At 66.9% G+C, this 56,411-nt stretch carries 51 protein-coding genes and 1 pseudogene (2 of these 52 only partly in view); 17 read left to right on the forward strand and 35 right to left on the reverse strand.

Annotation, left to right across the window (positions count from 1 at the left end):
• On the reverse strand, window positions 1-69 hold the 5' portion of the coding sequence (locus AC50X9_RS02240) for an NAD(P)-binding domain-containing protein (protein WP_494889726.1). 1,722 nt of this gene lie to the left of the window's left edge; the window shows 69 of its 1,791 coding nt (coding positions 1-69); its start codon is at window positions 67-69; its stop codon lies off the left edge, out of view.
• 204 nt (window positions 70-273) lie between these two features.
• Here AC50X9_RS02240 and AC50X9_RS02245 point away from each other — a divergent pair, with 204 nt between their 5' ends.
• Window positions 274-1,602 (forward strand): GAF domain-containing protein, encoded by a 1,329-nt coding sequence (locus AC50X9_RS02245; RefSeq protein ID WP_494889728.1) that lies wholly within the window; start codon window positions 274-276, stop codon window positions 1,600-1,602.
• Window positions 1,603-1,649: 47 nt separating this feature from the next.
• On the opposite strand, the gene AC50X9_RS02250 is transcribed toward AC50X9_RS02245, so the two are convergent.
• A complete protein-coding gene (locus tag AC50X9_RS02250) occupies window positions 1,650-2,339 on the reverse strand; it encodes a PKD domain-containing protein (protein WP_494889730.1) in 690 nt (229 codons plus the stop codon).
• A gap of 233 nt (window positions 2,340-2,572) precedes the next feature.
• Window positions 2,573-3,229 (reverse strand): DUF6318 family protein, encoded by a 657-nt coding sequence (locus AC50X9_RS02255; protein WP_494889732.1) that lies wholly within the window; start codon window positions 3,227-3,229, stop codon window positions 2,573-2,575.
• A 221-nt stretch (window positions 3,230-3,450) separates the two neighbouring features.
• On the opposite strand from AC50X9_RS02255, the gene AC50X9_RS02260 reads away from it, so the two are divergent.
• The 3 genes from AC50X9_RS02260 to AC50X9_RS02270 all read left to right on the forward strand — a co-directional run bounded on the left by AC50X9_RS02260 (window position 3,451) and on the right by AC50X9_RS02270 (window position 4,985).
• Window positions 3,451-3,885, forward strand: a complete 435-nt coding sequence (locus AC50X9_RS02260; RefSeq protein ID WP_494889734.1) for a pyridoxamine 5'-phosphate oxidase family protein — start codon at window positions 3,451-3,453, stop codon at window positions 3,883-3,885.
• A gap of 79 nt (window positions 3,886-3,964) precedes the next feature.
• Window positions 3,965-4,420, forward strand: a complete 456-nt coding sequence (locus AC50X9_RS02265) for a very short patch repair endonuclease (protein ID WP_494889736.1) — start codon at window positions 3,965-3,967, stop codon at window positions 4,418-4,420.
• 271 nt (window positions 4,421-4,691) lie between these two features.
• Complete coding sequence (locus AC50X9_RS02270) at window positions 4,692-4,985, forward strand: hypothetical protein (protein WP_494889738.1); 294 nt, start codon at window positions 4,692-4,694, stop codon at window positions 4,983-4,985.
• 13 nt (window positions 4,986-4,998) lie between these two features.
• Here the strand turns inward: AC50X9_RS02270 and AC50X9_RS02275 are convergent, their stop codons facing one another.
• The 6 genes from AC50X9_RS02275 to AC50X9_RS02300 form a co-directional block, all read right to left on the reverse strand.
• On the reverse strand, window positions 4,999-6,201 hold the full coding sequence (locus tag AC50X9_RS02275) for a 5-methylcytosine restriction system specificity protein McrC (RefSeq protein WP_494890170.1): 1,203 nt from the start codon (window positions 6,199-6,201) through the stop codon (window positions 4,999-5,001).
• A gap of 82 nt (window positions 6,202-6,283) precedes the next feature.
• Window positions 6,284-8,515: an McrB family protein gene (locus AC50X9_RS02280; RefSeq protein ID WP_494889740.1), complete on the reverse strand. Its 2,232-nt coding sequence runs from the start codon at window positions 8,513-8,515 to the stop codon at window positions 6,284-6,286.
• A gap of 103 nt (window positions 8,516-8,618) precedes the next feature.
• Entirely contained in the window at window positions 8,619-8,897 is a 279-nt protein-coding gene (locus AC50X9_RS02285; RefSeq protein ID WP_494889742.1) for a hypothetical protein, read from the reverse strand.
• A 93-nt stretch (window positions 8,898-8,990) separates the two neighbouring features.
• Window positions 8,991-9,467 carry an acyl-CoA thioesterase gene (locus AC50X9_RS02290; protein WP_494889744.1) on the reverse strand — a complete coding sequence of 159 codons (477 nt, stop codon included), beginning with the start codon at window positions 9,465-9,467 and terminating at the stop codon, window positions 8,991-8,993.
• 77 nt (window positions 9,468-9,544) lie between these two features.
• Window positions 9,545-11,488, reverse strand: coding sequence for an ABC transporter ATP-binding protein (locus AC50X9_RS02295; RefSeq protein WP_494890172.1), 1,944 nt, complete (start codon window positions 11,486-11,488; stop codon window positions 9,545-9,547).
• Window positions 11,489-11,631: 143 nt separating this feature from the next.
• On the reverse strand, window positions 11,632-13,365 hold the full coding sequence (locus AC50X9_RS02300; protein ID WP_494889746.1) for an ABC transporter ATP-binding protein: 1,734 nt from the start codon (window positions 13,363-13,365) through the stop codon (window positions 11,632-11,634).
• Window positions 13,366-13,815: 450 nt separating this feature from the next.
• Between AC50X9_RS02300 and AC50X9_RS02305 the strand changes: the two genes are divergently transcribed.
• Together AC50X9_RS02305 and AC50X9_RS02310 are read left to right on the forward strand one after the other, a co-directional pair.
• Window positions 13,816-14,583, forward strand: a complete 768-nt coding sequence (locus AC50X9_RS02305; RefSeq protein ID WP_494889748.1) for a hypothetical protein — start codon at window positions 13,816-13,818, stop codon at window positions 14,581-14,583.
• Between the two features lie 76 nt (window positions 14,584-14,659).
• On the forward strand, window positions 14,660-15,394 hold the full coding sequence (locus AC50X9_RS02310) for a class F sortase (protein ID WP_494889750.1): 735 nt from the start codon (window positions 14,660-14,662) through the stop codon (window positions 15,392-15,394).
• Here the strand turns inward: AC50X9_RS02310 and AC50X9_RS02315 are convergent.
• The 4 genes from AC50X9_RS02315 to speB all read right to left on the reverse strand — a co-directional run bounded on the left by AC50X9_RS02315 (window position 15,391) and on the right by speB (window position 20,639).
• The gene (locus tag AC50X9_RS02315; RefSeq protein WP_494889754.1) at window positions 15,391-17,148 is read right to left on the reverse strand and encodes an MFS transporter; all 1,758 of its coding nucleotides are present in this window, start codon (window positions 17,146-17,148) and stop codon (window positions 15,391-15,393) included. The two genes, AC50X9_RS02310 and AC50X9_RS02315, sit on opposite strands and share 4 nt — an antisense overlap.
• A 10-nt stretch (window positions 17,149-17,158) precedes the next feature.
• A complete protein-coding gene (locus AC50X9_RS02320; protein ID WP_494889759.1) occupies window positions 17,159-17,638 on the reverse strand; it encodes a MarR family winged helix-turn-helix transcriptional regulator in 480 nt (159 codons plus the stop codon).
• Window positions 17,639-17,811: 173 nt separating this feature from the next.
• Window positions 17,812-19,536 (reverse strand): thiamine pyrophosphate-binding protein, encoded by a 1,725-nt coding sequence (locus AC50X9_RS02325; protein WP_494889761.1) that lies wholly within the window; start codon window positions 19,534-19,536, stop codon window positions 17,812-17,814.
• On the reverse strand, window positions 19,533-20,639 hold the full coding sequence (gene speB / locus AC50X9_RS02330; protein WP_494889763.1) for an agmatinase: 1,107 nt from the start codon (window positions 20,637-20,639) through the stop codon (window positions 19,533-19,535). Before speB ends, AC50X9_RS02325 begins: the two co-directional genes overlap by 4 nt.
• 368 nt (window positions 20,640-21,007) lie before the next feature.
• Here speB and AC50X9_RS02335 point away from each other — a divergent pair, with 368 nt between their 5' ends.
• Window positions 21,008-21,832 carry a DUF559 domain-containing protein gene (locus AC50X9_RS02335; RefSeq protein WP_494889765.1) on the forward strand — a complete coding sequence of 275 codons (825 nt, stop codon included), beginning with the start codon at window positions 21,008-21,010 and terminating at the stop codon, window positions 21,830-21,832.
• Between the two features lie 267 nt (window positions 21,833-22,099).
• Here the strand turns inward: AC50X9_RS02335 and AC50X9_RS02340 are convergent, their stop codons facing one another.
• A complete protein-coding gene (locus AC50X9_RS02340) occupies window positions 22,100-22,675 on the reverse strand; it encodes a helix-turn-helix domain-containing protein (RefSeq protein WP_494889767.1) in 576 nt (191 codons plus the stop codon).
• Window positions 22,676-22,994: 319 nt separating this feature from the next.
• On the opposite strand from AC50X9_RS02340, the gene AC50X9_RS02345 reads away from it, so the two are divergent.
• Window positions 22,995-24,518: a sodium:solute symporter family protein gene (locus tag AC50X9_RS02345; protein ID WP_494889770.1), complete on the forward strand. Its 1,524-nt coding sequence runs from the start codon at window positions 22,995-22,997 to the stop codon at window positions 24,516-24,518.
• A gap of 93 nt (window positions 24,519-24,611) precedes the next feature.
• Here the strand turns inward: AC50X9_RS02345 and AC50X9_RS02350 are convergent, their stop codons facing one another.
• The gene (locus AC50X9_RS02350; RefSeq protein WP_494889772.1) at window positions 24,612-24,848 is read right to left on the reverse strand and encodes a hypothetical protein; all 237 of its coding nucleotides are present in this window, start codon (window positions 24,846-24,848) and stop codon (window positions 24,612-24,614) included.
• 261 nt (window positions 24,849-25,109) lie between these two features.
• Here AC50X9_RS02350 and AC50X9_RS02355 point away from each other — a divergent pair, with 261 nt between their 5' ends.
• Together AC50X9_RS02355 and AC50X9_RS02360 are read left to right on the forward strand one after the other, a co-directional pair.
• Window positions 25,110-26,354: a VIT1/CCC1 transporter family protein gene (locus tag AC50X9_RS02355; RefSeq protein ID WP_494889775.1), complete on the forward strand. Its 1,245-nt coding sequence runs from the start codon at window positions 25,110-25,112 to the stop codon at window positions 26,352-26,354.
• Complete coding sequence (locus AC50X9_RS02360) at window positions 26,354-27,262, forward strand: matrixin family metalloprotease (RefSeq protein ID WP_494889778.1); 909 nt, start codon at window positions 26,354-26,356, stop codon at window positions 27,260-27,262. The genes AC50X9_RS02355 and AC50X9_RS02360 overlap by 1 nt, the downstream gene beginning before the upstream one ends.
• 4 nt (window positions 27,263-27,266) lie before the next feature.
• Here the strand turns inward: AC50X9_RS02360 and AC50X9_RS02365 are convergent, their stop codons facing one another.
• On the reverse strand, window positions 27,267-28,400 hold the full coding sequence (locus tag AC50X9_RS02365; RefSeq protein ID WP_494889781.1) for an LOG family protein: 1,134 nt from the start codon (window positions 28,398-28,400) through the stop codon (window positions 27,267-27,269).
• Between the two features lie 9 nt (window positions 28,401-28,409).
• Window positions 28,410-28,922, reverse strand: a complete 513-nt coding sequence (locus AC50X9_RS02370; protein WP_494889783.1) for an SRPBCC family protein — start codon at window positions 28,920-28,922, stop codon at window positions 28,410-28,412.
• 41 nt (window positions 28,923-28,963) lie between these two features.
• On the opposite strand from AC50X9_RS02370, the gene AC50X9_RS02375 reads away from it, so the two are divergent.
• The 3 genes from AC50X9_RS02375 (at window position 28,964) to iolB (ending at window position 31,753) form a co-directional block, all read left to right on the forward strand.
• Window positions 28,964-29,758: a gamma-glutamyl-gamma-aminobutyrate hydrolase family protein gene (locus tag AC50X9_RS02375; RefSeq protein ID WP_494889785.1), complete on the forward strand. Its 795-nt coding sequence runs from the start codon at window positions 28,964-28,966 to the stop codon at window positions 29,756-29,758.
• 222 nt (window positions 29,759-29,980) lie between these two features.
• Window positions 29,981-30,721 (forward strand): GntR family transcriptional regulator, encoded by a 741-nt coding sequence (locus tag AC50X9_RS02380; RefSeq protein WP_494890174.1) that lies wholly within the window; start codon window positions 29,981-29,983, stop codon window positions 30,719-30,721.
• Window positions 30,722-30,856: 135 nt separating this feature from the next.
• Window positions 30,857-31,753: a 5-deoxy-glucuronate isomerase gene (iolB, locus tag AC50X9_RS02385; protein WP_494889787.1), complete on the forward strand. Its 897-nt coding sequence runs from the start codon at window positions 30,857-30,859 to the stop codon at window positions 31,751-31,753.
• A gap of 149 nt (window positions 31,754-31,902) precedes the next feature.
• Here iolB and AC50X9_RS02390 read toward each other — a convergent pair whose 3' ends face one another.
• The 6 genes from AC50X9_RS02390 to AC50X9_RS02415 all read right to left on the reverse strand — a co-directional run bounded on the left by AC50X9_RS02390 (window position 31,903) and on the right by AC50X9_RS02415 (window position 38,017).
• Complete coding sequence (locus AC50X9_RS02390; protein WP_494889789.1) at window positions 31,903-32,937, reverse strand: Gfo/Idh/MocA family protein; 1,035 nt, start codon at window positions 32,935-32,937, stop codon at window positions 31,903-31,905.
• Window positions 32,934-33,728 (reverse strand): TIM barrel protein, encoded by a 795-nt coding sequence (locus AC50X9_RS02395; RefSeq protein WP_494889791.1) that lies wholly within the window; start codon window positions 33,726-33,728, stop codon window positions 32,934-32,936. Before AC50X9_RS02395 ends, AC50X9_RS02390 begins: the two co-directional genes overlap by 4 nt.
• Entirely contained in the window at window positions 33,728-34,831 is a 1,104-nt protein-coding gene (locus AC50X9_RS02400) for a Gfo/Idh/MocA family oxidoreductase (RefSeq protein ID WP_494889793.1), read from the reverse strand. The genes AC50X9_RS02395 and AC50X9_RS02400 overlap by 1 nt, the downstream gene beginning before the upstream one ends.
• A gap of 141 nt (window positions 34,832-34,972) precedes the next feature.
• Window positions 34,973-35,887: an ATP-binding cassette domain-containing protein gene (locus AC50X9_RS02405; protein ID WP_494889795.1), complete on the reverse strand. Its 915-nt coding sequence runs from the start codon at window positions 35,885-35,887 to the stop codon at window positions 34,973-34,975.
• A gap of 13 nt (window positions 35,888-35,900) precedes the next feature.
• Window positions 35,901-36,950, reverse strand: coding sequence for an ABC transporter permease (locus AC50X9_RS02410; protein WP_494889797.1), 1,050 nt, complete (start codon window positions 36,948-36,950; stop codon window positions 35,901-35,903).
• 65 nt (window positions 36,951-37,015) lie between these two features.
• A complete protein-coding gene (locus AC50X9_RS02415) occupies window positions 37,016-38,017 on the reverse strand; it encodes a substrate-binding domain-containing protein (RefSeq protein WP_494889799.1) in 1,002 nt (333 codons plus the stop codon).
• A gap of 271 nt (window positions 38,018-38,288) precedes the next feature.
• Between AC50X9_RS02415 and AC50X9_RS02420 the strand changes: the two genes are divergently transcribed.
• On the forward strand, window positions 38,289-40,043 hold the full coding sequence (locus AC50X9_RS02420; protein WP_494889801.1) for an HNH endonuclease signature motif containing protein: 1,755 nt from the start codon (window positions 38,289-38,291) through the stop codon (window positions 40,041-40,043).
• 55 nt (window positions 40,044-40,098) lie between these two features.
• Here AC50X9_RS02420 and AC50X9_RS02425 read toward each other — a convergent pair whose 3' ends face one another.
• Window positions 40,099-41,340, reverse strand: coding sequence for an MFS transporter (locus AC50X9_RS02425; RefSeq protein ID WP_494889806.1), 1,242 nt, complete (start codon window positions 41,338-41,340; stop codon window positions 40,099-40,101).
• Between the two features lie 171 nt (window positions 41,341-41,511).
• Here AC50X9_RS02425 and AC50X9_RS02430 point away from each other — a divergent pair, with 171 nt between their 5' ends.
• Window positions 41,512-41,961 (forward strand): MarR family winged helix-turn-helix transcriptional regulator, encoded by a 450-nt coding sequence (locus AC50X9_RS02430; RefSeq protein WP_494889810.1) that lies wholly within the window; start codon window positions 41,512-41,514, stop codon window positions 41,959-41,961.
• 125 nt (window positions 41,962-42,086) lie between these two features.
• Here AC50X9_RS02430 and AC50X9_RS02435 read toward each other — a convergent pair.
• The 11 genes and pseudogenes from AC50X9_RS02435 to AC50X9_RS02485 all read right to left on the reverse strand — a co-directional run bounded on the left by AC50X9_RS02435 (window position 42,087) and on the right by AC50X9_RS02485 (window position 55,471).
• Window positions 42,087-43,128 (reverse strand): annotated as a pseudogene (locus AC50X9_RS02435) (MFS transporter).
• An 88-nt stretch (window positions 43,129-43,216) separates the two neighbouring features.
• On the reverse strand, window positions 43,217-44,089 hold the full coding sequence (locus AC50X9_RS02440) for a sugar phosphate isomerase/epimerase family protein (protein WP_494889812.1): 873 nt from the start codon (window positions 44,087-44,089) through the stop codon (window positions 43,217-43,219).
• Between the two features lie 83 nt (window positions 44,090-44,172).
• Window positions 44,173-45,186 carry a Gfo/Idh/MocA family protein gene (locus tag AC50X9_RS02445; protein WP_494889814.1) on the reverse strand — a complete coding sequence of 338 codons (1,014 nt, stop codon included), beginning with the start codon at window positions 45,184-45,186 and terminating at the stop codon, window positions 44,173-44,175.
• 29 nt (window positions 45,187-45,215) lie between these two features.
• Window positions 45,216-46,127: a sugar phosphate isomerase/epimerase family protein gene (locus AC50X9_RS02450; RefSeq protein WP_494889817.1), complete on the reverse strand. Its 912-nt coding sequence runs from the start codon at window positions 46,125-46,127 to the stop codon at window positions 45,216-45,218.
• 91 nt (window positions 46,128-46,218) lie between these two features.
• Window positions 46,219-47,730 (reverse strand): CoA-acylating methylmalonate-semialdehyde dehydrogenase, encoded by a 1,512-nt coding sequence (locus AC50X9_RS02455; protein ID WP_494889819.1) that lies wholly within the window; start codon window positions 47,728-47,730, stop codon window positions 46,219-46,221.
• A 47-nt stretch (window positions 47,731-47,777) separates the two neighbouring features.
• Window positions 47,778-49,706: a 3D-(3,5/4)-trihydroxycyclohexane-1,2-dione acylhydrolase (decyclizing) gene (gene iolD / locus AC50X9_RS02460; protein ID WP_494889821.1), complete on the reverse strand. Its 1,929-nt coding sequence runs from the start codon at window positions 49,704-49,706 to the stop codon at window positions 47,778-47,780.
• Window positions 49,707-49,745: 39 nt separating this feature from the next.
• Window positions 49,746-50,741: a Cgl0159 family (beta/alpha)8-fold protein gene (locus tag AC50X9_RS02465; RefSeq protein ID WP_494889823.1), complete on the reverse strand. Its 996-nt coding sequence runs from the start codon at window positions 50,739-50,741 to the stop codon at window positions 49,746-49,748.
• Window positions 50,738-51,739, reverse strand: a complete 1,002-nt coding sequence (gene iolC, locus AC50X9_RS02470) for a 5-dehydro-2-deoxygluconokinase (RefSeq protein WP_494889825.1) — start codon at window positions 51,737-51,739, stop codon at window positions 50,738-50,740. Before iolC ends, AC50X9_RS02465 begins: the two co-directional genes overlap by 4 nt.
• Window positions 51,740-51,954: 215 nt before the next feature.
• Window positions 51,955-52,359 (reverse strand): tautomerase family protein, encoded by a 405-nt coding sequence (locus AC50X9_RS02475; protein WP_494889827.1) that lies wholly within the window; start codon window positions 52,357-52,359, stop codon window positions 51,955-51,957.
• Window positions 52,360-52,532: 173 nt separating this feature from the next.
• Window positions 52,533-53,831, reverse strand: a complete 1,299-nt coding sequence (locus AC50X9_RS02480; protein ID WP_494889829.1) for an alkaline phosphatase family protein — start codon at window positions 53,829-53,831, stop codon at window positions 52,533-52,535.
• Window positions 53,828-55,471 (reverse strand): alkaline phosphatase D family protein, encoded by a 1,644-nt coding sequence (locus AC50X9_RS02485; RefSeq protein WP_494889831.1) that lies wholly within the window; start codon window positions 55,469-55,471, stop codon window positions 53,828-53,830. Before AC50X9_RS02485 ends, AC50X9_RS02480 begins: the two co-directional genes overlap by 4 nt.
• Window positions 55,472-55,704: 233 nt before the next feature.
• Between AC50X9_RS02485 and AC50X9_RS02490 the strand changes: the two genes are divergently transcribed.
• Window positions 55,705-56,049 carry an ArsR/SmtB family transcription factor gene (locus AC50X9_RS02490; RefSeq protein WP_494890176.1) on the forward strand — a complete coding sequence of 115 codons (345 nt, stop codon included), beginning with the start codon at window positions 55,705-55,707 and terminating at the stop codon, window positions 56,047-56,049.
• Window positions 56,046-56,411, forward strand: partial view of an SRPBCC family protein gene (locus tag AC50X9_RS02495; RefSeq protein ID WP_494889833.1) — the 5' portion only. It continues 117 nt past the right edge of the window; 366 of the gene's 483 nt are visible here — the first part of the coding sequence; it begins with the start codon at window positions 56,046-56,048; its stop codon lies beyond the right edge, outside the window. The genes AC50X9_RS02490 and AC50X9_RS02495 overlap by 4 nt, the downstream gene beginning before the upstream one ends.

Consider the following 56,411-nt stretch of genomic DNA (forward strand, 5'->3'; position numbering starts at 1 on the left):
GTGGCTGCGCAGCGCCGCATCGAATTGCGCCAGCCACGCCGCGACCACGCCGTTTGGAGTCTCAGGCATGTTTCCTCTTTCCGTTGCCAACTGTGGGCGGGTTCCGTTGGATGGCGTCTCGACCATGCAGTGACCCGCATCACAAGTAAAGTCCGCAGGGGGTTACAATCGGGTTACACAGAGCTCTCAGGCTCCTGGCCCGCGCTTCCGCCGGACAGGGGCTGGCGGTGGCTGGCGGGCGCGACGATTCGAGGGCGAGTTGGGAAAATGAGCATGCGGCCGGGCAGTCGCTTGATCACGCCGCTCTCGGACCTGAGGTTTTCCGCGCCGGCGGAGTACGCTCGGGCCCTCCGGAAGGCCCACGAGGCCACGGTTTCCGGTACTCCAGGTCCGCATTTGTCGGCGTCCCTCGTTAAGTCCTGGCAGCGCTCCCTCGCGTTGGGCATCAACCCCGATGGGCACCGGCCGGTCCACCGGCATGAAGTTTCCGAGGCGCGCTCGCTCAGTGCAGGCCACCGGCTGGCCGCCGTGATGCCCGCGCTGTCCCAGTTGCTGGCAGACGAAACGGCAACCGGGCGCCACCTGTTGATCGTGACCGATCATGCGGGTGAAGTGCTGTGGCGCATCGGCAGCAAACAGGCCCTTAAACTCGCGGACTCCCTGGAGTTCGTGGAGGGGGCCGACTGGTCCGAATCCGGGGTGGGCACCAACGCCATCAGCGAGGCACTCGTGACGGGCGCCCCGGCGCAACTCTTCTCGGCCGAACACCTGGTGCGGACGCATCACGACTGGGCCTGCACCGCGTCCCCGATTCGCGACCCTCTGACGGGGGAAATCGTGGGCGTTCTGGATGTTTCCGGCCCGTTTGAATCCGTTACGCCGGACAGTCTTCGCCTGGTGCGCTGCGGCGTACGGCTGGCGGAGGAGCTGTTGAAATCCGCCGCTCCTCCCCCCGGCTCCGGCGGGACGTCAGGAGGATTTGCTGCGGCGGGACACTCCGAAGCCGGGGCCAGGTCCCAGCTGACGCTGCTGCTGCTGGGGGACGCACCTTCTGCCGCGCTCGACGGCGGCACCCGTCGCCCGCTGACGTTGCGCCGTGCCGAGATTCTGGCCCTGCTGGCGTCCCGGACCCAGGGCTGGAGCGCGGACGAGCTGGCCTACGAGATCCATGGCGACGCGGGCACCGCTGCGGCAGTCCGGACCGAGATGCACCGGATCCGCAGCATCCTGGGCAACGTGGTCGAAGCGAACCCCTACCGTTTCTCGTCCAGCGTCAGGGTCGTCACTGATGCGTCAATCGTGGCTGGCCATTTGCGCGATGGCCGGGTTGCCGAGGCGTTTGCCGCGTATCTGGCCAAACTCCTCAACCGCTCGAGCAACTTCGCCGTCGGGCTCATGCGCGACGAGCTCAACGAAGCCGTCGGGGCCTCCATCCGCGCCAGCGGCGACGCGGGGCTGATGCTGAAATGGTGCACGAGCGACATGGGCTCCTTGGACACGGTCGCAGCAGCAACCGCGGCCACCCTTATGGGACCCCAGGATCCGCGTAGCCAGCTGGTGACCGCCCGGATGGAACGGGTCGACCGGGAGCTGCGCGCCTAATCGCTGTGCCTCCAGCGTGCAGACGCGCGCCGGAACCTGTTCCCAGGCTAGGGAGCTGGCGTTACGACGCCGGGGCAACCTTGACCTTGCGGGTTGCGGAGGCAGTCATCGGCGAAGTTCCGGGTGATGGAGCGCCATACGCTCACGGTCTGCGGCGGCGCACTGAACTGCCCCTGGCCCGGGATGGGCAGGGGCGGCCCGCCGTTGACGGAGTACGTCCCCTGGAAATGGGTCGTCAGCACCACTGAAAAATCGCCGGTCTCGGTGTAGACGTGGCTGGTGGCCGTCTTTTCGCCCCAGCGGTCCTGCGGGAGGGCTCCACCGGCCGCGGTCTGAGGCCCCAGCGAGGTCCCGTCGCCGTAATTCCAGGTGTACTGGACGGGCTTGGCGACGATCGACACACTCTGGCCGAGCATATCCACGGTGAATGCTTGTTCGTTGGCCTCACCGTAGAAGTTAGTCTCCGCGCCCCTGAGGGTGTGTGGACTCGGCTGCATGATCATAGTGCCGGGGCTGACAGGGAGTTGCTGGAACTTCGTCTGGATCTGAGCCGCGATCTTTCCAAGGACGTCATCAGGCTTTTCGGAGTAAACGCAGCGGTCCGGGGCAATGCGGCTCCAATCGTTTGGGCCGGCAACCACCAATTTCCACCACCATCTGACGGGGCGCCCGTTTTCACCGGCACTACACTCTGTCGCGGCCGCGAGACAGTCGACGTCGAAAGCATTGTTGTCCACCAAGCACAGGTAATCGAACCGGTACTGATACGGGCTCTCGGGAACTGCGTGCGGTGCGTCTACCCAGATTTTGAGAGCAGCGTCATATCTCCAAACTCCGACGCCCGCGGAGTTCCAGAAAACGTCCGATGTATCGGCGAAGGCCGGAGATCCCGCAGACACGGAAATCAGTAAGGAAGCGGCGAGGACCCGAAAAGAATTCACAAGCGGGACGCGAAGATTCCCGCGCCTTTTCATGACGCTAGCCGGTCAACGTCCAGTGCGTTCCAGCTACCCTCGGTGAACCTAACCGTCATGATATCGGCGAGAACCTGCGAAGCAGGGACGGATTTTTCGATACTGGAATCCGGCCGATATAAGAATCCGAGAGGTTGCTCCAGCTGTGTAGTCACCTGAAAATTGCCTTCGGCTGTCTTCACAAATTCCGTGAAGGCCCCCTTGACCGTGACAAGACCTCCGGCAATCCAACGTCCGTCCGAGTTCCATTCAACTATGCCCGGGCGAACCTTCGCGCACATGCGGCACACGGAGCTTGTAATAGCATCCATCGGGCCGAAGTCTCCGGTTTGATATGCGTAATTTAGAACCGTGTACCAGTGCTTCGCGAAAGCAATTGCACCTTCCTTCGTCTCAGCCTTCGCAGCCTCCGGCAGCACGGGAACCGGCACGTTCTGGGCCCGGCCCGTGGCGTCGGCTGGTTTGTAACTGGCTGTCGGCGTCGGGGTGGAAGTTGGTGCCGGCGACGCCGTCGCACTGGAGGATTCGGGGGCCGCCGTCGCGCCTGGGGTTGTTCCTCCGCCGGTGCAGGCGGTGAACGGCAGAACGGACAGCACGGCGAGGACGGCGCAGATGCGTCTACGCCTGACGAAAGTTGGAGTGCGAGATGTCATGGTCAGCTATTCCCCCCGATAGAAATCAAGACGCCTGAAGCCAAACACTGCCTTAAGGGTAACTGACATCACATTTTGGAGTTCAAGGTTATCCACAGGGGCCGGCCCCAGGCCCACGCTCCCCACTATCACGCCACGTCAAACCCGCTTTTGGCCGACACACGCCGACTTTCCCGTGTCAGCCACTGGCGCTTTTCTACACCGGCCAGAACAATGAAGCCATGATGTTCGAACATGCAGACGAAAACCCCATCCTCAACCTTGACGACGATCAGAGCTGGAAGCTGATCGAGGCCACCAAACACGGCAGGCTCGTTCTCATCGTGGGCGGCGAGCCCGATATCTTTCCGGTGAACTACGCCGTGAGCGGCAGGAAGCTCTACCTCCGGACCGCCCCCGGCAACAAACTCGCTGAACTGACCATCAATTCCAAGGTGCTGTTCGAAACAGACGGCATCCTCTCCGACGAGGCCTGGTCGGTTGTGCTGCGCGGCACAGCCCGGGTGCTCGACCAGTCCGCCGATATCGCGGCGGCAGAGGCGCTGGGGCTCAAGCCGTGGGTACCGACCCTGAAAGATTTTTACGTCGAGATCGAGCCCACCTCCGTCAGCGGCCGCCACTTCAAGTTCGGCGAGCACCCGGAGCGGGAAATTTAGCAGCCCTCCGACGGCGCCGGCCGCCCGTCCGCCGTCGGGCGGCCGGCGCCCCGCTCGCCCTGCCGCCTAGACTTAAACCATGGCGGACAAGCTGACCCCCGAGCGGCGCAGCTGGAACATGTCCCGGATCCGCGGGAAGAACACCAAGCCCGAACTGCTGGTGAGGAAAATGCTCCACGCCAAGGGCTACCGTTACCGGCTGCACGGCACCGCCAGCGGCGGACGGCTCCCAGGCAATCCGGATCTGGTCTTCGCCGGCCGGCACAAAGTCATCTTCGTCAACGGCTGCTTCTGGCACTTCCATGACTGCAGGGTCGGACAGCACGCCCCGAAGGCCAATGCCGAGTTCTGGGAAACCAAACGCAGCCGGACACGGAACCGCGACGCCGAACAGCGCCTGCTGCTTGAGCGATCGGGCTGGGAAGTGCTCACCGTCTGGGAGTGCGAGCTGAAGGATCTCTCCGCGCTGGAACAGCAACTGGATGCTTTCCTGCTGTCCGGCAAGCGACTCCCCGCCAGCGAACCCGTGGACTGATCTCCGAACCCCGGGTCCCCATTGAGGCAGCCGGCTTCGCGTCAGGCCGCATAGGTCGATGGTGCCGTGTTGCCGGGCCGTTGCGGGCTGGAACGATCCGTGCACGCAACTAAGGACATCCGCTGGGCCGAACTTCAGGGAAAAAAGACAGTTGGCCACGCCGGAGCGCTACTCAAATAGATAGGCCTGTCTCGGGTAATATCCGAGTCTTGGGGACAAGGACTCTGTTGGGTCCGCACTTACTCGTTACTACTCCACGGGAGAGCGCCAGATGCCGCACTTGCTGAGGTCCACCACGCCGCTGAGCACCACTACACGGCCGTCGAAGTCCTCCCACGATTTCCGCCCGCAGGATTGCACGCGGTCACTCGAGGTCGACCACGATCTCGGGCCCCTGCGCCTGCAGGTATCCCAAATCGTTGATGCGATTCTCTCCGACACCAAGCCCGAAGACGCGCCCGTGCGCGAACAGCTCCGCTGGCACGTCGCGAACAACCCCGGCCGGCCGGAAAAGGCGCTCCTGAGCCACCTGCTGGCTGTTTCCGCGGAACAGAACGCCAGCTAGCAGACTCCGGACGTCAGCGGCTGATGGTCGCTTGACGCACGACTTCGCCCCACGACTGTTGCGCGAGGTCCGCGACGGCTGCCAGGATTTCCGACGGCGGCCTCGAAAGGTCCAGCGGGAACTCCACCACGTCGATGTCAGTGTTGAGGATTCGGCGCAGCTTGAGCTCGCCCGCGCCCGGATACACCAGCCAGGCCGTCGGGACCTGGAGCGAAGTGCAGTAGGCGAGCATCCGGTAGTGGTCCGCCGAAAGTGACGCCCCGACGTCGGCCGCGGCCTGGTACTTAGCGTCGTAGACCATCACCGGCCGCCCGCCCAGCAGGTGGACGGCTCCGGGCTGCACCACGATCCGGTCCGAATCGTTGACGGCCTCGTTGAGGAGGGCGTTGTACCGCAGCCGCATCTCCCCCGGGAAGGCCGCCATGGCCTCGCGCAGCGCGGTGCCGACGAAGTCCGAGAACACAACGGACATGTCCACCACAAACGACGCCGACTGTTGCGCGCCGTCACCGGCCTCCGCCGAGGCGTGGCGCAGGATCACCTCGGCGAGCCGCAGCGCGGCCTGGTACCGGGTGTTCATCCGACTCGCCCGCCATGCCGGCAGGGGCGCGCCGGACTGCAGGCGCGTCACGGCTGCGAGCTTGCCCTTGAGCTGGCGCAGCCGGCTCAGCACTTCCGGCCGCACCCCCGGGACCTGGGACATCCGTTCCAGCGCCGCCCGCAGGATCCGGTTTTCCGCGATGTCCTCGGTGAACTCGTCGTAGGACACTTCGAGGGGAACGAGCATGCCGGGCCGTCGGGAGATCTGGTCCGAAATACGGATCCGTCCCTTGACGGTCCGCAGCGATTCGTCCACGGTCAGGTAGCCCTGCAGCACACCCCGGCTGAGCGCCCGGTCCGCAAGCTGGGCCAGCGACTCGGCCAGCGCGCTCCACAGATCCGCTTCCTCGACCGCGGCAACGGAATCCTCCCGGAAGCCCTGGTCACCGGCGTAGCCGAGCAGGAACAGCAGCCGGCCCAGGCCGAGCCGTTCCTTGGGCCGCACCTCAAGCTGCAGCGTCGGAGTGCGCACCGAACCGACCTTCCCGACGGGCTCGATCCGGTACAGACCCATGCCCATGGGCGAGGCCCTGGCCAGGCCGCTGCCGTTTACGTAGGCCGCGCTGGCCGCGTCGAGCCGGTCAACGACGCCGCCGGAGAGCTCGTCCAGGACGATCCGGCGGACCGGCGGGGTGGCGCGGGCCCCGCGGCCGGCCGTACCCTGGCCGGGCGCACCGCGGCTTGCGGTCCCGGGCTGGCTAGACGCGCGCAAGGCGGTCAAGCAGTTGGTCCAGCCCGAACCGCTCCTCCAACTGCGCCCGGTTCAGCTGGCCGTGGTAGTGCTCCTCCAGCAGCGGCATCAGCTCGTACTTCCAGATCCGGCGCAGGCCCTTGGGTGTCTGCGCCGACGGCTTCATGAAGTACGACGGGCCGATCATCAAATCCCGGTCCCATTCATCGATGGCATCGTTGAGCGCGTCCATCAGCGCAGCCGGCGTCGTGTCCAGGTCCCGGGCCTGCAGGAACCGCAGCAGTGATCCCTTCACCGGCTCCGTCTTCGGGTGCAGCTCGATGAAAGAGAAGCGCCGGCGGATCGCGGCATCCATCATCGCAATGGACCGGTCGGCGGTGTTCATGGTGCCGATGATGTAGAGGTTGTCCGGCAGCGTGAACGGCTCATTGGGGCTGTACTGCAGGTAGATCCGGTCATCGCGGTATTCGAGCAGGAAGTACAGCTCGCCGAAAACCTTCGCGAGGTTCGCGCGGTTCATCTCATCGATGATCAGGAAGTAGGGCTTGCTCTCGTTCCCGGGTTTGGCGGCCTCCTCGGCGATCCGGCGCAGCGGCCCCGCCACGAGCTTGAAGGACACCTGGCCTTCATCCGTCTTGTCCGGGCGGAAGCCCTCGAAAAAGTCCTCGTAGGCGTAGGACGGGTGGAACTGCACCAGCTTGACCCGCTCGCCGGTGGTGTCCCCGGCGAGCTGGGCAGCCAGGTGCTTGGCCAGATACGTTTTGCCGGTCCCGGGCGGACCGTACAGCACCAGCTGCCGGTTCTCCTCCAGCAGTTCGGCGATCTCCTGCAGCGGCTCGAGGTCCATGTGCAGCGACGCGGCGAACTCCGGCGTCAACGGGCGGAACCCTTCACAGGGAGGTTCGACGACGGCGGCCGGCTCGGCGCCGTCGCCCTCCTCGGCCTCCGCCTCGGCGGGAAGGAGCGCCTCCAGGGCCTGGATGACGCGGGTGATGTCCACGACGATGCCCGAGGTGGCCAGCTGCCGCTGCACATGGCGGGGCAGCTCGGTGATGTTGTGGGACTCGTCGAACCAGCGGACCTTCCGGCGCAGCTGGCGGTTGTCCTCCCGGTGGCCGGGCTCACCCAGGACCACACCCACCCGGACGGTGCCGGAGGTTTGGTACAGCGCCAGGTCGCCGGGCTTCATCACGGTCAGGAAGGCGAAGACGGCGGTTTTGGTGTCCTCGCGTTCGACGTAGCCGAGGTGCTTGTAGTCCTCATCCACGGCATGCTGGACCAGCCCGGCGGTGACGCCGGGGTCCAGCAGCCGGAGGTGCTCGACGTCGAGCGTCACCGTCTCCTCGGACTGCCAGGTGCCGAGCAGTTCGGGATTATCGTGGTGGGTGCGGAGCAGCCAGGCCCGCTGCCCGGGGTCGCCGACTTTGCGCCACTGGCTGACCAGCTGCCGGGAGTACCAGTCGATCCGCTGCCCGGCCTGTTCGTCCAGGTGCAGCCGGATGCGGTGGATGTCGGCAGAAATATCCTCGTCGCTGTCGCCCTTCGCGCCGCCCACGAGGGAGGCAAAGGCGTCACGGATCTCCTGGCGCTCGACGTCGGCCACCACGGGCTCGAAGTAGCTGGGCCAGACGAGGAATTCGATGCTGCGGCGGATGGCCGGCTGGTCATCGGGGGTGCCGGCAACCAGCCGGTGGAACGCCAGCGGATCCTTGACCGCTGCGGCGACCGCGCCGGCCGGATGCTGGGCGACGTGCTGCACGAACCGGCAGAGCCATTTCAGGTGGTCCCAGATGGTCCAGTTGAACTCCGCGGTGCGGTCCCGGATGACGCCGTGGTCCGTCATGCCCGCGAACAGCTCATCCGGCAGTTCCAGCGGCGGCTCCAGCCAGGACGCGGCTTCAGCCACCCGCGCCCGCTTCACCTTGAGGGACTTCACCTCGTGTGCCAGCGGCAGGGACTGCAGGAAAAGCAGCTCGACGGCCAGCTGCTTGGCGCCCCGGGAGGCGTCCTGCAGGTTCTGCCGCAGGTTGGTCATCATGGGCGCCTTGGCGTCCGGGACCCCGCGTTCGAGGCGATCGAGCAACTCCGCGGCCGCCTGCACCGACCACGTTTTGGTGCGTCCGTCCAGGGCCGAGGGTTTTCCGGTCAGCCCCGGGCCCAACACAAACCAGGCCGCATCTTCGATCTCCTTGGAGATGCCGAGGGCACGGTGCATGGCAGGCTTTTTGGCTGGGGTCATGCCTTCAATTTACAGGCTTAAGCTGAACGCCCGCATCACGGCACCGCCCGAAGTTACTGAACAGTAACTTCAGGACAGGAAATCCACCCCCGCGGTGCCGCCGCTACTTGGCCGCCGGGCTCCGCTTGACCCCGAAGGTGAAGTAGCTACCCGGGCCGACGAAGTTGATCAGGGTCGCCAGCCGCCACATTGTCTTGCTGCCGCGGATCTGTTCGGCCGGGCGGTGTGAGATGTCGCGCTGGGCCGCCACCAGAAGCGAGAGCTGGACGACGGCGGCCGTAATGGTCCCGAACTTCGCCATCGGCGAGAGTTCCTTCCAGGTCTTCTTCCGGGCTTTCCGCTTGCGTTTGTCTGCCATGACCTGTGCTCGTTTTTTCACCATAATGAGTGCTCCTTGGCTTCCGGGCTGGGGCGTCCGGGGCTGACTGCCCGCGGGTTGTTCATTCTAGGGTCGATCGGTGGACCGAGGTAGAGGCTACCGGACCGCCTCGGCGGAGTCCGCGGCCGGGACGGCTGGGTCCGGAGCCTGGTGGGCTGCTGCGATGAACGGCGCCAGGTTGTCCTTTTGCTCCGGCGTGAGCCTGAGCACCCGTCCCGTGGCCTCGTCCACGAACGCCAGGTGGCTGGTGGCCCGGACGCAGTCCTCGCGCGTGACGGGGTCCTGGACCAGATAGTGGATGTCGAAGCTGGCACCCTTCACCGCGCCGATCCACAGCTGGACCACCGCCGGTACGTTGCGGTACTCGAGGGTCCGGACGTAGCGGATCCTGTGCTCCACGATCAGCGCCAGGGTCCCCTCCGGGACCGCGTTGAACAGCGCCACGGGAGGCTCCACCCCTGGCATCCCAGTACCGCGCGGCGGTCCAAAGGCCGCGATGCGGGCCTCCTCGAGGATCCTGACCACCTGGACGTTGTTGATGTGGCCATAGGCATCCATGTCGCCCCAGCGCATCGGGATCTGCACCTCGATGCGCCGGGGGCCGGCGGCAGGGAGTGCGCCGGGGACGGCGGCGGGGCGGCCGGCGGCGCTCAGCTGTGCACCGCCGTCGGGTCGTCGGCCGTGTTTTCCGAAAAGGCCGTCTCCGCGTCTTCGCCGGCGAACTGGGACATGTACAGGCGGTAGTAGGCGCCCTGGAGGTCCAGCAGCCTGGCGTGGTTGCCCTGCTCCACAATCCGGCCGGCCTCCATCACCAGGATCGTGTCGGCGTCGCGGATGGTGGACAGGCGGTGGGCGATCACGAAGCTCGTGCGGTCGGTCCGCAGCGCGGCCATGGCCTTCTGCACGAGCACTTCGGTGCGGGTGTCCACCGAACTGGTGGCCTCGTCCAGGATCAGCAGCGAGGGATTGGCGACGAAGGCCCGGGCGATGGTGATCAGCTGCTTCTCGCCGGCGCTGACGTTGTTGCCTTCCTCGTCGATGATGGTGTTGTAGCCGTCCGGGAGGGCGCGGACAAAGCGGTCCACGAAGGTGGCCTTGGCCGCCTCCATCACCTGTTCCTCGGTGGCGTCCAGCTTTCCGTAGCGGATGTTGTCGTAGATGGTGCCGCCGAAGAGCCAGGCGTCCTGCAGCACCATGCCTACCTTGGAGCGCAGTTCCGCCCGGCTCAGGTGGGTGATGTCGACGCCGTCCAGGGTGATGCTGCCGCCCTGGAGCTCATAGAAGCGCATCACCAGGTTCACCAGGGTGGTCTTGCCGGCTCCGGTGGGCCCGACGATTGCCACGGTGTGCCCGGGCTCCGCGGTGAAGGACAGGTCCTCGATCAGCGGTTTGTCCGGGGTGTAGCTGAAGGTGACGTGCCGGAATTCGACGTGGCCGTCGGTCTTGGCCGGCAACTGTTCCGTGGCGGTCTCGGCGTCCTGTTCGTCGGCGTCGAGGAATTCAAAGACCCGTTCCGCGGAGGCGACGCCGGACTGCAGCATGTTCGCCATGCCCGCCATCTGGCCCAGCGGCTGGGTGAACTCGCGCGAGTACTGGATGAACGCGGTGGCGTCGCCCAGGCTCATCCCGCCGGAGGCCACGCGCAGCCCGCCGACGACGGCGATGCCGACGTAGCTGAGGTAGGACACGAACTGCATGACCGGCATGATCATGCCGGAGACGAACTGTGCCCCGAAGCTGGCCTTATACAGCGCCTCGTTCCGCTCGTCGAAGCGCTCCAGCATGTCGGCGTCGCGGCCGAAGACGCGGACGAGGTCGTGTCCGGAGAAGGATTCCTCGATCTGGCCGTTGAGCTCGCCGGTGTTTTTCCACTGGGAGGCGAAGAGTTTCTGGCTGCGGGAGCCGATGATCCCGGCCGCGACGGCCGAGAGCGGCAGTGCGACCAGGGCAATCAGGGCCAGTTGCCAGGACACGATGAACATCATGATGACGATGCCGATCACCGTCAGCGCCGAGTTCAGCAACTGCGCGAACGCCTGCTGCAGCGCCTGCTGGATGTTGTCCACGTCGTTGGTGACCCGGGAGAGGATGTCGCCGCGCTGGCGGGTGTCGAAGTAGTTCAGCGGGAGCTTGTTGAGCTTCTTCTCGGTGTCGTCGCGCAGCTGGCGGACCACCCGCATGACCAGGATGTTCAGGACGTAGCCCTGCAGCCAGAGGAAGATGTTGGCGGCGAAGTACATCACCAGCACTACGCTGATCAGGAACGCGAGCTTCTGGAAATCGATGCCGACGCCGGGGATGAGGTCCATTTTCGCGAGCATGTCTGCCATGTTGTCCTGGCCCTGGGCGCGCAGGCCTTCGACGAACTGGTCCTTGGTGCCGCCGGCGGGCAGTTGTTTGCCGATGACGCCGCCGAAGATCACGTCCATTGCCTGGCCGAGGATCCGGGGCGCGACAACGTTCAGCACAACGGCGACCGTCACCATCGCAAGGACGACGATGATGCCGGTCCGCTCTGGCTTCAGCAGCCCCATCAGCCGCTTCGCGGAGGGCCAGAAGTGCTGGGCTTTCTTCGCGGGCACGCCGCCGAACATCCCGCCGTCGGCTTCGCCGGGCTTGTATTCCTCCTCGACGAAGTCGTCGTCGGGGTCGGCCGCGAGCTGGGAGTCCGGGTTCTGCGGGCCGGGGGCCGTGCGGTCCTGTTTTCGATCGTTCGGGGAGACGTTCTCTTTGGTGCTCATGCCACGGCCTCTGCAGTCAGCTGGGATTCAACGATTTCCTGGTAGGTACTGGAGCTCAGCAGCAGTTGCTCATGCGTGCCGCGGTCCACGATCCGCCCGTTGTCGAGCACCAGGATCTGGTCGGCGTCGGCGATGGTGGAGACGCGCTGGCCGACAATGATCACGGTGGCGTCGGCGGTCCTCGCCTTGAGGGCCCGGCGGAGCCGCGCGTCGGTGGCGACGTCGAGGGCGGAGAAGGAGTCGTCGAACAGGAAGACCTTGGGCTCGGTGACGAGGGCGCGGGCGATGCAGAGGCGCTGGCGCTGGCCACCCGAGACGTTGGTGCCGCCCTGGGCGATCCGGGAACCGAGTCCGTTTTTCTTCTCGCGCACAAAGTCGTCGGCCTGGGCCACGGTCAGGGCGTCCCAGAGCTGCTCGTCGGTGGCCTCGGGCCGGCCGAAGCGCAGGTTGTGCTCGATGCTCCCGGAGAACAGGTACGGCCGCTGCGGCACCATGGCCACGCGCTGCGTGATCTCGGCACGGTCCAGGTTGGTGACCGGGACGCCGTCGAGCAGCACTTCCCCCGAGTCCGCATCGTAAAGGCGGGGCAGCAGGGCCAGGAGGCTGGTTTTGCCGGCGCCGGTGGAGCCGATGATCGCCACGGTCTGGCCGGGCTCGGCGGTGAAGCTGATGTCGCTCAGGACCGGAGCCTCGGCGCCGGGGTAGGCGAAGGACACGTTCCGGAACTCCACGCGGCCGGCCTTTTCAGCCGGTGCCACCGGGGTGAGGGTCTGGTGGATGGAGGGTTCGACGTCGAGCACCTCGCCAATGCGGTCCGCGCAGACCGAGGCGCGCGGAATCATCATGGCCATAAAGGTGCCCATCATTACCGCCATCAGGATCTGCAGCAGGTACTGCAGGAACGCCGTCAGGGCGCCGACCTGCATCTCGCCCGCTTCCACCCGCTGGCCGCCGAACCACAGCACGGCCGCGGTGGAGACGTGCAGGATCATGCCGATCGCGGGGAACATCAGCACGAACAGGGCGCCGATCTTCAGTGAAACGTCGGTGAGCTCCTTGTTCGCGGCACCGAAGCGCTTCGCCTCGTGCGGCTCGCGGACAAAGGCGCGGACCACGCGGATGCCGATGATCTGCTCGCGGAGGATGCCGTTGAGCCGGTCGATCTTCACCTGCATGGAACGGAAGAGCGGCATCAGGCGGACCACGAGGTAGCCGACCACCACCACGAGCACCGGAACGGAAACCCAGACCAGCCAGGACAGGTTGAGGTCCTCGCGGAGGGCCATGAAAATGCCGCCGATGCACATGATGGGCGTGGCCACCATGAAGTTCAGCCCCATCAGCATCAGCATCTGCACCTGCTGGACATCGTTGGTGCCGCGGGTGATCAGGGTGGGGGCGCCGAATACGTTGACGTCCTTCGCGGAGAAGCTCGTGACCTTGCGGAAAACGCCGCGGCGCAGGTCGCGGCCGAACGCCATGGCGGCCTTGGACCCGAAGTAAACCCCGGCAATTGCGGTGGCGACCTGGACCAGGGCGACGCCGAGCATCACCCCGCCGGTGCGCCAGATGTAGTCCGTGTCGCCGCGGGAGACGCCCTCGTCGATGATCTGGGCGTTCAGGCTGGGAAGATACAGCGCCGCAATGGTGGAGGCGAGCTGGAAGAAAATGACTGCCCAGATGTACGGCAGATACGGCTTCGAATAGCGCCGTATAAGAGTGACAAGCATGCCCACGGGTCCTTAGAAATAGCGAATAGATGAGGCTGGAGAAGCAAGAGGTGAGCCATCACGGGGTGCACCCAGTTGTACCAACGGGGGCCGACAGCCATAGGCAACTCTACGAAACGACCGGCCCGGGCGGAACATCGGACACAGAAAATCAAATAGCCACCGGCGGCGATGAGATCCATTTCGAAGAGTGGCAACAACGTTAGTCACCTCCGGCCACAGTAGTCACTTTCGACCACAGTAGTTTCGGCAAAAGAACCGGTAGTCCACCGGGTAGCGATTACTCGTGTCCGCCAGGGTCCTACGTCCTAGCGTGAAGTTGTCAGTAACTGGACAACGCTGCTGGGACAACGAAGGTTATCTGGGAACCGCTGTTGAGCCGTCGGCTCCGCTTTTGAGCAGGCATCCCGCAGGCTGGTCAGTTAGAAATGATCCAGATGGAGCACTGCCATGAAGAAAGCCCTTGCAGCGGCCGGCATTGCCGGTCTTGCCCTACTAACAATTAGCGCCCCCGCAACTGCCGGCCCAGACGACAAAATCAGCATCTGCCATGCGACCGGCTCGGACTCGAACCCGTACGAGGAAATTACCATCAGCGAGAACGGACTCAACGGACACAACGCCCAGGGCGTGCACGACGGCGACATCGTTCCCGCCCCGGCCAAGGGCTGCCCGGGTGGCGGCGACGGAGACCACGACGGAGACCACGGGTCAGAATCCAAGAAGGTCACCATTTGTCACGCGACCGGATCTGAGAAGAACCCGTACGAGGTCATCACCATCGCCGAAGAGGCCTGGCACCACGGGCACAAGGACGGGCACAACGGCCACGCCGACATCTACCCCGTCCCGGCGAAAGGCTGCGTAAAGGCCCACGATGACCACGAGGAAGAGGAAGAGAATCCGGGCGGTGGCGGAGACACGACGGTGCCGCCTGCTGTCGTTCCGCCGGGCGAAGCACCCGGCGAAGCACCCGGCGAAGACGAGGTTGAGCCCGGAGCCGGCGTTACGGCGGTAGTACCGGCCGGTGCCGGTGTTGGCGGCGCCGCTGCCGCAGTTGCCGTCAACCGGGGATTCAACGCTCAAACTGCCGTTTCCAGCCACACCGATGCCGGACTTCCGGGATGGGTGGGAGGCCTGGCGGTACTCCTGACGGCCGCTTCGATGGTCGCACTGAGGCGCAGAGAACGCGCTCAGGGCGCGGACGCAACCCTGTAGGAGTTGCTGTTGGGAAGGGGCACCGGACCCGCCTGGGCCGGTGCCCCGACCTTTTCGATCTCACGAAGGAGCCCCGATGCCCTTCCCCTACTTCCCGTCCCGCGGTTCTACGCCCACGAAGCGGCGGACCTGGAACCGCGGCGATCTGCTGCTTCTGGCTAGCGGCGTGGTCGCTTTCCTCGTCATGGCATTCCTGTCCGGCCTCGGAACCCCCGCCAGGTCCGACCTGGCCGGCGCCCCACCGGCAGCCCCGGCGCTTGTGGTTCCGGCAGGCGCCAGCCCCGTCGCGCTTGAGAACAGTGCCGCGGCTGCTGGCACCGATGCCACCGCGGCCGCACCGACAGAAGCCGCACAGCTTCCCGCGCTTCCCCCCGCGGCGGCGCCACTTCGCGTTGTATATCCGGCGGCCGGTTTTGACGTCGTGGTCCACCCGTTGGATCCCAGCCCGGCCGACATCGAATCGCAGACCATCGTGCCGCCCGTGTCCCTGGACGGGTTCTGGGTGACCACCTTCGGCACACCGGGAACGGGATCGGTCAACACGACCTACATCATGGGCCACAGCTGGGACGGCCGGGATGCACCCTTCAACCGGCTCAGCTCAGGCACCGCACCCGGGGACATCTTCGAAGTGACGACCGCCGCCGGCACAATCAGATACCGGGTGGATTCCATTTCCACCGAAGCGAAGGCCTCGCTCAAGGACCATCAGATCTGGCAGGTCGTTCCCAATCGACTCGTCCTGATCAGCTGCTACACGGAAGATCTCTACGGCAAGAACGTCATACTGGTGGCTTCTCCCGCCGCCTAGTCCCCCCGGCGCTGGCTTGCGCGTTCCCGACCGAGGACGTCGACAAATTCCCGGTCGAGGTCGACGATTCCGGTCCGGGTTACGGGGACCGTGGGTGCCGCCGAAGCCGACGCCGCAGAAGCGGACGTGACCGGGGCGGAGGCCGGCGCAACGGAGGCGGCCGCAGAACCGGCGGCCGGGCCGCCGTCGTCGTCGCCGCCGTCGTTCTTGACGGGCCCGGCGATGTCCACCGTGCGCCGCAGCGGTTCTTCCTTGATGAGCAGGACCGCAACCAGGGCAACTAGGGCAACGATCGCGGAGACCATAAAGATCTGGGCCGTTGCGTCACCGTAGGCGGCGCGCATGATCTCGCGGACGGGCTCCGGCAGGTCCTTGAGGTCCATGCTGGCGCCCACTCCCCCGCTGCTGAAAATCCCGGCGGCGGCGAGGCCTTCGGTGGCGAGTTCCTTGACCCGGTTGCCCATCACGGCGCCCAGGACGGAGACGCCGATGGCACCGCCGACCGAGCGGAAGAACGCCACCGAGGCGCTGGCGGTCCCAATGTCGCGGGCCCGCACGGTGTTCTGCACTGCCAGTACAAGGTTCTGCAGCAGCAGGCCCAGGCCGAGGCCGAGGACCGCAGTGTAGATGCCGGCCAGCCAGAGTTCGGTGGTGTGATCGATGGTTCCGGTCAGTCCGAGGCCGCTAATCAGCAGGACCGAGCCGGCGACCAGGTACCGCTTCCATTTTCCGGTCCGGCTGATCAGCTGGCCGGAGACCACGGAGCCGATCAGGTTGCCGGCGATCATCGGCAGGGTCAGGAGCCCGGCTTCGGTGGGTGATGCGTCGCGGGCGACCTGGAAGTACTGGCCCAGGAACGTGGAGGAACCGAACATCGCGACGCCGACTGCCATCGAGGCAAGAATGGCCAGGGCGGTGGTGCGCTGCGAAATGATCTTCAGCGGAATGATCGGCTGCGAGACCTTGGATTCGACCAGGACCAGCAGGGCCAGCAGGGCAATGCCGCCGCCCACCATGGCCACGGTCTGCCAGGACCACCAGTCGTAATAGTCCGGGTTACCGGCGAAGGATACCCAGATCAGCAGCAGGCTGACACCGGAGGTCAGGAGAATCGAACCGAGCCAGTCGATTTTGGCAGGGCGCCTGACGTGCGGCAGTTTCAGCGTGACCTGCAGCAGGATCAGGGCAATAACCGCCAGCGGAACACAGACGAAGAAGGTCCAGCGCCAGCCCAGCGGGCTGTCCACGATGAAGCCGCCAAGCAGCGGGCCGCCGGCGGTGCCGACGGCCATGACGGCGCCCATGTAGCCGGAGTATTTGCCGCGGTCACGGGGCGGAATGATGGAACCGATGATGGCCATCGACAGGGCGGTGAGCCCGCCCATGGCGACACCCTGGATCACGCGGGCGGTCAACAGCAGCGGGATGGTCTCGGACAGGCCCGCCATGACGGAGCCGGACACGAAGATCACGATGCTGAGCTGGACCAGCATCTTCTTGTTGAACAGATCGGCGAGCTTGCCCCAGATCGGGGTGGTTGCCGCGTTGGCCAGCAGGGCCGCCGTGATCACCCAGGCGAAGTCCGTCTGGGTTCCGTTGAGCTCGGACATGATCGTGGGCAGGGCGTTTGCAACGATTGTGCTGCTGATGATCGCGGTGAAGAAGGCGGCCAGCAGGCCGGTCAACGCTTCCATGATCTGGCGGTGGGTCATCACCACCGTTGCTGCCACGGGCATTTCTGTGGTCGCTGCCATTGGGGTTCTCCTAAACAATTTCGGTCGTATTAATGGAACCGGCCGTCGTTGCCCGGGCTGATGTCCTGAGGGACTCAGCAAGTTTCTGCAAAGTTTTCGTTGTCTCTTCGACGTCCTGCTCGCTCCAGTCCTGCAGGAAGCCAAGGAGTGTGGTGACGCGCTGGTCCTCAATCGAGCGGAGCTTCGCGGCTCCGGACTCGGAGAGCGCGACCAGCTGCGCCCGTCCGTCCAGGGGGTCGGGCCGGCGGACCACGTAGCCCTGTTCCTCCAGCTCGCAAACGTGCCGGCTCAGCACGGGGGCGCTGACTCCGAGCCGCTCGGCGAGCTGGGTGGCGCGGGTTTCCCCCTCCCCGACGAACCGCAGGACGCCCTGGAGAGCCACGCCGGTGTCCTCCCCGCGGAGCTTGACTGCGGCGACACAACGGACGGCGCGCTGCAGGTCGAAGATCTGGTGGACGAGTTTGGCTGCGGTGTCCGGCGCGACTGCCACGAGGCCCCCTTTGTTTGCCTAAGGCAACAATGTATCAGAAATTTAGTTACTTTGGGAAACTAACCGCTTGGCCGGGCTTAAATGCCAAGCGCGGACAGGCAGCAGTGCTGCCGGTCCGCGCTTAGTGTGTGCGGCAGTAAAGCTGCCGGTCCGCGCCTAGTGTGAGCTGGGTACTAGCCCCCGACGTGGGTGGGGGCGAACATCTTCAGCAGGGTTTCGACGACGACGACGTTCGGCCCGTCCGCGGCGAAACCGGCCTTCAGCGCGTCCCCGACATCTTCGGGGGCAACCCGGACGGCCGGAACCCCGAAGGCCTCGGCCAGCTTGACGAAATCAGGGCGTGCGAGTTCCGTGGCGGTGGCCTTGCCGAAGGCTCCGACCATGTATTCGCGCAGGATGCCGTAGCCGCCGTCGTCGACAATCAGCCAGGTGACGGGGACATTGTGCTGCTTTGCCGTGGCGAGTTCGGAGATGGAGTACATCGCCGAGCCGTCGCCGGAGACGGCGAGCACCCGGGCCGAGCCGCCGGGTTTGCCGGTGGTCTCCAGTCCGACGGCACCGCCGATCGCCGCGGGGAAGCCGAAGCCGAGTCCGCCGGCGCCCTGCGCGGAGTGGAACTGGCCCTCGCGGGCGTCCCAGCAGCTCCAGGCCCAGTAGGCAGAAATGGTCATGTCCCAGAACGTCTGCATCGTGGCGGGCACGGCCTCGCGGATGTCGGCCATGAACTTCAGTTCCTTGCCGAGGTCCTGGGAGTCCAGCCGGGCCTTGACCTTGGCCAGGGTTTCCTTGACCAGGGCCTCGGGTGTGGTTCCATGCCAGTCGGCGCGGGCTTGGCGCGTGCCGGTCCGCGCGGCGTCCAGCGCGGTGTCCAGGGCATCGTCCAGGGCGGCGTCCAGCGCGGTGTCCAGGGCGGTGTCGAGCGCGGCGAGCGCCTGGCCGGCGTCGGCCCGGATGCCCAGGCCGGGGCGGTTGGATTCCAGCACGCGCGGTTCGGCGTCGATCTGGATGATCCGGCCGCGCGGCGCAAAAGTGAAGTAGTTGGACGTGACCTCGCCCAGCGAGGAGCCGACAACGACCAGCACGTCGGCGTCCTCGAGCAGCTCCGTCATGTACTGGTCCTCGATCCAGGCCTGCAGCGAGAGCTCATGGTTCCACGGGAACGCCCCGTTCCCGCCGGGAGTGCAAATGACCGGAGCCCGCAGTTTCTCCGCGAGGGAGAGCAGCGACTTCTCAGCCCCGCCCCGGCGGGTGCCGCCACCGGCGATGATCGCCGGACGCTCCGCCGTCGACAGCCATTTCACGGCTTCGCGGACCAGTTCCACGCGCGGCGGGTTGTCGGCCGCTTCGGCGAGCGCGTCCTCGACCGGGGGCACCATAATGGGGTCCAGCAGCACGTTCTGCGGGATTTCGAGCCAGACCGGGCCCTGCGGGGAGGAGATCGCCTCGGTCCAGGCGTCCTGGATCGCGGAGGGAATGCCGGAGGCATGCTGGATCAGCCGCTGGCTCTTGGTGACGTTCGCGGCCGAGGCCTTCTGGTCATCGAGCTGGTGCAGCATCCCCTTACGGCGCGCGCCGAGTCCTTCCAGCGGGATCTGGCTGGCGACGACGACCATCGGCACGCCGGTGGCGTAGGCCTCCTGCAGCCCGGCCAGGGAGGTGAGGGCGCCGGGGCCGGTGGAGAGGAAGAGGACGCCGACCTCGCCGGTGGCGCGGGAGTAGCCGTCGGCGGCGAAGGCCGAGTTGTTCTCCACCCGGGAGGAGACGAAGTGCAGGTTTCCCCGGCCCATGGCGTCGAAGAGACCGAGCGCGTGCTGGCCCGGGATCCCGAAGACGGTTTTGGCGCCGAGCGCCTCGAGGGTCTCGACGACGAGGTCGCCGCCGTTGCGCACGCCGGTCACCGGGCGACTCCGCTCTCGATGCGGCGGGCGGCCGGGGCCGGGGCCGGGCTCGGGGCCGCGAAGCCGGCCGGGCGGCGGGCTTCCTGGCCGAGGGCCTGGGCGGCGTAACCGGTGGCCGTGCCGAAGCGGTCGCCGTCAACCGCCCGGTCGGCCATCAGGGTGACCAGTTCATAGGCGACGTGGCTGGCGGCGACGCCGGTGATGTCGGCGTGGTCGTACGCGGGGGCGACCTCGACGACGTCGGCCCCGATCAGGTTCATGCCGCGGAGGCCGCGGATGATTTCCAGCAGCTCGCGGCTGGTGATGCCGCCGGCTTCCGGGGTTCCGGTGCCTGGCGCGTGTGCGGGATCCAACACGTCGATGTCCACCGAGATGTAGAGCGGCCGGTTCCCGATCCGGTCGCGGACCTTGGCGACGGTTTCCAGAACGCCCTGGTAGTAAACGTCGGCGGAGGTGACAATGCCGAAGCCGAAGCGGTGGTCGTCGTCGAGGTCCTTCTTGCCGTAGAGCGGGCCGCGGGTGCCGATGTGGCTGATGGCCTCGGTGTCCAGGATGCCTTCCTCGACGGCGCGGCGGAAGGGGGTGCCGTGGGTGTATTCGGCGCCAAAGTAGGTGTCCCAGGTGTCCAGGTGCGCGTCGAAGTGCAGCATCGCGACGGGCTCGCCGGCGCGCTCGGCGGCGGCGCGGAGCAGCGGCAGCGCGATGGTGTGGTCCCCGCCAAGGGTCAGCAGCTTGCTGCCGGAGGCGGTCAGGTCCAGCGCGTTCTGCTGGATGGTCTCGATCGCTTCATGGATGTTGAAGGGGTTGACGGCCATGTCGCCGGCGTCGGCCACCTGGATGTTCTCGAAGGGGCTGACGTCCCACGCCGGGTTGTACGGTCGCAGCAGCCGGCTGGCCTCGCGGATGTGGTTGGACCCGAAGCGGGCGCCGGGGCGGTACGAGACGCCCGAGTCGAAGGGAACACCGACCACCGTGACGTCAGCCTTGGCGACCTGGTCCAGCCGCGGCAGGCGCGCGTAGGTGGCGGCTCCCGCGTAGCGCGGAATGCGGGATGAATCGATGGGGCCAAGGTTGCCATTGGCCTCGATGCGCAGCTCTTCCAAAAGAAAGCCTCTCCTTCGAGGATTGACCGACGGGTGTGACAGTCATCATACACTCGAAGTTTCGTATTGCGCATCAAATGTTTACTTGAATGCGCAAGTTGGTGCTGGCGGGCGGGCGGGCGGGGGCGGCGGGTCGCGACGTTCCTGCCCAGTTACTTGCCCCGGCAACCGGCCGGAGCCGGGAGGAACCGCGGAAAACCGGGGGCTGCGCTAGCCTGGGGCAAGGCGCCGCGGAGAGTAACCGGGCAGGAGCGCGGCTCCCTCAACCAGCGGCCTGGGTGCCCGAGCCTCGAAGCCGGTGGCGTGGGTTGTCCAGATAGCCCAATTGCCGCGTGTCACCGGCGTGCGCCACCCCGTCTACTGGTTGCATGGACCCCTTGGACTACCTGACCCAGGTGGGCGGCGCTGCCCGGACTGCGCAGTTTCTGGCTGCCGGATACTCCCGGACGGAAATTTCCCGTCTGGCCGCCGTGGTCCGCCAGCCCCGACGCGGCGTCTTTGTCCTTCCGGAGTGCCGCCCCGAGTTCGAGGCCGCGATCCGGCACAACGCCCGGGTCAGCTGCGCGAGCGCGGCCGGACACTACGGGCTCTGGCTGCGGGAACCACCTGTCCGGCACCATCTCGCTTGCAACCACGGCCACGGCGGGGGCTTCATCAGGCACCGGACGGTCCGGTTCGACGGTCATCCGACGCTGCCTCTTGCCGCGATCGAGGACGTGGTGCTGCACGCCACGACTTGCCTCGCTCCCCCGGCATCAACGGCCATCGCAACGTCGGCAATGCGCCTGCATGGCGTCCCGTTGGAACTGCTCAAGGCCCAGCTCACGGCCGACCGGTCCGGCCAGGCCCTGAAAGCACTGCATCAGCTGGATCTGCGCGCCGAGTCCATCGTGGAAGTCGACGCCCAGCACCTGTTCCGCGCCAACGGGATTGGCTACGACGCGCAGGTCTACCTGCCCGGGATCGGCCGGGTCGACTTCCTGATCGAGGGTTACCTGATTGTCGAGGTGGACGGCTTCGCGTTCCATTCCAGCCGCGAGTCCCTGCGCCGGGACCTGGGCCGCAACAACGCCTCTACGCTGAGCGGCTTCGCCGTGCTCCGGTACATGCCCGAGCACATCTGGTTCGAACCGGAGCGCGTCCTGGCCGAGATCAGGTCCGTGCTAGGCCGGCGTTCACAGCCCGCGCCCTGAGGTGCCCGCACTGACGCGCCCGCACCTGACGTTCCTGCCCGGTTACTCCGGAGGCCACCAATCGCAGCCCGCACCTGACGTTCCTGCCCGGTTACTCCGGAGGCCACCAATCGCAGCCCGCACCTGACGTTCCTGCCCAGTTACTCGGGCACCCACGCCGGAGAATCCGCGGAAGTCCGGGGTTCACCACCTCCGGGAAGCACCCTGGGATGGAGTAACCGGGCAGGAACGCAGCCACCCCCCCACCCCGGGCAGAGACCCAGGACCCTAGCGGCTTGCGGCGGGGACCAGCACCCAGAGGACCTCGACTGCTTCATCCGTCGGATTCACCCACGTGTGCGGCTCGCGGCCGGGGAAGGTCACCGTGTCCCCTGTATGCAGTTCAAATTCCTCGTTCGTGAGGATCAGCCTGATGCTGCCCTGGACAACGTGCAGCACATCGACATCGCAGTCCACCGCATACAGTTCGGACTCGCCGCGGCCTCGGGGCGCGATCACGGCCTGGATGATCTGCACGCGGCGTTCGGAGCGCGCGGTCAGCAGCCGCTCCACGATCCCTTCACCGCCGAGCGAAATCCGCGGGCCTTCGTTCTTTTTGGTGAGATGCGTTTCCGGGGCGGCGAACAGGTCGCCGATCGAGATGGAGAGCACCTGGCACAGCGTCACCAGGGACGCGACCGAGGGTGAGGTCAGGTCGCGCTCGACCCGGCTGAGGAACCCCTTGGTCAGTCCGGTGGCGTCGGCGACCTGCTCGATGGTGAGCCGCTGCGACTGCCGCGCTGCACGGATCCGGGAACCGATGGCAACCGGAACGTTGCTCGGTTCAACTGGTAACGCCTTCATGTAGGAACCTTTCACGGCCGGCCGCTCGGCCCCATTATTGGAGCAATACTAGCGGGACTGCATCCCCCGGAGGTCCGATCCCCCTGCGGCGCGTAATGCGTCTTGACTGTTACCCGGATCACACCATATTGTTTGGCAACAAGTGTTGCCTATTAGGCAATGCCTTCCGCCGGACCGGGCTGGTGCCCGCTTTGCGGGCACTCCCGCCGGTTCCGTCGGCAACCCGTCCCCTTAAATCCGTCAAGAAGCACCTGATCCCCGGCGCCCTGTTGTGTGCCGGCGGGTTCAGCCTGCTCCGAACAGCTCCGAGGAGCCCCTAATGGACGCAAGTTTCGTCAACATCGCCATTGTGGTGGTGTACCTGGTCGCCATGCTGGCGTTTGGGTGGTGGGGTAAGTCCCGCACCAAGAACAACAGCGACTTCCTGGTGGCCGGCCGCCGCCTCGGCCCGTTCCTCTACACCGGAACCATGGCCGCCGTTGTGCTCGGCGGCGCTTCCACGGTCGGCGGCGTCGGCCTGGGCTACAAGTTCGGCATCTCCGGCATGTGGCTCGTGGTCGCGATCGGCGCGGGCGTGCTGCTGCTCAGCCTGCTCTTCGCCAGCACCATCCAGAAACTCAAGATTTACACCGTGTCCCAGATGCTGAGTCTGCGCTACGGCAGCCACGCCACCCAGACCTCCGGCATCGTGATGCTCGCCTACACGCTGATGCCCTGCGCGACGTCCACCGGCGCCTACGCCACCATCTTCGTGGTGCTCTTCGGCTGGGACCGCGCCCTCGCCATCGCCATCGGCGGCGCGATCGTTCTGGTCTACTCGACCATCGGCGGCATGTGGTCCATCACCCTGGCCGACCAGGTCCAGTTCGTCATCAAGACGGTCGGCATCTTCTTCCTGATGCTGCCGTTTACGCTCAACGCCGCCGGCGGCTTCGAGGGCATCCGGTCCCGCGTGGACGCCAGCTTCTTCCAGATCGACGGCATCGGCATCCAGACGATCATCACCTACTTCGTTGTCTACACCCTCGGCCTGCTGATCGGCCAGGACATCTGGCAGCGTGTGTTCACCGCCAAGACCCCCACGGTCGCACGCTGGGGCGGCGCCACCGCCGGCATCTACTGCATCCTCTACGGTGCCGCCGGCGCCCTGATCGGCCTCGGCGCCCGCGTCGCGCTGCCGGATATCGACGTCAAGGCCCTTGGCAAGGATGTTGTCTACGCCGAGGTCGCCACCAACCTGCTGCCGATCGGCATCGGCGGGCTCGTGCTCGCCGCGGCCGTCGCCGCCATGATGTCAACGGCGTCGGGCGCCCTGATCGCCGCCGCCACCGTGGCCCGCGCCGACGTCCTGCCGTTCGTCGCCAGCTGGTTCGGGAAAAGCATCAACACCGACGACACAGACAACCCGGAGCACGATGTCAAGGCCAACCGCAGGTGGGTCCTGGGACTGGGCATCGTGGCGATCGTGATCGCCATCGTCACCAAGGACGTCGTCGCGGCGCTCACCATCGCGTACGACATCCTCGTCGGCGGCCTCCTCGTCGCGATCCTCGGCGGGCTGGTCTGGAAGCGCGGCACCGGAATCGCCGCGGCCGCCTCAATGGCTGTGGGGTCGGTCATCACGCTCGGCACCATGATCGTCCTGGAGATCAACGCCGAAGTTCCGCTGGACGGCATCTACGCCAACGAACCGATCTATTACGGCCTGCTGGCCTCCACCGTTGTCTACATTGCGGTGTCGCTGCTGACCAAACCGACCGATCCCGCGGTGATGGCCAACTGGCGCCGGCGCGTCGCCGGCGGCGCCGCGGAAGAGGAACAGGTCCCGGTCCTGACCCACTGAAGTCCCGAGGCAGGAGCTTCCTAACGAGTTAATGCCCGACGGCGGCGCTCCCTTCCGGGGACGCCGCCGTCGGGCATTCGAGCCGGTGAAGAGCTATTCGTTCTCCTCCGGCTCGAGCAATTCCTCCCCTTCCAGGGGCACCACCGGCATCTCATCGCCCAGGAAGTCCTCTTCGCCGAGGGGAACGAGCCGGTCGGCCTCCTCCAGGAGCTCCTCTTCCTCGGTCTCCGCAGCGTCACTCACGGGCGCGTCCTCGGCGTAGTCGTAGGCGGGGTCGGACTCGAGGGAATCCCGGGCCGGCTCGATTGGACGTGAACCGATATTGTCCATGATGCAACCTCCGTGTCACTGGATGGCGGCGAGGGCCCCGGAGAGCCCGCCCTGGGTTTCATTCGAACACCGGGAACCCGGGCGGTCAAGGGCTCCCAGCCAGCCGGAGCCTGGCTGCCGGGAACGGCCGCACGGCGCGGCATTTTTACGGTTTGCCTAAACTGTGCGCTGAGGATTGCCAGCCGAAAATCCGCGGAAATACGGGGTACGCTGGATACGCAATGGGGCCGAACCATGCCCTTTTCCAGTCCAGGAGCTTCCGTGTCCCAGCACGCCACATCTGACCCGTTCAACCCTGAACCCCGCCACGAACCCGCCCGCGAGACGCCCGCCACGGCATCCAGCGCCGCAACGTCGAGCCCGGCAACGCCGGTAGCAGCAACACCGACGCCGGACCCGGCAACACCGGCCACCCGGGAAGTGCCCACACCCGGCGCCGCGGACATCAAACGGTGGCGGCAGTACCTCGCCGACGAACGGGCCGAAGCCTCCGTTTACCGCGATCTGGCCCAGAACCGCCGCGGCGAGGAGCGCGCGATCCTGCTCGCCCTCGCCGAAGCCGAAGGCCGCCACGAGGCGCATTGGCTCCAGCTGCTCGGCGGCCACGCCGGCCGCGCCCGACACGCCTCGCTCCGCAGCCAGTTCCTGGGCTTCCTGGCCCGCCACTTCGGCTCGGTCTTTGTCCTGGCCCTCGCCCAACGGGCCGAAAGCCGGTCGCCATACTCCACCGACCCCTCCGCCACGCCGGCCATGGTCGCCGACGAGCAGATTCACGAGGAAGTCGTCCGCGGGCTCGCCACCCGGGGCCGCAACCGGCTCGCAGGTTCATTCCGCGCAGCCGTCTTCGGCGCCAACGACGGCCTCGTCAGCAACCTGTCCCTGGTGATGGGCATGGCCGCCTCCGGCGTGGGCAGTTCCGTGGTCCTGCTCAGCGGGGTCGCCGGACTGCTCTCCGGTGCGCTGTCCATGGGAGCAGGCGAGTTCATCTCCGTGCGCTCCCAGCGCGAACTCCTCGCCGCGACCCGCCCCACCCAGATCACCCTCTCCGCCGCGCCCTCACTGGACATCGAACACAACGAACTCCTGCTGGTCTACCTGGCCCGCGGCATGTCCCGGGAGGCCGCCGAACACCGCGTCGCGGAGCGGATGGGCCTGCTCGACTGCGACTGCGATCCCAGCCTCTCGCTGCAGCCGGAGCTGCCGGAGACCCGGGACGAGCACGAGGCCGTCGGCACCGCCTGGAGCGCCGCGGCGTCGAGCTTCTGCTTCTTCGCCTCCGGCGCCATCGTCCCGATCATTCCCTTCATCCTGGGCATGACCGGCGTCGCGGCGCTCGTTGTGTCCGCCATCCTGGTGGGCGCGGCGCTGCTGCTGACCGGCGGCGTCGTCGGGCTGCTCTCCGGCACTTCGCCCACCACCCGGGGCCTCCGCCAGCTGGCGATCGGGATCGGCGCCGCCAGCGTGACCTATCTGCTCGGCATGGCCTTCGGCGCCGTGGTCGCGTAGTGGACGGTCCTGAGTTCCGGGACCGGACTCCGCGGCACAGCCGTCCCCGCACCGCGTTGCGGATCCTCCGCGGCCTCGCCACCGCCGCGGTGCTTACCGGTGCCGCGTTCCTTGCCGCCGGCATTATCGAAGGGGATCCGCGGTTCGCCGGACTCTTCGGTGACAGCCGCGGAACCGGGCCGGGCACGGCCATGGCGGGCCAGCCCGGGCGTCCGGCATCCGCCGAGGCGGTGCGCACCGACACGCCCGCGGCCGGTTACGAGGAGCAGGATGAGCCGCTCGGGCGCCCGCAGAAGCCGGCCGCGGCCAGCAGCTCATACAAGTTCCTGGCCGTGAATGACGACGGCACCCCGGTGGGCTATTCGCCGTGCCGGCCGCTGCACTATGTGGTGAATGCGGCGCTGGCGCCGGCGGGCGCCGCAGGCCTGGTGGAGGGCGCGATCCGGACGATGTCGCGGGCGACGGGCATCACCTTCGTCGACGGCGGCACGACCACCGAGCTGTCCTCCCAGTCCCGCGACCCATACCAGCCGGACGTCTACGGGGAACGCTGGGCGCCGCTGCTGATCACTTGGACCACGCCCGAGCAGGCCCCGCAGCTCCAGGGCCCGGTGATCGGCACCGGGGGCAGCACGCACTTCAGCTTCGGCGCCGGACCCAAGAGCTTCGTCACCGGCAGCCTGGAACTCGACGCTGCGCAGATCGCAGGGGACCTCAGCCGGCGGGACGGCGCCGCGTACGCCACCGCGGTGATCCTGCACGAACTCGGCCACGTGATGGGGCTGGAGCATGTGGACGACCCCGTACAGCTGATGTATCCCGAGATCGGCGCGCCGGACGGACTGGCAGCCGGCGACTTGAACGGCCTGTACGAGCTGGGCAACGCCCAGTGCCGCAAGGACCTTTGAGCAGCTAGCTGTCCAGGACGGCGAGCGCTTCCTCGACGGTATCCACCAGGAAGATCCGGTTCTCCATCCGCCGTCCTGCGGCGAGGCTTTGCAGCAGCGGCCAGGCCGGGTAGCGCCGCAGCCAGTGTTCCTGCCCCACCAGCACCATCGGCATGATGGTTTCGGGGGTGCCGTAGTAGTTCTCGCAGGCATCCTGGAAGATCTCCTGCACGGTGCCGCCGGAGCCCGGCAGGAAAACAATGCCGCCGTTGCAGAGTTCCAGCAGGATGGCCTCGCGGATGGAGTTCGCAAAGTACTTGGCAATGTGGGTGGCGAAGTAGTTCGGCGGCTCGTGCCCGTAGAACCAGGTGGGGACCCCCAGCGACGGCGTGCCCTCCGGATGGCGTTCGACGACGGCGGCGGCGGAACGCGCCCACGCCGACACGGAGGGCCGGAACCCGGGAACGGCGGCGAGGTCGTCCAGCGCCCGCCGGAACTCACGCTCCGGGGCGTCGCTGAGGTAGGCGCCCAGGTTGGCGGCCTCCATGGTGCCGGGCCCGCCACCGGTGGCCACAACCCGGCCGTCCCGGGCCAGCAGCCGCCCGAGCAGCGCGCCCTCCTCGAACACCCCGGACCCGCGGTGCGCGGCATGGCCGCCCATCACGCCCACCATGGTCCGGCCGGCGCAGAGTTCCGAGCGGGTCAGCTCTTCGAGGGCATCACCGACCGAGTGGTCATGCAGGGCCGCTGCCAGGGTGGCGTCCAGCCGGTGGCGCTGTCCCGGCCGGATACTCCACTGGTAGATATTGGCGTCCGGAGTCTCCTCATAGCGCGACTCGGAGATCCCCTGGTAAAGCTCCTGCGGAGTGTACAGCTGTGAACGGTAGGGGTTGAACGGCACCGCCTCGAGCCTGGGGAAAATGAGCGCGCCGCGGCTGCGCAGCGAAGCCTCCACCCCGGCGTCGAACGTGCATCCGAGGAAAACCGCGCCCTGCGGGTTCATGGCCTCGAGCTGTGCTGTCCGTCCGCGCAGGTCCAGCGACTGGGCATGCCAGCCCTGCATGGTCCTGGCCCCGGCCGCGACCAGACGGTCGAAGCCGTCCAGGCTGTCGACCTCCAGGGTGCGGGGACTCGGGTGCAGGCTGCCGGCAGCACTCATCCGGCGCGCCTAGTGCTGGTGGTCCGCAGCGGTCCCGGGCGCTGAACCGGGCGCGGTCCCGGACGCGGCTTCCGGGGTGACATAGGCGTCAAGCTTGGCGAGGGTCTGCTCGATGCTGGCCGGGTGGCGGCGGACGTAGCCGGCCAGGCGCAGCAGGATCCTGGCGCGCACCTGCCTTGCGTCCCACTGCTCGGTGACGAGGGTGCCCGGGATGCCGGCGGAGTCGGTGGCGGGCTCCAGCAGGTACCGCCAGATGTGGCCGCCGAAGTGCCGCCAGGCGATCCGCCGACCCTCCTCGAATTCGCATACCGTGTTGAGGATCTTGTAATCCAGCTTGATGTTCATTTCCATGCCGAACTTCGCGCCGAGGGCCAGCCGTTCGGGACCCCGCGGCTGGGCGCCCTTCACGGTATCCGAGCCGTCGATCACGCTGTGCAGTGCGGGGGTGGCGAGCACCTCGAAGATGGTTTCCGGGGCGGCTGCGATAAAGCGGCTGCGGGACACGAGATATCTGTGGGTCATCGGGCAATCCTAGTCCCGGCGATTCTGATGCAGAATAAATCATGCAGACTCCGCCCCTCCCCCGCAGCCGGCCCCGCATCGGTATTCCCGTCCGGCTCAGCAGTTCGACGGACCCGGACCCTCGGGTGGCGGAGGCGAACGAGCTCTTTGACTACATCGTGGACTTGGTGCGCGACGGCGGCGGCGAACCAGTGCTACTGAGCGCACCGGACGAGCCGCTCGAGGCGCTCCACGGCGTCGTCCTTCCGGGCGGCGGCGACCTGGACCCCCGGCGTTATGGCGACGTGCCCGGGGAAGCCTGCTACGACGTCAGCCCCGCCCAGGACGCACTTGATCTGGCGGTTGCGCGGCGGTCGATCGACGCCGGACTGCCCGTGCTCGGCGTCTGCCGGGGACACCAGCTTCTTAACGTCCTCTATGGCGGAACGCTGATCCAGGACATGGATCCGGGGACCGTGGCCCACCGGGAAACCACGCCGGTGCAGGGAGCCGGGCCCTGGGCCTGGCACGAGGTGGAGGTGCAGGGCGGAAGCAAGGTTGCCGGACTGTATGGCGCAGGAGTCGGATTACGCGGCGGCATCGGCAACCCGGAAGTCACGGGCGCCGCAACCGCGGGCGTCACGGTCAAGATTGCCTCCGGCCACCATCAGGCAGTGGGCCGGGTCGCCGAAGGGCTCGTCGTGACGGCGGTGGCCGCGGACGGCACGGTGGAGGCGCTGGAGGACCCGGAGCGGTGGGTGGCGTCCGTGCAGTGGCACCCCGAGGCCCGGGAGCTCCCGGCCGAAGAGCGGCTGGCCCCGTTCCGTGCCTTTGTCGAGATCTGCCGGGCCCGGTAGCTGCGGACCATCCCGTCCTGGCACCCATCGTCCCGGGATTCTGCGTCCCGGGATCCGGCGTCGTGTCACCCCCGCATCCTGACATCCCCGGCCCGCCCCTGATACCATCAACTTAGGCAGTATGTCCTATCAAGCGAACATATGTCGGGATCGACAACTGGCGGCCCCATCGGGGTTTCGGCACGGGGTACAAGGAGCGCGTCAACAGTGGCTATTCAAAAAGTGGCTAACCACCTAAATATCAGCGTCGACCGGTCTTCCCCGGTGCCGCTCTACCACCAGGTGGTGCAGGGCATCGAAGCCGCGATCCACGGCGGCGTGCTGCCCCCGGGTAGCCGCCTCGACAACGAGATTGACCTGGCCGCCCAGTTGAACCTTTCCCGCCCCACGATGCGCAAGGCCATGGACGAACTGGTCCGCTCCGGCCTGCTGGTGCGCAAGCGCGGCGTTGGCACCCAGGTGGTCTCCAGTCAGGTCCGGCGCCCGCTCGAGCTCTCCAGCCTCTTCGACGACCTCAGCAACAACGGCAGCAAGCCCACCACCGAGGTGCTGAGCTTCTCCCACGACGAGGCCGACGCCGCCACGCGGGCAGCGCTGCAGCTGCCCGCCGGCGCCAAGGTCTACCACTTCACCCGGCTCCGGAAGGTCGGCGGCAAACCGCTGGCGCTGATGGAGAACTGGGTGCGCGATGACATCACCACCATCGACGAAGCACTCCTGGGCTCCCAGGGCCTCTACGGGATCCTGCGCAACGGCGGCGTGAACTTCCGGCTCGCCTCGCAGCGGATTGGCGCCATGATCGCCAACGACTACCAGGCGACCCTGCTGGAAACCACCCCGGGTTCGGCCCTTGTGACCATGGAGCGCACGGCGGTGGACGACACCGGCCGCCAGGTCGAGACTGGACACCACGTCTACCGTGCGGATTCCTACAGCTTCGAAATGACCCTCGTCCAACGCTAGTCGACGGCGCCAGGCGACCGCGCTTGCAGTTCGGCGCTGGGCGCTGGGCGCTGGGCGCTGGGCGCTGGGGCAACGCAAACACCCACCCCTCACCACCCGCGCCCTCCTCGGCGCGACAACGAAAGGGCAGAACTGATGGCCAACTGGGTCTATCCGCTCGGCACCGCCGCCCAAGGCAGCTGGGATATCTCGCTGGGCACCTCCGATTCCGCCGTGAAGGTGGACGGCTGGGCCCACACCGGACTGAAGGTCGCCACGCTGGGTGCGGGGGCCGCCGTCGAACTTTCCGGCGCGGACGAAGAACGCATCGTGGTCCCGCTCAACGGGTCCTTCACGGTGTCCGTCGACGGCGAGGAGTACCGGCTGGCCGGCCGGGCGAGCGTCTTCAGCGGCCCCAGCGACGTCCTCTACACGGGAACCGGCAAAGCCGTGACGATCAGTTCGGCCGACGGCGGACGGGTCGCCGTGGCCACCGCCCCGGCCAGGGCTTCCTACCCCACCCGCCTGATCACGGCCGCGGAGACTCCGGTTGAACTGCGCGGGGCCGGCAACTGCTCGCGCCAGGTCCACAACTTCGGGACCCCGGCTGCGCTGGAGGCGGACCGTTTTATCGTCTGCGAGGTTCTCACGCCCGCCGGCAACTGGTCCTCCTATCCCCCGCACAAGCACGACGAGGAGAAGGACGGCGAAACTAACCTCGAGGAGATTTACTACTTTGAAACCCGGGTGACGCCCGGCGCCCCGGCCCGGCCCGGCGCGGACGACGCGATCGGCTACCAGCGTGTGTACGCCTCGGACGAGCGGCCGATCGATGTCGCCGCGGAGGTCCGGACCGGCGACGTGGTCCTGGTGCCGTATGGCTGGCACGGCCCGGCCATGGCGGCGCCCGGCTACGACCTGTACTACCTCAATGTGATGGCCGGTCCCGGCCCGGTCCGCGAGTGGCTCATCAGCGATGACCCGCACCACGGCTGGATCCGACAGACCTGGGACGGCCAGGACCTCGACCCGCGGCTGCCCTTCGGCGCCTGAGCGGGCCAGAACCGGCCCAGGCCGCGCCAGCCACAACGAACCCCCGGAGCCTTTCGGCGCCGGGGGTTCGCTGGATCTGACTGCGGTTTTGACTGCGGTTGACCCTGACCCAGCCGGGGTTTTGCGTCACAACCGGCGTTGTCGTCCGTTCAACTGGTTACGGTCTGGACCACCCGGACAGGCACGCCGGTCGCGAGGGATTCCTGGGCGGCGTCCGCGACCCGGGAGGCAGCCACGGCATCCTCCGGGGTGCAGGGGTTGTCCCGGCGGCCCAGGATCAGCTCCACGAAAGCAGCCATCTCGGAACGGTAGGCCTGGTCGAACCGCTCGGCGAAGGTCCGGTGCGGCTTGCCGGCCGGGAACGTGATCCCGGCTTCGGCGGACGCCAGCGCCGTCTTGTCGTCCAGGCCTACCATCAGCGAACGGCGGGAACCCTGGATTTCCATCCGGACGTCGTGGCCTGCCCCGTTGTAGCGGGTGGCCGAGACCGTTCCCACGGTGCCGTCGTCGAAGGTCACGAGCGCAAGGGCCGTGTCCACGTCTCCGGCTGCCCCGATTTCCGGGTCCCCGTTGTTGGAGCCGCGGGCGTACACCTCAACGATTTCCCGGCCCGTGAGCCAGCGCAGGATGTCGAAGTCGTGGACCGAGCAGTCCCGGAACAGTCCGCCGGAGCTGGCCAGGAACTCGACCGGCGGCGGTGTCATGTCGCAGGTGACGGCGCGCAGCGAGTGGATCCAGCCCAGTTCCCCGGCCTGGTAGGCGCGCCGGGCCTCCTGGTAGCCGGCGTCGAAGCGGCGCTGGTGGCCGATCTGGACCACGCCGTTCCGGTCCCGGATGTAGTCGAGTACGGGCAGGGCGTCTTCGACGTTCAGGGCGACGGGCTTCTCGCAGAACACCGGGATGCCGGCGTCCACCCCGGCCTTGATCAGCTCCGGGTGGGTCCCGGTTCCGGTGGCGATGACGAGTCCGTCCAGCCCGGACGCGAGGAGCGCCTGCACCGACGGCAGGAACTCGGCGCCGAGCCCAGCGGCGATGCCCCGGGCGTGGTCTGCCGCGACGTCAGTGAGCCGGAGCCGGACGTGGATGCCCTGCGGATTGAGTACGCCGTTGAGCGCGGCAATGTTGTTGGCGTGCATGACGCCGATCCGCCCCACCCCGACCAGCCCGAGAATTACGTCTTTCATACTTCTACTTTCATGGGTAGTGCCGGCACGGTAAAGGCCGCCCGGAAAGCCTCCAGGGCCGCGTAGCTGTCGCCGCTGGCCCAGGCTTCCATGCCCACGGTCCCGTCGTAGCCGGCTTCCGCGAGCGCCTTGGCGACAGCAGCGTAGTTGATTTCCCCGGTCCCGGGTTCGCAGCGCCCCGGAACATCCGCCACCTGGATTTCACCGAGGTACGGCAGGGCGCTACGGACCAGCTCGACCAGGTTCCCCTCCCCCATTTGGGCGTGGTACAGGTCCAGCATGAGCCTGGCGTTCGGGTGCCCGGCGGCCTGCACGAGCGCCAGGGTGTCCTTGGCGCGGGCCAGCGGGACGCCTGGGTGGTCGAGGATGGTGTTGAGGTTCTCGAGGCAGAAGGTCACGCCGTACTTCTCGCCGAGCCGGCCGAGCCGCTCCAGGGTCCTGGCACCGGTAGTCCACATGTGGCCGCTGGACCGGTAGACCGGACGGGCCGCGTGGCCGTCGATGAGTTCCGCCGGGTGCACCACCATCCGGCTCACGCCGAGTTCCAGGGCGGTTGGGATCAGCGACTCGGCGGTCCGCACCACCTCGTCCGCCGACTCGGGGTCCACCAGGCTGCCGGCCGTGTAGCCGGTCATGGACGAGAAGACCGCGCCGGTTGCATTGAGCGCGGCGATGTCCTTGGTCCGCGAGTCCCAGAGTTCGACGTCGAAGCCGGCGTCGTGGATCCGGCGCACCCGCTCTGTGAACGGCAGCTGGGTGAAGAGCATTTCCGCGCAGACGGCCAGGCGCATCAGCGGACTGCCGTCTCGTTGACGGCGACTGTGTTGACGGCCACCGGGGTCCCGCGGGTGACCGACTCGATACAGGCCAGCGCCATGGCCAGTGCGCGCCGGGCGTCCGCGGCCCCGGGCCGGAGCGAATAGGCGGCCGATGGCGGCGTTGTGCCGTCACGCCGCGCGCGGACGGCCTCGGCATAGTCGACCAGTTCATCCGTGTAGGCCTGGCGGAAGAGCTCGACGTTCAGCCGGGGCGTGTCGGCCGACATTCCGTCCGCGGTGTACCTGCGGGCGGCGGTCTCCGTGGCCCGGCCGGCCTGGACCATGCCCTTGGAGCCAAAGATTTCCCCGCGGATGTCGTAGCCGTAGAGGGCGCTGAAGTTTGCCTCGGCCACCGCGATGGCACCGTTGCTGTAGCGGATGGTCACGACGGCCGTGTCCAGGAAGCCCTGGTCGCGGAGCCCGGGTTCCACGAGCGCATCGGCAATGGCATAGACCTCTACCGGCTCGGCGCCTTCGTTGAACCAGTTCAGGGTGTCAAAGTCGTGGATCAGGGTTTCAAGGAAGACGGTCCACGCCGGGACCCTGGCCGCGTGCGGAATGCTGCCCGTGCCCGGGTCCCGGGTCAGCGAGCGCAGCAGCTGCGGCGTCCCGACGGTTCCAGCGGCGATGTCCTTCTTGGCGGCCTGGAAGTCCGCCGCATACCGGCGGTTGAAGCCGATCTGGAAATGCACTCCTGCCGCCTCCACCGCGGCCAGCGCGGCGTCGAGCTCGTCGAGCCCCAGACCGGCCGGCTTCTCGCAGAACACGTGCTTCCCGGCGGCGGCGGCCTGGGCGATCAGCGAGGAGTGGAAGCGCGCCGGGCTGGCAATGATCACCGCGTCGATCTCAGGGTCGGCCAGGATGTCGGCGGCGTCGGCCGTCACCTTGCGGGCGCCGAGTGCGGCTGCCAGGGCGGCGGCGGACTCCACATTGGGGTCAGCGATGGCAGCGAGCTCGGCGCCCGGGACCCGGCGGGCGATGCTCTCAGCGTGGAAAGCGCCCATCCAGCCGGAGCCGATGAGTCCGATGCGAACGGGCAAGGGAATTCCGGTGGAGTCCCGATTCAGGTAAGCCATGGGCTTGTCCTTTCAGTTGTTCACAACTGTGTGAAAGTGGGGGGCGGTCCGGTGTGGGACCGCGGCTTCAAGGCGTCGCCTCGGCGGCGCAGGAAAGAGCAGGGCCGTGCCCGTGCGGGCGGGCCCTGCTCCCCGGTGCCGCTAGTAGGTCTTGCCGGTCGTTTGGGCCACTTCGGCCACTTCGCTCTGGACTTCCTTAATCACGTCGCCGTGGCCGCCGAGCTGTTCGAGTTCGTGCGCGAGTTCGGCGAGTTCGGCGCCGCCGGCCATCTGGGCGGTGAGCTCGTCGAGAGTGATGTCCTTTTTGTCGTAGTAGCCGATCGACTTGCCGCGCTTGAGCAGCAGGAACCGGTCGCCGACGGGGAAGGCGTGATGCGGGTTGTGGGTGATGAAGATGACCCCGAGCCCGCGGTCGCGGGCCTGCAGGATGTAGCGCAGAACCACGCCGGACTGCTTCACGCCCAGGGCGGCGGTGGGCTCGTCCAGGATCAGGACCTTCGCGCCGAAGTACACGGCCCGGGCGATCGCGACACATTGGCGTTCACCGCCGGAGAGCTGGCCGATGGGCTGCTCCACGTCGCGGAGGTCGATGCCCATCTCGGCGAGTTCCTTGAGCGTGATCTCCTTCATCTTCTCGACGTCCATGCTCTTGAACGGGCCGAAACCGCTGGTCAGCTCCGAGCCGAGGAAGAAGTTCCGCCAGATCGGCATCAGCGGCACCACCGCGAGGTCCTGGTAGACAGTGGCGATGCCGGCGTCCAGGGCGTCCCGGGGGGAGCTGAACTTGCGTTCCTCGCCCATGATGTTCAGGACCCCGGCGTCGTGCTGGTGCAGTCCGGCGATGATCTTGATCAGCGTCGACTTGCCGGCGCCGTTGTCGCCGAGGACGCACGTGACGCGGCCGTTGTCCACAGCCATCGTGACATCGGACAGGGCGATGATGTTGCCGTAGTGCTTGCCGACCCCCTCGAGGGAGAGCAGGTGCACGGGGGTGTGCGTGAGGGGGTCTTTTTCGTTCTGGAGCAGCGTTTGCTGGTCAATCTCGTTGGCGTTCATTTCTCCGGCCCCTTTACTTGAGTTCCGCGCGGCGCTTGACGATGAGGTTGACGATGGTGGCCAGCAGCAGCATCAGGCCCAGGAAGAACTTGAACCAGTCCGGGTTCCACTGGGCGTAGACGATGCCCTTGTTGGCCATGCCGAAGATGAACGCGCCGATCGCGCCGCCGATGGCAGAGCCGTAGCCGCCGGTCAGGAGGCAGCCGCCGATGACCGCGGCGATGATGTAGAGGAACTCATTGCCCACACCTTCACCGGACTGCACGGTGTCGAAGGCGAAGAGGTTGTGCATGCCCAGGATCCAGCCGCAGAAGCCCACGCCCATGAACAGGCCTATTTTGGTGGACTTGACGGGCACACCCACGGCGCGGGCCGCGTTCTCGTCCCCGCCGACGGCGAAGATCCAGTTCCCCACGCGGGTCCGCATCAGCACCCAGGTGGCGACCGCGACGAGCGCGATCCAGATGAACACCGTGATTTTGACGTCGATACCGCCGATGGTTACCGAGGAAGCGAACACCGCCCGGGCGGAGGCGAAGCCGTCCATGGTCGAAATCGAGGGGGAAGACACGCCGCCGCCGATCATACGGGTCAGGCCCAGGTTCAGGCCGGTCAGCATCAGGAACGTGGCGAGGGTGACGATGAAGCTGGGCAGCTTGGTCTTCATCAGAATCCAGCCATTGATGAATCCGATAGCCAGGGATACCAGCAACGCCAGGGCGACACCCACCCAGACGTTGGTGCTGAAATACCAGCTGAACATCGACGCCGTCAGCGCCGAACTGATCACGGCGACACCGGTGGAGAGGTCGAACTCACCGCCGATCATGAGCAGCGACACCCCCACGGCCATGATGCCGATCGTGGAGCTGCCGTACAACACGGTCGCGAAGGAAGCCGGCTGCAGGAACGTCTGGGAAACCAATGCGAAAAAAATAAAGAGGACGATTGCGCCCACCAGGGCGCCGACCTCAGGGCGACCGAGTAGCTTCTGGAGGGGATTGCGTTTGCCGACACGTTCGTCGGTCACAGGGAGGGGGGACTTGGATAGAGTCTGAGTCATGGGGTTTCTCCTGCTAGGGCGGGTTCCGGAGCCGCGAGGGCCCCGGAACCCGGCTCAGAGCATCCTTAGCGGATGCCTTCCTTGGCGAATTTGAGGACGTCAGGAGCTGCTGCCTGATCAATGATCGACGGTCCGGTCAGCACCGCAAGTCCGCCACCCACGTGGTAGCCGCCACGCTTGACCTGCCACAGCGCGTCGATGGCGCCGTAGCCCTGAAGCCAAGGCTGCTGGTCAACAGTGAAGGCTACCTTGCCGTCGATGATGGCCTGGGCAAGGTCACCATTCATGTCGAAGGAAGCGACCTTGACTTTGCTCTGCAGTCCTAAGGCTTCCACCGCTTTGTTTATGGTCAAGGTGAAGGGCGCGCCGAGACCGATGATGGCGTCTGCGTCCGGGGTAGCCTGGAGCTTTGCGGTCACGGTGGAGGAAACCTGGGTCATGTCGGTTCCCTGGACAAACAGGTTCTCGGTACCGGGGATCTTCGACTTGACGCCGGCGCACCGGGAATCCAGTGCGACGTTGCCTTGTTCCATGATCACGCAGATTGGGTGCTTGGCTCCGAGCGAGGAGAGCTTCTCTCCGACGGCGGCGCCGGCCAGGTTTTCATCAGAACCGAAGTGAGTGAAGGCACCTACTTGCCTCCAGACATCCGCACCGGAGTTAAGGCTGACAACTGGGATACCGGCATCAGTGGCTTTTTTCAGGACGTCCTTGAGCGCGTCCGGCTTGGCCAAGGTGACGGCGATGCCTCCAACCTTCTGGTCAATGGCCTGCTGGATCAGTTGGGCCTGGCGGCCGCCTTCTGGGTCTGAGGTGTAGAGCAGTTCCACGTTGTCCTTCGCGGCCGCCTCTTCGGCACCCTTACGGAGTATGTCCCAGAATGTGTCGCCGGGAGCGGCGTGAGTGACTAGGGCGATCTTGATCCGTTCTGTCGTGGCGACCTGGCCGCCGCCGGCCGCGTTGCCTGAGTCGGCGGGCTTGCCGCCGGTGCTTGAACATGCGCTCAAGGCCAGCATCGGTACGACCGCTGCAACCAGGGTTGCCTTGCGCCAGGAAAAATTAGCCACCGTGAATCTCCTTTGATTTGAGCTCCGGGCTGCTACCTTGCAGCCGCCGGAATAACGCCTACTTAGATGATGGTGACTTAGCTCACGTATGTCAATAGTTTGTCCTGACATTAGGATGTAAACACGTAATTGGGTCCGCGGACGTCCGTCGGAAGTCCGTCGGATCGCATGCTTTCCGCGTCGCTGACACCAGCCGCAACGTGCGAGAGCGACGGCGGCCACCACCCGACCGGTTCGACTTATTGTCAGAGCTCCTTGATGTACTTGGGGTATGGAAATCACCACAGCTTGGAGTGTGGAGAGCAGGGAGGCCCTGGCGGCTGTCGGGGCGGCGACGGCGGCGCTGTTGGCCTTTCCGGGTGCCGCCGCTGAGCGCGCCGGCGCATTCGGCGGTGACACTGATTTGTTGCCGGATGATCCGTTGCGGGATTTCGTGGATGATTCCCTGGACGGCCTGGCCCTGATGGTCCGGCTGGAGGCCGCGGCGGCGGCGGCGAAGGTGCAGCTCGCCGCGGACTGCGTGAAAGGCACACAGGCCATGGCGCCGCCGGCGGGGTCCCCGCAGGACGCAAGTCGCCAGGAGATGGCGCTGACGGCCGAGATCGCGTGTGTCCTGACCGTGAGCGAGCGGGCCGCGGACGGGTTCCTGGGCGACTGCCTGGCCCTGACGACGACGTTGCCGCTGACCCTCGCCGCGCTCACGGCGGGGACGATTTCCTGGGCGCACGCGAGGGTCATGGTGGAGGAAACGGTGAACCTGGACCCGGAGGGGGCGGCGGCGCTGGAGGGGCACTTCCTGGACCCGGCCGCCCCTAACCCGGCCCGGGGCTGCCCGGCCGGGGAACTCGTCCCGGGCCGGCTCCGGGCCAAGGCCCGGACCTGGCGTGAACGCCACCACCGGGAGAGCATCGAAAAACGCCACACCAAGTGCGTCGCGGACCGGCGGGTCGAGTTCCGCCCGGACACTGACGGGATGGCCTGGTTCTCCGCGTACCTGCCGGCCGATACCGCCGCGGGGATCTGGGACCGGACCACCGCCGCGGCCCGCGCCCTGCAGGGCCCGGCCGAGGCACGCACCCTGACCCAGCTCCGCGCCGACATCGCCGCGACCTGGCTCCTCACCACCGGCATCACCGGCGCTGATGGTGCCGCGGGCCCTGAGGGGGCGGGTGCGGGCGGGGGTGTGCCGTCGCCGCGGGCGCAGGTCCTGATCACCGTGCCCGTGTTCTCCCTGCTCGGCGCCACCGAGGAACCGGCGATGCTGGACGGGTACGGGCCGATCCCGCCCTCGATGGCCCGCCGCCTGATCGCCGACGGGGCCGGCTCGTTTTACCGGGTGCTGGTGGATCCGCGGGACGGGGCGCCGCTGGAAATCGGGAGGAGCAGCTACCGCCTCAACACTGCCCAGCGGCACTGGCTGCGGCTTCGCGATGGCCGGTGCCCGTTCCCGGGCTGTCACAACCATTCCCTGGACAACGAAGCGGACCACCTCCTGGCCTGGGCCGACGGAGGGACCACCGGGATCACCAACCTCGGCGGACCGTGCCGCAAACACCACGGGCTGAAACACAGCTCCGCCTGGACACCGGCCGGAGCCACCAAAGACGCCCCGCCCGGCTGGACCTCCCCGTCCGGACGGTACTACCCCAGCGAACAACAGGACTGGGAACCACCCCACTGGCCACCCGAAATCCTGGCCACCTACCCGGACCCCGGGGTAGATGCAGCCGCGGACATGGACGCCATCGTGGACCAAGACCCGGGCCCTGGCATCGACGTCGATATGGACGCAGCCACGATCCCGGGCCAGGACAGAGACGCCCCGGACAGAGACCTTGACCTGGGCCGCGGCCTGGATCCGGACCCCGGCCCGGATCCAGAACAGGAACTGCCCGCGGCCCCCTTCCCGGACTGGCACCTGCTCACGGCCGGCCACTCATTCCGTGCCACAGACACCGAGAACCCGGTCTTCTATGAGCCCCCCAACGAATCCATCCTGAAACACTTCCTCGCCCACCACGCCTGACCGGCCGAGTTAGGGGCCGGTCCGGGGACTGTCCGTGCAGGTTGGCACCAGGCGGTTAGGCCCGCTGGAGTTCCACGCTCTCCTGTTCGCTGTCCACGTCGCCGCCGACAACGGCTGCGGGGGCGCCGCCGTCGCGCCGTTTCGCAGCGGCAACCGCCGCGAACACCATGACCACCAGGCCCAGCAGGGTGATTCCGGCGCCGGCCCAGATGGGCGAGGTGTAGCCGAGCCCGGCGCTGATGGTCACGCCGCCCATCCACGCGCCCAAAGCGTTGCCCACGTTGAAGGCGCCGATGTTGGCGCCGGAGGCCAGGGTGGGGGCGGTCGTGGCGTACTTCATGACGCGCATCTGCAACCCGGGGACCGTGGCGAAACCGAAGCCTCCCAGCAGCACCATGGAGCCAATGGTCATCGGCTGGCTGCCGGCGGTGAGAGCGAAACCCACAAGGACGACCACCAGCGCGGCGAGCGCCACGAGCAGAGTGCGGTCGACGTTTCGGTCAGCCGCCCTGCCGCCGACGGTGTTGCCGATGAACAGGCCCACACCGAACAGAATGAGCAGCCAGGGGACGGCGGAAGCGGAGAATCCGGTGACTTCGGTGAGCGTATAGGCAATGTAGGTGAAGGCGCCGAACATGCCGCCGTAGCCGAGGACAGTAACGAGAATGGAGAGCCAGACCTGGCCGGACCGGAAGGCCCGGAGTTCCCCGCGCAGGCCGCCTGGGGCAGAACCGCCGCCGGCATCTCCCGCGCCCGTCCTCGGGACCAGCGCCAGGATCCCAGCGAGCGCGAGGACGCCAATGCCTGTGATCGCCCAGAAGGTGGACCGCCAGCCGGCAGCCTGGCCAAGCATCGTGCCAAACGGCACACCCAGCACATTGGCCGCCGTGAGCCCGGTGAACATGATGGCAATCGCCCCGGCTTTTTTGGTGGGGGCAACCATACTGGCGGCGACCACCGCGCCGATGCCGAAGAAGGCACCGTGAGCCAGCGCCGCGATGATGCGGCCAATCATCATCAGCAAGTAGTCGGGCGCGAGGGCGGAGACCAGGTTGCCGGCGATGAACAGCACCATCAGCACCGCCAGCACCGGCTTTCGCTCGAAGCGCGTCACGGCCGCAGTCAGCAGGAGCGCCCCGACAACAACGGCGAGCGCGTAGCCGGAGATAAGCCACCCCGCCGTAGCCTCGCTGACCCGGAAGTCTGCGGCCACCTCGGGCAGCAGACCCATGATGACGAACTCCGTGAGTCCGATCCCGAACCCGCCGAGGGCGAGTGCTATCAGGCCAATGGGCATGGAGGAGCTCCTTCAAAAACTGTACGGAAAGAAATGCGAAGCGTAAGCTAGTAGTTGCAGACGCGTTATTTATTGTTGCACGAGCAACTATGCCGCGCAAGCAACTAAATTGTGGGCTGCCGTGTTCCGGGTCATTTCCGGCGGGGCGGGCCGATCTGAAGGGAAGAACTGATGGGCATCAAGGACGACGCCGTCGAGGTCCGGGCGCAAGGCTGGCGGACCCTCGCGGCCTTGCACGCACTGATCGAGGCGGAGTTGGAGCGCTCCCTGCAGTCGGCGGCGCAGCTGTCCGTCGTCGAGTACACCGTGCTGGATGCGCTGAGCCGCCAGGACGGCTGGCATATGCGGATGCAGCAACTGGCCCGCGCCACCGCGTTGAGCGCCAGCGCCACCACGCGTCTGGTCAACCGGCTTGAGGACCGGGGCCTGCTGACCCGGATCCTGTGTGCCGATGACCGCCGCGGGATCTACACCGAACTCACCCCAGCCGGGATCAAGCTGCTGGAGGAGGCCCGGCCCAGCCATGACGCCACGTTGGAGCGGGCGCTGGCCGAGGCGCAGGAGGTACCGGAACTGGCGCCGCTGGTCGACGCACTCCCCCGGCTGCACGCCGCCGTCTAGCAACTGCACTGTCGAGCGGCCAACCGCGGGGAGAGCCTCCGTCCGGAGGCGCGCCCGGTCGTGTGGACCGCGCGCCAATGCCCTGCCCGCGTTGGACCGCGGGGCAGGGCTTTGTGCTGCTGACCTTACGCGGCGACGGTGTGTTTGCCGGCCACATTCTTGAAGTAGTGCTCGAGGTCTTCGAGGCTCTTGTCCTTGGTTTCCGGGACCAGGCGTTTCACCCAGACAATCGCTGCCAGCTGCATTGCCACAAAGATGAAGAACGTCGTTGAGACGCCGATCCAGGCCACCATCTGCGGGAAGAAGAAGCCGATCAGGAAGTTGATCATCCACAGCACAAACACGCAGATGCCCATCCCGATCCCGCGGACATGCATGGGGAAGATTTCGGACATGGTCAGCCACGTCACTGTGCCGATGCAGGACTGCATGGAGGCCAGGAAGGTCACCATAAACAGCAGCACCAAAAAGCCGCGGAGGGTGCTTTCCGGGAGCAGCATCGAAATCAAACCGATGGCCAGCAGGGACGATGAGGTACCGACCAGGCCGACGATCAGCATGGACTTCCGGCGCACCCGTGTCATCAGGGACATGCCGACGATCACGGCCACGACGGAGGTGACGCCGTTGACGACGTTTGCGACGAGTGCACCCTGGTCTCCGAAGCCGGAGCTGGAGAGGATCGAGGTGCCGTAGTACATGATGGCGTTGACGCCGCTGATCTGGTTGATGACCGCCATGCCCAGTCCCACCACGAATATTCTGCGGATCCACGGCACGGTGAGGTCGCGGAAGGTTCCGAGCTTGGACTGGTAGTCCTCCCGGGCCGCCTGCCGCACTTCATCGAATTCCGTTGACACATCGGCCGACGCGCGGGTCTTCCGCAGGACTTCGAGGACCTCGCCGAAGCGCCCGGCCGATGGTGGCGACGGCGAAAATCAGTGCCAGCCCCATGATGGTCCGACGCCGGCCGAACCGGTCGGACAGCCGGCCGGCGGTGACGGCGCCGAACGCTGCGCCGAACAACAGGGTCGAGGTGACGAGGCCTTCGGTCAGCGGTGTCAGCCCAAGGTCGCGCTGCATGAAGTGCAGGGCGCCGTTGATGACGCCGGTGTCGTAGCCGAAGAGCAGGCCGCCGAAGGTCGAAAATAGCGCGACCCGCCGCATGAATCCCTTGGGGTTCGCGGCAGCACCGGCCGGTGACTGGGCCGAAGAACGGGTGAGGGTGTTTTGCGTTTTCTACATAGGGCGGCCGCTACCGCGCTTTTTCGATGTAGTTGTTCATCGTGTCCAGCTGGTAGCGGGAGACCTCGGCGGCGTTGTCGTCCTCTGCGAAGACGCTGGAGACCATCACGGTGTCCTCGCGGTCGAGGAAGCCGATTTCCTTGAGGCCGGCGAAGAACTCGTCCCAGTTGACGTCGCCGTCGCCGATTTTCAGGTGCTGGTGCACCCGGACCGGGTTGCCGGGCGGGTTGGTGATGTAGCGCAGCCCGTGCGAGGCGTGGTGGTCCATAGTGTCGGCGACGTGGACCAGGCGCAGCTTGTCCCCCGCTGCGCGCATGATGTCCAGTGGCGCGTTCTGCATGTGGAAACTGTGCGAGGCGACGTAAACCAGCCCGACGTTCTTGGAGTTCAGGCCGCGGATCACCCGGATCGCGGCCAGGCCCTCCTCGACGAAGTCGTCCGGGTGCGGGTCGATCAGCAGGTCGATGCCTTCGCGTTCGATGATCGGCAGGAGTTCCTCCATGGAGCGGTAGAACGCGCGTTCGGATTCCTCGGCTTTCTCCGGGCGGCCGCTGAATTCGGTGTTCATGGTGCTAACGCCGAGGTCCACGGCGATCTGGATGGCACGCTTCCAGTACCGGACGGCGGCTTCGCGGGCATCTTCATCCGGGCCGGACCAGCGCAGCACCGGCAGGACCGAGGCGATTTCGATCCCGGCGTCCTTGCAGGCCTTGGCCAGTTGGCCCACCAGTTCGTCATCGGCCTTCGGGTGGTTGTAGAACGGGATGAGATCGGCGTGCGGGGTCATCTGCATGTACTTGTAGCCGAGGTCCGCCACCACCCGGGGAAACTCGAGCAGGCTGTGCGAGTGGTGGAAGGGCGTTGGATCAAGCGCGATTTTCACGGGGAACACTCCATTGTGGATCAGTCAGGTTGTGCGTCGGACCGGCGGGAACGGGAAGGAGGCCGGGCCTCCTCCCGTTCTTGCTAGCGGTAGAGGGCGGGTTTGGCGTTCAGCTTCACGGCGACCTTTTCGCCGTTCTTCTGCGCCTCGACGCCGGCCTCGCAGCAGGCGGCGGTGGCATACCCGTCCCAGGCCGTCGGGCCGCCGATTTCACCGCGCAGGGCAGCGTCGACCCAGGACTGGATTTCGACGTCGTAGGCGGCACCGAAGCGCTCCTCGAAACCGGGCGTGACGTTGCCGCCCCAGTGGCCGTTGCTGCGGGTGTACGGGCCCTTGTCCCCGCCGATGCTGACAATGCCATCCTCGAAGGAGGCCTGGGTGGCCACTTCGTAGCCGAACTTGGCGTTGACGTAGATCTCGACGTCGGCCAGGACTCCGGATTCGGTTTCGATCAGCACGTGCTGCGGGTCGTGCTGGCCGGCCGGGGCGTTCCGGGTGGCCTTGCCGAGGCGGACCTGGACGGAGGTGATTTCCTCGCCGGTGAAGTAGCGGATCGCGTCGAATTCGTGCACCACGGAGTCGTTGATCAGCATCTCGTTGGTGAAGCCGGCGGGGGTGGTCGGGTTGCGGTGCTGGTGGTGCAGCATCAGCAGCTCGCCGAGTTCGGCGTCGCGGATGATCTTGCCGAGAGCGGCGTATTCGGCGTCGAAGCGGCGCATAAAGCCGACCTGGATGCGCTGGTGGCCCAGCTTCTCCTCGGCCTCGACGATCTTCCAGGCGGACGCGGCATCCGGGGTGAGCGGCTTCTCGCAGAGGATCGGGATGTCCTTGGCGATCGCCTTGAGCAGGATGTTCTCGTGCAGGAAGCCGGGCGTGGCGATCAGCACGGCGTTGACGTCGCCGTTGTTGAGGGCCTCGTCGGCGTCGGCCAGGGCGACGGCGCCCGGGATGCCTTCGATGGCGGCCTGGGCGCGGGCGAGGTCGACGTCGACGACGGCGGCAACCTCCGCGCCGTGGATGCGGGTGTTGAGCCGCTGGATGTGGTCTGCGCCCATACGGCCGGCGCCGATGACTGCTACGCGGAGGGTCTTGGTCATGGTCTTGTCCTCAGTTCTGGTTGACGGCTCTAGTTGACAACGGTGCGGGAGCCGCAGGAGAGCAGGTAGTTGCGGGTGCGTTTGGCGATCGGCATCGGGACGTCGAAGGCGACGGGGTACATGTCCTGTTCCACGATGCCGAAGATGGGCCGGTTCAGCGCCTCGACGGCCTCGATCACGGCGCGCAGGTCCGGGAGTCCGTTCGGCGGTTCGGTCATCACTCCGGCCAGGTTGGCGGCGGCCCAGGTCATGTTCTCCGCGTTGACCTTTTTGAGGATGTCCGGGTTGATCTGCTTGAGGTGCAGGTAGCCGATCCGGTCCGGATAGTTCTTGATCAGCTCCAGGCTGGACGCACCGCAGTATTCGGCGTGGCCGGTGTCCAGGCACAGGTTGAGGTGCTTCGGGTCGGTCGCGGCGAGGAGGGTCTCAATGTCCTCCTGCGCGCCGACATGCGAGTCGGCGTGCGAGTGGAACTGCTGCTTCAGGCCGAAGTCCTCCAGCAGGGTCTTGCCGAGACGGTTGTGGCCGGTGAAGAGGTCGCTCCAGGCCTTCTCGGTAAGCTGGCCGCTTTCCACCGCCTCGCCGGTGACGTCGTCGCGCCACATCGCGGGGATGACCACGATGTGTTCGCCGCCCATCGCTGCGGTGAGTTCGGCGACCTTGCGGGCCGGCTCCCACGCGGATTCCCACTGGTCCAGGCCGCGGTGGAAGGCGGTGAACACGGTGCCGGCCGAGATCTTCAGATCGCGGGCCTTCAGTTCCTCGGCCAGCCGGGCCGGGTCGGTGGGGAGGTAGCCGTAGGGGCCGAGTTCGATCCACTTGTAACCGGATTCGGCCACCTCGTCGAGGAAGCGTTCCCACGGGGTCTGCTTGGGGTCATCCGCAAACCAGACGCCCCACGAATCCGGCGCGGTGCCGATGATCAGCTTGTTCTCAGTCATTGCCATTCCTCTCATCGATTGCTCCGCAGGTGCCGTTTTGGACGCTCAAAACGGCGGTTGCGGAGCAGTCGATTGTGGGTAGTCGGGTCGCTTAGTTGGACGGGAAGTTGTAGGAGGCGCCGGAGGCGTGGGTGGGTTCGGGCCAGCGCGAGGTGACGACCTTGCCGCGGGTGTAGAAGGAGACGCCCTCCGGGCCGTAGATGTGCTTGTCGCCGAAGAGCGAGGCCTTCCAGCCGCCGAAGGAGTGGTGCGCCACCGGCACCGGAAGCGGGACGTTGATGCCGATCATGCCGACATCCACGGAACGCTGGAACTTGCGCGCGTTGGCACCGGAGGAGGTGAAGATGGCGGTGCCGTTGCCGTAAGGGTTGGCGTTGATCAGCGCGATGCCGGCGTCGAGGTCCTCGACGCGGACGACGACGAGGACGGGTCCGAAGATTTCCTCGCTGTAGGCGGTCATTTCGGTCTTGACGTGGTCCAGGACGGTGGGGCCGACCCAGAAGCCGTCCTCGTGGCCGGGGACAACAAGGTCGCGGCCGTCCACCACCATCGCGGCGCCGGCGGCTTCCGCTTCGGTGACGATCCGGACAATACGGTCCTTGGACGCCGGGGTGATGACCGGGCCCATCTCGGCGTCGGGCACGGTGCCGTTGTTGACCTTGACGGCCAGGGCGCGTTCCTCGACCTTCTTGACCAGCAGGTCGGCGGCCTCGCCGACGGCGACGGCGACCGAGATGGCCATGCACCGTTCACCGGCGGAGCCGAAGGCGGCGGCGGCCAGGTGGTCCGCGGCGTTGTCGAGGTCCGCGTCGGGCATGATGATGGCGTGGTTCTTCGCCCCGCCCAGGGCCTGGACGCGCTTGCCGTGCTTGGTGGCGGTCTCGTGGACGTACTGGGCGATCGGGGTGGAGCCGACGAAGGAAATGCCGTCCACGTCCGGGTGGGTCAGGAGGCCCTCGACGGTTTCCTTGTCCCCGTGCAGGACCTGGAAGACGCCGTCGGGCAGGCCCGCGTCCTTCCACAGCTTGGCCAGCAGCATCGAGGCGGAGGGATCCCGCTCGGAGGGCTTGAGGATGAAGGCGTTGCCCGTGGCGATCGCCATCGGTGCCATCCACAGCGGCACCATGACCGGGAAGTTGAACGGGGTAATCCCGGCGACGACGCCGAGCGGCTCGCGGAAGGAGAAGACGTCGATCCCGGTGGACACCTGGTCCGAGTAGTCGCCCTTGAGCAGGGTTGGGATGCCGCAGGCGAACTCGATGACCTCCAGCCCGCGTCCAATCTCGCCCTTGGCGTCGGAGAGGACCTTGCCGTGCTCGGCGGTGATCAGCTCGGCGAGATCGTCCACGTGGGCCGCGACGAGTTCACGGAATTTGAACAGCACGGCGGTGCGCTTGGCCAGGGAGAAGTCGCCCCAGGAATCTGCCGCGGCGCGGGCGGCGGCGACGGTTGCGTCCAGGTCCGCCCGGTTCGCCAGCCGCAGCTCTGCGGTGACGGCGCCGGTGGCGGGGTTGTACACGGGCTGGGTGCGGTCGCCAGCGCCTGCGGTTTCGGCGCCGTTGATGAAGTGGTGGATGGTTTTGGTGGTGGTGAGGGTGCTCATCAAATGTCCTTGGGGGTTGGTATCTGGGATGGCTCTGGGGGCCGGGGTCAGCCGAGCAGCTTGCGCTGGCGGCTCTTGTGGTCGATGTAGGTCTGGAAGGCCTGTTTGGTGGAGTCGAGCTCGGAGACCTGGGAGACCGGGACGTCCCACCAGGACTCGGAGCTGGGTGCGTCCAGCAGCGGGTCGGATTCGACGTGGATGAGGATCGGGCCGCCGCGTTCGGGCGCCGCCTTGGCGTCCCGGACGGCCTGTTCCAGCTCGGCGATGACCTTCTCCCCCGGTTCGATCCGGATCACCTTCACGCCGAGGCTTTGCGCGTTCAGGGCGAGGTCCACAGGGAGCCGGTCGCCGTCGTCGAAGCTGTGCTGTTCCTCGTCGAGGGCGCGGTACTGGGTGCCGAAGCGCTGGGAGCCGAGGGATTCGGAGAGCGAGCCGATCGAGGCGTAGCCGTGGTTCTGGATCAGGACCACGATCAGCTTGATCCGTTCTGCGACGGCGGTGACGAGTTCGGTGTGCATCATCAGGTAGGAGCCGTCCCCCACCATCACGACGACGTCGCGCTGCGCGCCGCCCGTCGCGGCTTCGGCGAGGGCCGCGCGCTTGACGCCGAGGCCGCCGGGGATTTCGTAGCCCATGCAGGAGTAGGCGTATTCGACGTGGTAGCCGAACGGGTCCCGGACGCGCCACATCTTGTGCAGGTCGCCCGGGAGGGACCCGGCGGCGCAGATGACCACGTCCTGAGCGTCCATGGCCCGGTGGGTGGCGCCGATGATCTCGTTCTGGGCCGGCAGCGGCGTGAAGCGGGTATCGAAGGCCTCGTCCACGGTGGCGTCCCAGCGGGCCTTCTCGGCCGCGACCTGCTGTTCGAGGTCGGCGCCGATCCGGTAGCCGGCCAGGGCCCGGTTCAGCTTGACCAGGGCCTTGCGGGCGTCCGCGACGATCGGCAGCGAGGTGCCGTGCTTGTAGGCGTCGATCGCGGCGACGTTGATGTTGATGAACTTCACGTCCGGGTTCTGGAACGCGGTCCGGGACGCGGTGGTGAAGTCCTCGTAGCGGGTGCCGATCCCGATGATCAGGTCCGCTTCGGCGGCGATGGCGTTCGCCGCCGTCGTGCCGGTGGAGCCGACCGCGCCGAGCGAGAACTTGTGGTCCCAGGGCAGGACGCCGACGCCGGCCTGGGTGTTGCCGACCGGGATGCCGGTCAGCTCGACGAACTTCGCGAGTTCGTCGTTGGCGTAGGCGTAGAGCACGCCGCCGCCGGCAATGATGAGCGGGCGTTTGGCGGCCCGGATGGCCGCGGCGGCGCGGCGGATGTCCTCGTCGTCGGCGTCGGGGCGGCGGATCCGCCAGTCGCGTTCGGCGAGGAATTCCTCGGGCACGTCGAAGGCCTCGGCCTGCACGTCCTGCGGCAGCGAGATGGTGACGGCGCCGGTCTCGGCCGGGTCCGTCAGCACCCGCAATCCGTGGTGGAAGGCGGAGAACAGCTGCTCGGGCCGCGTCACCCGGTCAAAGAACTTGGACAGCGGACGGAACGCGTCGTTGACCGTGATGTCGTAGCCGTGGGGCTGTTCGAGCTGCTGCAGCACCGGGTCCGCGGCGCGGGTGGCGAAGGTGTCGCTCGGCAGCAGCAGCACGGGCAGCCGGTTGGTGGTGGCCAGCGCGGCCCCGGTCAGCAGGTTGGAGGAACCCGGCCCGATCGAGGTGCTGATCGCGAAGGTCTGCCGGCGGCGGGTGTGCCGTGCGTAGCCGACGGCCTGGTGCGCCTGGGCCTGTTCGTTGCGGCCCTGGTAGTACGGCATGATCGTCGGATCGAGCTGCTGGTACTGCTTGAGGGCCTGGCCGACGCCGGCAACGTTGCCGTGGCCGAAGATCCCGAAGGTGCCCGGGATCAGGCGTTCCCGGTAGTCCTGGCCGCCGATCGAATCAACGGTGTACTGCCTGGACAGGTATTCGACGACGGCCTGGGCGACCGTCATTCTGCGTGTTCCTGATGCAGCTGTGATTCCCATGGGAAGTTACTCCGATACTTCTGCGGTGCGGGCGGATGCGGTGCGGTTGGTTGCGGTGCCGGCGGAGGGCGTCCGCGTGGAGGCGGTGTGGTGGAGCAGCGACGCGGCGGTCGCCACCGCGCCGGCGACGTCGCCGTCGTGCGGGTAGAGCAGGGTCCGGCCGACGGTGAGTCCCTGCACGCCGGGCAGCGCGAGGGCTGCTTCCCAGCTCGCGAACACGTCGTCCTGGCTGCTGTCCGGGTCCCCGCCGAGCAGCACGGTGGGCATCGTCGTGGCTGCCAGAACGCGTTCCATCTCGGCCACGACCGGCAGTTTCATCCAGGTGTAGGCGCTCGTGGAGCCGAGTCCTTCGGCGATGGCGACGGACTTGATGACGGCGTTCGTCGACAGGTCATTGCGGATTTTGCCGTTTTCCCGGACGGAGAGGAAGGGTTCCACCATGGCGATGAGCTTGCGCGCGGCGAGCGAATCGATCGCATGGGCGGTGGCTTCCAGGGTGGCCACGGTGTCCGGGTCGCTGAGGCAGATGCGGGTGAGCATCTTGCCGCCGTCGGCACCCAGCGCCTCCAGGGCGGCGGCGGTGTGGCCGGTGAAGCGGTCGTCGAGTTCGTTGACCAGGCCCGAGAGCCCGCCGCGGTTCATCGAGCCGAACAGCAGCTTGCCATCCAGCGCGCCAAGCAGCAGCAGATCGTCCATGATGTCCGGTGAGGCCAGGACGCCGTCCACGTCAGGGTTGGCGAGCGCGATCCGGAGCCGGTCCAGGAGCTGGCGGCGGTCGGCCATGGCCACCGGGTCATTGCCGACGGCGAGGGCGCCGCGGGCCGGGTGGTCGGCAGCGACAATAAAGTTCTGTCGGCCGGATTTCGGGCCGGGGTGCCGGCGGCGTGCCTTCGCGGCCCGGGCGATGGCGTCCGGGTCTTCGAGCCGGATGATGCTCAGGTGCTCGTAGCGGCGGGGATCATCGTCCACCACGGCGGTGGCGGAGGCGGGATGCAGGCTCACAGGGTCGCTCCTTCGGTGGCGTACTGCCCCGGCGCCAGCCGGCCGCGTTCGGCGAGCAGCGTGGTGACTTCGTCCGGCGTCGGCATGGCATCGGCACAGGACAGCCGGGATGCGACCAGCGCGCCGGCCGCGTTGGCGAAATCAAGGACCTGCTCAAGCGGCCAGCCGGAGAGCAGTCCGTGGCAGAAGGCCCCGCCAAAGGAGTCGCCGGCGCCGAGGCCGTTGACGGTTTCCACCGGGACCGGAGCGGACACGACGCGTTCGGTGCGGGTCTTCGCCATCACACCTTCAGGACCGAGCTTCACGACGGCGATTTCGACGCCAGCCGCGAGCAGCCGGTCGGCCTGCTCGTCCGGAGTGCCTTCGCCGACGGCGACGGCGCATTCCTTGTCGTTGCCGATGGCCACGGTGACGTGCGGGAGGATCCTGGCGACCTGTTCCCGGGCTTCGGCTTCGGAAGCCCAGAACATCGGCCGGTAGTCGAGGTCCAAAATGGTGTACTGGCCCGGCTTCAGGCCGGTGCGGGGCCGTGCCTCATGGGCTTTCAGGTGCGCGCCGCGGCTGGGCTCCTGGCAGAGGCCGGTCACGGTGGACCAGAAGATGCCGGCGTCGCGGATGGCGTCCAGGTCCAGTTCCGCCGCCTTGATCTGCAGGTCCGGGGCGGTGGGGAACCGTCCGTAGAAGTAGAGCGGAAAGTCGTCCGGGGGCTTGATCGCGCAGAACGTGACCGCGGTGGGCCATTCCTTGACCGCTGTGACGAAGGAATCGTCCACGTTGAACTTGCGCAGTTCGCGGTGCAGGTAGGTGCCGAAGGCGTCGTCGCCGGTGCGGGTAATAACTGCGCTGCGGCGTCCATGGCGGGCAGCGGCGACGGCCACGTTGGACGGGGAGCCGCCAAGGTATTTGCCGAAGGACGTCACATCCTCCAGATCCACCCCGATGTCGTTCGGGTAGATATCAACGCTGATGCGCCCGATCGTGAGCAGTTCGTGGGTCACGGGGATCGTGGACCTTTCTGTGTGAACTCTGTACCTGTACACAGCCTGAGCTTCGATGCTTGGCGGGCTGGCGTGAGCCGGGCCACACCAACTACTTTGCCTTAGAATCCATGTACTGTCAAAGGTTTGTACTGACATATTTACAACTTGATGAGGAGATGCTGACCGGCCGCCGGGGCAGGGCTGCCCGGGCGGCTTTGGGTGAGGCTCTGCGGCTACTTTCCGGGAACGCCGAGCTCGCCGGTGACGTACTGCGCCCGGCCGAAACCGAAGGACCAGTCCCCCGCAGTGTTCTCGACGTAACCGATGAACACGTCCTCGCCGGCAACGCCCACGGCCGCCAGCTTTCCCGCAATGGCGGCAAACAGAGACCGCTTCGCCTGCTGGCTGCGCCCGGCCTGGGTGAAAATCTGGATCATCACCACGTCCGGGGTCCGCTCAAAACCGAGGCCGGCATCCTGGGCGATGATCTGTCCCTGCGGATGCTCGGTCATCACATGAAAGTAGTCCCGCTCCGGAATGCCATATTCGGCCAGGATGGCGTTGTGGATCCCCCGGCTGAGCTCCGCTAGCTGCCCGGGGTTGCGGCCCTGGTTGACGTCTATTCGCACGAGAGGCACTCGCAACTCCTTTCGATAGTTTGTCCTGACATACTAACAAGGAATTTTCGGGCAACACAAGCCTCCGGCGCCAATACCGGCCCCCAAAAAGGAACGCGGGGTCACTTCTCGCCCATCCCGAGGCCTGGAATGGGCGAGAAGTGACCCCGCGTTGTCTGCGGGAAGGGGCCTGGTTACCCGGTGAAGGCAGAGCTCCGGGCCGTGCCGTCATAGCCGCCGGCGGGGGGATTCAATCCGTAGATTCCGCCGATGGTCGGCGCAACATCGGCGGTGCGGGCGGCTTCGGAAGACGCCGAGCCTTTCACCACGAGCGGGCTTCCGCCGGTGATGAAGAACGGGATCGGCTCCGTGGCTGGGTGCCCGTGGTTGCCCGGGATCGGGTTGGAAGCCACGTAGGGGTCGGAGAAGCGCCAGCCCGCGCGGCAGTAGGCAACCAGGTCCCCGGCCTCGTCGCCCAGCCGGAGGTCCGCCGGTTTGTTGACCGACAGCACGCCCTCATGCGCGCCGACCAGCCGTTCGACGGCGTCGAGTCCGGCCGCACGGTCCGGTTCGGGTCCGGTCCAATAGATCAGGTCCGCGCCGCCGTTTTGGGCAATCGTGATGTTCGAGTGCAGCTCCGGACGGGCCTGGAGGATGAGGTCGATCGAGATGACGTTGCTGGGGAGGGACCAGTCCATGGAATGGTCGGCGAGCACCATCACCACACTGGAATCCCATTTGCCAGCCTCCTTGAGGTGGTCGACGAACCGGCCCACCTGCAGATCCGTGTGCGCCAGGGCGGCCTCCCTTGCGGCACGCAGCGTGGTTCCGGAAAGGTCCGAGTGGCCCACGCGGTCGATGTCGCCCAGGTTGGTGAACACAAAGTCCGGGTCCGGGCCCCCCACCATCGCCAGCAGCGCGTCCATGGTGGCGGCGTCGGGCGCGTGGCCGGTCACCGGAAGCACCGGCTGGGGTTCCCACCGGTAGCTTGCCCGGGCGCCGAAGATGCCGTAGAGGTACTTCTTGCTGAGCACCGATCCGGTGGTGAACCCGCGGTCCTGCAGCCGTTCCAGAAGTGTGGGGAAGTGCAGGTCGGTGGACCGGTCGAGGTCGCGGATCACGCCTTCGGCCTTGTCCAAGATGGCGTTGGCCGGTACGCCCGACCGGTCCGGGCGAACCCCCGTCATCATCATGACGTGGTTGGGAATGGTCTCCATGACGGGCAGGGAGCGTGCCGCGGGGAAATTGGTGCCGGCATCGCGCAAGGCAGCGAGTCTCGGCGTCAGCCCGCTGGTGATCTCATCCGGCCGACAGCCGTCCACGACCAGCACGTAGCTTCGGGTCCGTCCCGCGGCCGGGGTGGCCCAGGCGGCACCCTGGGCTGCGGAGAGCACGACGGCGGCACCGCCGGCAGCTGCGATCTGCAGGAACTGCCGGCGTCCCGGCGTCGAATGTCTGCTGCCTGGCGTGCCCTGCCGCGGAGAGCGGCTCACTGGAGTCCCCCCTGCGTCGACCTGACCTTGCCGGTGTTGGCTTGAACGTTGAACGAGGTGGACAGTGTGGCTCCTGAGCTGGGGGAAGTGCGTTCGGCGAGGACGAACCAGTCCATCCGGACGCCTGCCGCGGTGACGTCCAGGACTGAGTAACCGTGCGAGTCGAAGTCCAGGTACTTCACGTGCGGGTTGGCCGCCTTGATGGCGTTCTCTACGCCGACGGATACGGTCCGGGCCGGAACGTTCAGGATGTCGTCGAGGTTGTCGCTCGTGACGGAGGTGCAGACCAGTTCCGCGGCCACGGAATCGCCGGTGACCGGGTAGCTGGCCGGATCGGCGGGGATGTCGCAGGCCCAGCCGGAGTGGATGTCGCCGGTGAGGAAGACAGTGTCCTTCACAGCGTTATCCCGCAGGTGGCGGACCACGCGGTTGCGGTCCACCTCGTAGCCGTCCCACTGGTCCACGTTGTAAGGCATGCCGCTGATGTTCGTCCCGCCCATCAGTTTCTGGACACCGGCCAACTCTGCGGTGCTCAGGGTCGAGGGGACCCGGACAGGGGCAATCATGACGGGGTTGCCCACGAGCTTCCACTGCGGTCCCGTGGACTTGAGGTTGCCCAGCAGCCAGTCCATCTGGGCGGCGCCCGTGATTGTACGGGCGGGGCTACCGACCGCGGGATCCGCACCGTTTGCTGCCTGCTGGTCGCGGTAGGAGCGCAGGTCCAGCATCGACAGGCTGGCCAGTGAGCCGAAGTCCAGGCGGCGGTAAAGCTGGCCGCCCGGTTCGTAGCGGACGGGCATCCACTCGGCGTACGCCTGGTGCGCGGCGGCGAAGCGCTCGCTCCAGCTGCCTTCGACGCCCGGGGTGTGGTTTTCGGCGCCACCCTTCCAGGCGTCGTTGGCCGATTCGTGGTCGTCCCAGGTCACGATGAACGGGGCCGCAGCGTGCAGCGCCTGGAGGTCGGGGTCGGTTTTGTACTGTGCATGGCGGGTCCGGTAGTGGGTCAGCTGGGTCATCTCGACGGCAGGATCGTGCGGACGGACCACGACGTCGCGGGCTTGATAGTCACCGGGTGCGTATTCGTAAAGGTAGTCACCCAGGTGCAGGACGGCGTCGAGATCGCCGCGTGCGGCCAGATGGCGGTATGAGGAAAAGTGGCCCGCCTGCCAGTTCGCGCACGACACCACCCCGAACTTCAGCCGGTCCACTGCGGCCCCCGCGGCCGGTGCCGTCCGCGTGCGGCCAACGGGCGACATCTCCTCCCCGAGAATGAACCGGTACCAGTAGCTTGTGGCGGGCTGCAGCCGGCCCGCCACAACCTTGACGGTGTGGTCGCGGGCCGGGCCGGTGGAGGCCGTGCCGCGGGCCAGTACCTTCGTGAACGCTGAATCGGTGGATACTTCCCATCGGACGGAAACGGCCGGGCCGGCGCCGCTGCCCGGTAGTGATTCCGGGGTGGGCGTGACGCGGGTCCACAGCAGCACGCTCCCCGGCATGGGATCTCCTGAGGCGATCCCGTGGCCAAAGAGGCCGGTATTGGGGGCTGAAAAAGCGTCCGCTGGAGTGCCGGTGGCGATGGCTCCGGCCACGGCGGCGACTCCCGCTGAACGCAGTACTTGACGACGAGTAAAGGTAGTCATGCCTTCCAGTATCCGGATGATTCCGCGATCGACCGGCGCTTTTCCGGCCAGTTAACCGCACGTTCGCCCAGAGTTCTCGTGGCGCAGCGCCCATTCCCGCCGCCGGAGCAATACGCCCCTTGCGTTGCTGCGGGTCGCGTTTTATCCTTAAACAACTACAAGGTTGATCAACCGTCTAATTGATTACTGGCGGCGAGGAGGTGGTGCACCCAGTGGACGAACGCGACGACGGGATGCTCAACGCGGCGTTTCTGGCCCTCGCCGACCCCGTCCGCCGCCGCATCATCTCCCGGCTCAGCCGGGGTCCGGCCACCGTGAATGAATTGGCGGAACCTTTCGCGATCACCAAGCAGGCGGTCTCGAAACACATCCAGGTCCTCGAGCAGGCGCAGCTGGTCACGCGCACCCGTGACGCCCAGCGCCGGCCCGTCCACCTGAACCCCGCACGGCTGGAGGCGCTCACCGCATGGATCGACCAGTACCGGCTGGTCCGCGAGGAGCAGTTCCGCAGCCTTGACGCCGTGCTCCAATCCAACGCCGCAGCACGCGGCACACAGGCAAAGGATTCATCATCATGACCAACGCCCTGAAACTCAGTGTTCCGGAGGGACTGCCCTTCATCGATTGCGAACGGGAGTTCGATTTCCCCGTCGCCGACGTCTTCCGGGCCCACAAGGAGCCCGCCCTGGTCGCCCAGTGGCTCGGCCCGCGGCGGCTGAAGATGGACATCGACCATTACGATTTCCGCACCGGCGGCAGCTACCGTTACACCCACACGAGTCCTGACGGCGACTCCTACGCCTTCAACGGCATCTTCCACACGGTCCGGGAAAACGACTTCGCCATCCAGACCTTCGAGTTCGACGGCTACCCGGATGTGGTCAGCATCGAGTTCCTGACCTTCGAGGATCTTGGCGGCGGCCGCACCCGGCTGGTGGCC

The sequence above is a fragment of the Pseudarthrobacter sp. HLT1-3 genome (genome assembly GCF_059383535.1).

What these genes read in the sequence shown, in the direction of transcription:
- AC50X9_RS02430 (WP_494889810.1), top strand. Translation starts at nt 41,512, where the DNA reads ATGGGCATCAAGGACGACGCCGTCGAGGTCCGGGCGCAAGGCTGGCGG.
- AC50X9_RS02345 (WP_494889770.1), top strand. Translation starts at nt 22,995, where the DNA reads ATGGACGCAAGTTTCGTCAACATCGCCATTGTGGTGGTGTACCTGGTC.
- AC50X9_RS02335 (WP_494889765.1), top strand. Translation starts at nt 21,008, where the DNA reads ATGGACCCCTTGGACTACCTGACCCAGGTGGGCGGCGCTGCCCGGACT.
- AC50X9_RS02365 (WP_494889781.1), bottom strand. Translation starts at nt 28,400, where the DNA reads ATGAGTGCTGCCGGCAGCCTGCACCCGAGTCCCCGCACCCTGGAGGTC.
- AC50X9_RS02445 (WP_494889814.1), bottom strand. Translation starts at nt 45,186, where the DNA reads ATGACCAAGACCCTCCGCGTAGCAGTCATCGGCGCCGGCCGTATGGGC.
- AC50X9_RS02410 (WP_494889797.1), bottom strand. Translation starts at nt 36,950, where the DNA reads ATGACTCAGACTCTATCCAAGTCCCCCCTCCCTGTGACCGACGAACGT.
- AC50X9_RS02300 (WP_494889746.1), bottom strand. Translation starts at nt 13,365, where the DNA reads ATGCTTGTCACTCTTATACGGCGCTATTCGAAGCCGTATCTGCCGTAC.
- iolD (WP_494889821.1), bottom strand. Translation starts at nt 49,706, where the DNA reads ATGACGGTCGCCCAGGCCGTCGTCGAATACCTGTCCAGGCAGTACACC.
- AC50X9_RS02315 (WP_494889754.1), bottom strand. Translation starts at nt 17,148, where the DNA reads ATGGCAGCGACCACAGAAATGCCCGTGGCAGCAACGGTGGTGATGACC.
- AC50X9_RS02295 (WP_494890172.1), bottom strand. Translation starts at nt 11,488, where the DNA reads ATGTTCGGCGGCGTGCCCGCGAAGAAAGCCCAGCACTTCTGGCCCTCC.
- AC50X9_RS02290 (WP_494889744.1), bottom strand. Translation starts at nt 9,467, where the DNA reads ATGCGCTGGGGCGACATGGATGCCTATGGCCACATCAACAACGTCCAG.
- AC50X9_RS02350 (WP_494889772.1), bottom strand. Translation starts at nt 24,848, where the DNA reads ATGGACAATATCGGTTCACGTCCAATCGAGCCGGCCCGGGATTCCCTC.
- AC50X9_RS02405 (WP_494889795.1), bottom strand. Translation starts at nt 35,887, where the DNA reads ATGAACGCCAACGAGATTGACCAGCAAACGCTGCTCCAGAACGAAAAA.
- AC50X9_RS02450 (WP_494889817.1), bottom strand. Translation starts at nt 46,127, where the DNA reads ATGACTGAGAACAAGCTGATCATCGGCACCGCGCCGGATTCGTGGGGC.
- AC50X9_RS02375 (WP_494889785.1), top strand. Translation starts at nt 28,964, where the DNA reads ATGCAGACTCCGCCCCTCCCCCGCAGCCGGCCCCGCATCGGTATTCCC.
- AC50X9_RS02270 (WP_494889738.1), top strand. Translation starts at nt 4,692, where the DNA reads ATGCCGCACTTGCTGAGGTCCACCACGCCGCTGAGCACCACTACACGG.
- AC50X9_RS02485 (WP_494889831.1), bottom strand. Translation starts at nt 55,471, where the DNA reads ATGACTACCTTTACTCGTCGTCAAGTACTGCGTTCAGCGGGAGTCGCC.
- AC50X9_RS02265 (WP_494889736.1), top strand. Translation starts at nt 3,965, where the DNA reads ATGGCGGACAAGCTGACCCCCGAGCGGCGCAGCTGGAACATGTCCCGG.
- AC50X9_RS02280 (WP_494889740.1), bottom strand. Translation starts at nt 8,515, where the DNA reads ATGACCCCAGCCAAAAAGCCTGCCATGCACCGTGCCCTCGGCATCTCC.
- AC50X9_RS02260 (WP_494889734.1), top strand. Translation starts at nt 3,451, where the DNA reads ATGATGTTCGAACATGCAGACGAAAACCCCATCCTCAACCTTGACGAC.
- AC50X9_RS02400 (WP_494889793.1), bottom strand. Translation starts at nt 34,831, where the DNA reads ATGGCTTACCTGAATCGGGACTCCACCGGAATTCCCTTGCCCGTTCGC.
- AC50X9_RS02305 (WP_494889748.1), top strand. Translation starts at nt 13,816, where the DNA reads ATGAAGAAAGCCCTTGCAGCGGCCGGCATTGCCGGTCTTGCCCTACTA.
- AC50X9_RS02420 (WP_494889801.1), top strand. Translation starts at nt 38,289, where the DNA reads ATGGAAATCACCACAGCTTGGAGTGTGGAGAGCAGGGAGGCCCTGGCG.
- AC50X9_RS02255 (WP_494889732.1), bottom strand. Translation starts at nt 3,229, where the DNA reads ATGACATCTCGCACTCCAACTTTCGTCAGGCGTAGACGCATCTGCGCC.
- AC50X9_RS02370 (WP_494889783.1), bottom strand. Translation starts at nt 28,922, where the DNA reads ATGACCCACAGATATCTCGTGTCCCGCAGCCGCTTTATCGCAGCCGCC.
- AC50X9_RS02425 (WP_494889806.1), bottom strand. Translation starts at nt 41,340, where the DNA reads ATGCCCATTGGCCTGATAGCACTCGCCCTCGGCGGGTTCGGGATCGGA.
- AC50X9_RS02390 (WP_494889789.1), bottom strand. Translation starts at nt 32,937, where the DNA reads ATGAAAGACGTAATTCTCGGGCTGGTCGGGGTGGGGCGGATCGGCGTC.
- iolB (WP_494889787.1), top strand. Translation starts at nt 30,857, where the DNA reads ATGGCCAACTGGGTCTATCCGCTCGGCACCGCCGCCCAAGGCAGCTGG.
- AC50X9_RS02455 (WP_494889819.1), bottom strand. Translation starts at nt 47,730, where the DNA reads ATGAGCACCCTCACCACCACCAAAACCATCCACCACTTCATCAACGGC.
- AC50X9_RS02285 (WP_494889742.1), bottom strand. Translation starts at nt 8,897, where the DNA reads ATGGTGAAAAAACGAGCACAGGTCATGGCAGACAAACGCAAGCGGAAA.
- AC50X9_RS02310 (WP_494889750.1), top strand. Translation starts at nt 14,660, where the DNA reads ATGCCCTTCCCCTACTTCCCGTCCCGCGGTTCTACGCCCACGAAGCGG.
- AC50X9_RS02245 (WP_494889728.1), top strand. Translation starts at nt 274, where the DNA reads ATGCGGCCGGGCAGTCGCTTGATCACGCCGCTCTCGGACCTGAGGTTT.
- AC50X9_RS02395 (WP_494889791.1), bottom strand. Translation starts at nt 33,728, where the DNA reads ATGCGCCTGGCCGTCTGCGCGGAAATGCTCTTCACCCAGCTGCCGTTC.
- AC50X9_RS02340 (WP_494889767.1), bottom strand. Translation starts at nt 22,675, where the DNA reads ATGAAGGCGTTACCAGTTGAACCGAGCAACGTTCCGGTTGCCATCGGT.
- AC50X9_RS02490 (WP_494890176.1), top strand. Translation starts at nt 55,705, where the DNA reads ATGCTCAACGCGGCGTTTCTGGCCCTCGCCGACCCCGTCCGCCGCCGC.